The organism is Streptomyces humi (assembly GCF_001005085.2).
GTDB lineage: Bacteria > Actinomycetota > Actinomycetes > Streptomycetales > Streptomycetaceae > Streptomyces > Streptomyces humi.
On sequence record NZ_LBMU02000023.1, the window covers coordinates 230036 to 287467 of the forward strand.

The following is a 57432-nucleotide window of genomic DNA, read 5'->3' on the forward strand; positions in this document are numbered from 1 at the left end:
TCCGCCTACTTCAAGGTCGAGGGCAAGCGGAAGCCGACGATCGAGGAGACCGCCGCGCACTACCGCGAGCGGAACATGGCCGCCGTGATCTTCACGGTGGACGCCGAGTCCGCGACCGGTACCGCCCCGGTGCCCAACGAGGAGGTCGCGGAAGCCGCCGCCGCCAACTCCGACGTGCTGATCCCCTTCGCCTCCGTCGACCCCTTCCGCGGCAAGGCCGGCATCCGGCAGGCCCGCCGGCTGGTCGAGGAGTACGGCGTGAAGGGCTTCAAGTTCCACCCCAGCATCCAGGGCTTCTTCCCGAACGACCGCGCGGTGGCCTACGGCCTCTACGAGGTGATCGAGGAGACCGGCACCATCGCCCTCTTCCACACCGGCCAGACGGGCATCGGCGCCGGCGTCCCGGGCGGCGGCGGCATCCGCCTGAAGTACTCGAACCCGCTGCACGTGGACGACGTGGCCGCCGACTTCCCGCACCTGAAGATCATCCTGGCGCACCCGTCCTTCCCCTGGCAGGACGAGGCCCTCGCCGTCGCCACCCACAAGCCGGGCGTGCACATCGACCTGTCCGGCTGGTCGCCGAAGTACTTCCCGCCGCAGCTGGTGCAGTACGCCAACACGCTGCTCAAGGACAAGGTCCTGTTCGGCTCCGACTTCCCCGTCCTCACCCCGGACCGGTGGCTCGCCGACTTCGCGAAGCTGCCGATCAAGGACGAGGTCCGGCCGAAGATCCTCAAGGAGAACGCCGCCCGCCTGCTCGGGCTGACCAAGCCATAAGGGGCCGCAGATGCGCAACGAGGGACTGGGTTCGTGGCCCGCGCGCCGGGCCCGCAAGACCCCGCACCGTACGGCGCTGGTGCACGACGGCCGCGCGGCCGACTACCGCACCCTGCACGACCGCACCACCCGCCTCGCCCACGCCCTGCGCGCCCGGGGCGTCCGCCGCGGCGACCGCATCGCCTACCTCGGCCCCAACCACCCCGCCTACCTGGAGACGCTGTTCGCGGCCGGCACCCTCGGCGCGGTCTTCGTCCCGCTCAACACCCGCCTGGCGGGCCCCGAGATCGCCTACCAGCTCTCCGACTCCGGCGCCAAGGCGCTGCTCTACGGCCCTTCGCACGCCGGTCTCGTCGCCGGGCTCCCCGGTCGCAGCGACGTCCGGACGTACGTGGAAGTCGGCGCCGAGTACGAGGAATTGCTGGCGACGGCCGCCGACGACCCGATCGACGAGCCGGTCGCCCCCGACGACACCTGCATCATCATGTACACCTCGGGTACGACCGGCCGCCCCAAGGGCGCGATGCTCAGCCACGGGAACCTGACCTGGAACGCGCTCAACGTCCTGGTGGACACCGATCTGATCGCCGACGAACGCGCCCTGGTGTCCGCTCCGTTGTTCCACACGGCGGGCCTCAACATGCTCACCCTGCCGGTCCTCCTGAAGGGCGGCACCTGCGTGCTGGTGGAGTCCTTCGACCCGGCGACCACCCTCGACCTGATCGAACACCACCGGATCACCTTCATGTTCGGGGTGCCGACCATGTTCGACCAGGTGGCCCGCCAGCCGCGCTGGCCGGACGCCGACCTCTCCTCCCTGCGCATCCTCACCTGCGGCGGCTCCCCGGTCCCCAGCCCGCTGATCGCCGCGTACCAGGAGCGGGGCCTGACCTTCCTCCAGGGCTACGGCATGACGGAGGCCTCGCCCGGCACGCTCTTCCTCGACGCCGAGCACGCGATCGACAAGGCGGGCTCCGCGGGCGTACCGCACTTCTTCAGCGACGTACGGGTGGTACGGCCCGACCTGACCCCGGTGGACGTCGGCGAGCCCGGCGAGGTCGTGGTCCGCGGCCCCCATGTCATGACCGGCTACTGGGGGCTGCCGGAGGAGACGGCCGCCTCCTTCGCGGACGGCTGGTTCCGCAGCGGGGACGCGGCCCGGGTCGACGAGGACGGTTACGTCTTCATCGTCGACCGCCTCAAGGACATGATCATCTCAGGCGGGGAGAACATCTACCCGGCCGAGATCGAGGACCTGCTCCTCGCCCACCCCGACATCGTGGAGTGCGCGGTCATCGGGGTGCCGGACGACAAGTGGGGCGAGGTGCCGCGCGCGGTGGTGGTCCCCCGCGAGGGCGCCCACCTCGACCCCGACGAGGTGCTGGCCTCGCTGTCCGGCCGGCTCGCCAAGTACAAGCTCCCCAAATCGGTGGTGCTCGCGGACGAACTCCCGCGCACCGCCTCCGGAAAGCTCCTCAAGTCCCGGGTGCGCAAGCGCTACGGCACCACCTCATGAGTAAGGAAAGCGACATGAGCGTCACTGTCAACGGCCTCGACGAACTGAAGAAGCTCGCCGGCGGCGACCTGGGCACCAGTGACTGGATCGAGGTCACCCAGGAACGCATCGACACCTTCGCCGACGCGACCGGCGACCACCAGTGGATCCACGTCGACCCCGAGCGGGCGGCCGAGGGCCCCTTCGGCGCCCCCATCGCCCACGGCTACCTCACCCTGTCGTTGTTCATCCCCTTGTTCACCGGGCTGCTGGACGTCCAGGGCGTCACCACGAAGGTCAACTACGGCCTGAACAAGGTGCGTTTCCCCTCCCCCGTGAAGGTGGGCTCGCGGATCCGGCTGGCCGCGCGCCTGGCGGAGGTCGAGGACGTGCCGGGCGGGGTCCAGATCACCGTCGACGGGACGATCGAGGTCGAGGGCGGGACCAAGCCCGCCGCGGTGTTGCAGAGCCTGTCACGGTTCTACGCGTAGGGCTGCGCCTGAGAGCCGACGCGGTGGGGAACTGCGGGCCGGTGAGGGCTGGGCGCGCAGTTCCCCGTGCCCCTGACGGGGCGCTTCACTCAGCTCAGTTCACCACGTCCACGAAGATCGGGTTCGAGTAGAACCAGGTGTCCGCCCACGGGTCGCCGTTGCCCGGCTCGTGCGGGATCGGTCCGTGCGGGTCGATCGTCGCGCCCAGGTAGCCCGCGCCGTGCCGGTTGCCGTCGCTGCCGCGCAGGCGGACGTAGAAGGACTCGTCGCCCGCGGTGAGCGGGATGCGCAGGGTGTAGGTGCCCTTGCGGCCCGACACGTCCTCCGTCCGGACCACCCTCGTGTCGGGCGCCTGCCAGGTGTCGCGGTCGGCGACCGGGCCGCGCACCGCGCCCCGGATGACGTCGACGTGCGCCAACTGGGGCAGGATCCCCTGGGCGTTGACCCGGGACGCCGTCGTCACCGTCACGTTCAGGGTGATCCGCTCGCCCTTGCGGACCCGCAGTCGGCCGCCCAGGGTGACCCCGTCGCCGTGGTCGCAGTCCCGCTTCAGCCGGACCTCGAGTCCGTCCAGCAGGTGCCCGTGGTCCAGCCAGACCCGGCCCGCGCGCAGGCCCGCCATCACCGCGCGGTAGCCGTACCGGGTGACGCCGACGTGCGTGCGGCTGAACTCGCCCGGCCAGAAGTCGCTGCCGGGCTGCGGGGTGTCGGTGTTCACCGGGTCGGGCAGCTTGCCGGTGTTGTCGAAGTTCTGCCCCGCCGGCCAGTCGCCGTTCTTCCAGGTGTCGAAGACCGTGCGGTGGTTGTCGGAGTTCGTGGTGATCGTGAAGAGGCGGCCCTCCGACAGCATCGCGTCCCAGAGCCCGCCGACCGTGGCCGTCGCCCAGTCGAAGCCGCCGTAGGTGAGGTACGCGTCCGCCGGGTAGCCCGCCCAGGACTGGGCGGAGGGCTTGTTCTCGTACTCGCCGCGGATCGAGGTGGCCCCGCGCCAGCCCGGGATGGCCGCGCCCTGCGCGCCCGGTGCGCCCTCCATGCCGATCATGATCGCGGCGGCCTCCGCGTTCCCGCCGCCCCACCCTGCGTCCCGCCAGTTGCGGATCTCGTGCGGTGAGTCGATGCCCAGGCGCAGCGGGTGGTTGGCGAGCACGAGGACGTCGTCGACGTAGCCGGTACGGCGCTGCTCGGCGAGCCACTGGATGGCCTTGACCGCGTGGGCCTCGTTGCGGGCGGTGTCGGCCGCGCCCGCGGAACCCTCGGTGTAGTTCAGCAGCTTGCCGTCGTAGGCCAGCTCGAACCGCGTCAGCAGGTCGGTCTCGTGGGGTCCGGGCGCGGCGAACACCGTGCAGTGCTCGGCGGCCGGGATGTACCACTCCAGGCCCTGGAAGATCAGCTGGCGCGGGTTCGCCGCCCGGGCCTTGAGGATCTCCGCGTGCTCCAGCTTCGCGCCGTAGTAGGCGTGCCCGAAGTTGGAGTGCTCGTTGAACACCATCCAGTCCAGGCCGTACTTCGCGGCGGCCCGGGCCTGCTGGGTGAACGTGTACTTGGCGTCGTGGCTGTACACGGAGTGGACGTGGTGGTCGCCGACCAGGTAGGCGAGGCGCGGGTCGGTGCCACCGAGGCCCGGCCGGGCGGGGGAGGCGGCGAACGCGGGCGTCGCCGCGGACCCGAGCGCGAACGCGGCGCCGAACAGGCCCGCGCGGCGCAGGAGTCCGCGTCTCGACATGCCCTGGGCGTCCAGGTCGGCGGGGGAGACGGCGGGGTCGGCCCAGCTGGGCAGCTGCTGCTCGGTCATGAAGGTGATCCTCGTTACGGGGGTCAGTGGGTCATGAAGGAGGACACGGGCAGCGCCCGGGAGACGATCCGCACGTCGCCGAGGCGGCCGTACAGGATCTGGTCGATCTTGTCGGCGTAGGTGTAGCCGCCGAGCAGCCAGGGCTCGCCGACCGAGGTGATGCCCACCGCGGCGGCCTTCGGGTTGCGCACGACCGGGCAGCCGTCGACGTACAGGGTCGTGTGCCTGCCGTCGTTGACGACGGCGAGATGGGTCCAGGTCTCCAGCGGTGTCTCCTGGCCCCAGTTGGTGGCGATGCCCTCCTGGTTGAGCGGGCGCATCGCCCACTGCGGTTCGCGGTCGTTGGACAGCGAGAGGGTGGCCACCGGCTCGTCCGGGTCGTCGCCGGTCTTGCCGGCGGCTCCGCCGGTGCCACGGCGGCTGACGACACCGGCCCACGCGTTGTGGCCGGGATCCCAGTCGGCGGGCAGCCGGAAGAACGCCTCGATGGTGTAACCGTCCTTGAAGGTGGCCGAGTTGAGCGGCGCACCGGGGACCGTCTGGAGGTAGGCGCCCGTCAGCGGCGACTTGTACCCGGTGAACTCAACGCTGCCGTGGGCCGGCTGGTCCGGGTGGTGGTCCGCCGACCAGCCGAGGGTGCCGCCGCCCACCGTGACCACGGTGAGGTCGTTGCCGTTGCCGGACTGGTCGCGGACCGTGCCGGAGACCGCGGAGTCGAACCGCCAGTAGGCGGCCGTGCCCCGGACCAGCAGCCGCGACGCGGGCCGGGCCGCACGGGCGGGCACCGGGTCGAAGCCGGCGAAGCGGTCCGCGAAGTCGATGTCGACGGAGAACCGGTCGGCGTCGCCGCTGAGTTCGATCTCCTGCCGCTCCAGCTCGTTCAGGCCCTTCCTGGCCCGGCCGAGGATCCACGGCGAGACCGTCTCCACGTCGATGACGTTCCGGTCCAGGTCGAAGTGGTAGAGGCGGATCATCGCGGCGCCGCCGAAGTACCGGTTCTGGTAGTTCGTCAGGTGCAGGTGCACCTCGTTGCCCGCCGCGTTCTTGCGGGTCGCGCGGCCGGCGGGCCAGTAGTGGCCGTTCAGGGTGAGGAAGATCTGGTCGTGCTCGTCGACCAGCTGGTCCCACAGCTGCTGCCCGTACGAGGACAACGTGTCGTCTTCCACGACGAGTTCGTGCGTGGTGAGGACGACCGGCGTCTTCGGGTGGGCGGCGATGACGTCCTTCGCCCAGGCGTAGCCCTTCGCCGACAGCCGCCAGTCCAGTGCCAGCACCAGCCACTCGCGCCCGGCCGCACGGAACAGGTGGTAGGTGTTGTAGCCGTCCGCGGAGGCCCCGCCGAACGTCGGCCTGCCCCTGAACCGCTGCGGGCCGAACGCGTCCAGGTAGGGCGACGCGCCACGCTGATCGTCCGTGGACGACTTGATGTCGTGGTTGCCGGCCAGCACGCTGTAGCCGACCCCGCGCCGGTCGAGGATCCCGAACGCCTTGCTGATCGCGGTGAACTCCTCGACGGCACCGTTCTGCGTCAGGTCGCCCAGGTGGGACAGGAAGACGATGTTGTCCTCCTCGGCCTGGTCCAGCAGGTAGCGCAGGGACGCCTCGACCGGCGCCGCGTCGATGCTGGGTCCGTCGAAGAGGTACTGGGTGTCGGGCATCACCGCGAGGGTGAAGCGACGGCTTTCCGGGTCGGGCCGCCGGCCGGCGCCGGCGGACGCCTCGGCGGCGTCCGCGACGGCCGGCAGCGCGACCCCGGCGGTGGCGGCGGCGCCGAGCAGCGCGGTGGCCCTCAGGAAGTTGCGTCGTCCGGCTCCGGCCTGCGCGGCCTCGCCCTGGGCATGGTCATGCGACGTACACACGTGTGCTCCGTGAGCAATCAGAAGTGTCGGGGAAGGGCGTGGGGGGATCTCAGAGGACGCGCAGGGTCCAGCTCCAGCGGTGGATGCCCGGTGCGACGAGGTAGGAGGGGAAGGTGTCGGGACCGCACGAGGCCGTACCGAGGCCCCGGTGTGCGGCGTCGAGGTGGACCACGCAGCCGGCCCGCGGCACGAGTTCGTCGTGGTGCGTGACGGCGGTGAGGTCCTCGGCGCGGTAGCGGCTGACGGAGACCTGGCGGGGTTCGTCCAGCTCGACCGCGAGTCCGGTGGCGTCCGGCGCCGACAGCGTGAACCGTCGTACGCCGTGCCGGCCGCCGCTCTCCTGGGGCCGCAGGTACGGGGTGAACAGCGCGTCCACCGGCAGCCGGTGGTGACCGACGGGGGCGCCGGCGGCGCGGTCGGGGTACGACTCCCAGGGACCCTGACCGAACCAGTCCAGCACGTCGAGCCCCGCCACCGTCTCGAAGACCGAGCCGACCCGCGCCACGTCGTCGAACTCCGCGGGCAGCTCGGCCGACTCCTCGACCCGGATGCCGCCGTCGACCGGTGTGAACTCCTGCCGGTGCCGTACGACCCCCACGGTGCCCGCGTACTCCGCGACCACCGTCACCAGGTCGCCGTCCCGGCGGACCGAGACCACCTTGCGCACCAGCCGGTCCAGCCCCCAGGCCCGCCAGCGCGGTGCCATGCCGCCGAGTTCGTCGTTGTCGGTGGGCGCCCGCCACAGGGAGAGCGTCGGTGCGGCCGTGAGCAGCGGATGCCGCAACAGCCCCTCGTCGTCCACCTCGACGGCGGGACCCGCCGGCACCGGCGCGCCCGGCGCGTCCGCCGCCCGGATCCGGATCTGAGGTGTGCAGACCTCCGTGCCGGCCGGCGCCCAGGCCTGGTCCTCGGCGACCGTGACCCGCAGCGTCAGCCAGGCCTCCCCGCCGTCCGCCGGCACCGCGAACGGCAGCGGTACGGCCGCCGTCTCACCCGGCCGCAGCGCGGGCAGTTCCGCCGGGCCGGTCAGGGTGCGGCCGTCGGCCAGCGCCAGCTCCCAGGTGCCCGTGAGCCAGTCGAGGCCCCGGAAGTGCTGGTGGTTGGCGAGGACCACGCCCTCGTGCTTGAAGCACCGGATGCGGACCGGCGCGGCGATCTCCCGGTGCTCGTACATCGCGGGCTTGGGAGTGCGGTCGGGGAAGACGATCCCGTCCGCGACGAACGCCCCGTCGTGCAGGGCCTCGCCGAAGTCGCCGCCGTACGCCCAGCGGTGGCCGGGCGCGGCGACACCGTTGTCATACAGTCCGGCGCCCGTGCGCCCGACCGGTCTTCCGTCGCTCACCCGCTGGAGAATTCCGTGGTCCCAGAACTCCCAGATGAACCCGCCCTGAAGCCCCGGAGTGGACTCGATGGCGGCCCAGTGGTCGGCGAGCGTGCCGTTGCTGTTCCCCATCGCGTGTGAGTACTCGCACTGGATCAGCGGTTTCGTCTGTTCCCCGGACAGCGCGTGCGCCACGCAGTCCTCCAGCGGCGCGTACATCGGGCAGGCGATGTCGGAGGCCACGTCCGGGTCGGCCCAGCCGCGCTTGGCGGCCCCCTCGTACTGGACCGGCCGGGTCGGGTCGTGCCGCCGCACCCAGCCCGCCGCCGCGTCGTGGTTGGCGCCGTAGTCGGACTCGTTGCCCAGCGACCAGATGATGACCGAGGGGTGGTTCTTGTCGCGCAGCACCATCCGCGAGACCCGGTCCACGAAGGCGTTCAGGTAGCGCGGGTCGTCCGCGATCTCGTGCGCGTGGTCGTGGGACTCGATGTCCGCCTCGTCGACCACGTAGAAGCCCAGTTCGTCGGCGAGGTCGTAGAGGGCCGGGTCGTTCGGGTAGTGCGAGGTGCGGATCGCGTTGAACCCGAACCGCTTCAGCACCACGAGGTCGGCCCGCATGTCGTCGTACGACACCGTGCGCCCGGTCAGCGGGTGGAAGTCGTGCCGGTTGACGCCCCGGACGAACACCCGCTCGCCGTTGACCAGCAGGTCCCGCCCGGTGATCTCGACGTCCCGGAAGCCGACGCGGTGGTACGACGTGTCGGCGACCGTGCCGTCCGAGCGGTGCAGCCGGACGGTCAGCCCGTACAGTTCGGGCTCCTCCGCGTTCCAGGTCCGGACCTCGGGGACCACGGCGTTGATACGGGCCTCGCCCAGGAAGTCGGAGACCCGGTCGTCCTCGGTGTTCAGCCGGTCGAACTCGGCGTCCTGGGCGAGGGGTTCGCCGTCCAGGTCACCGGTGACGTACCAGCCGTCGGGCAGTGCCCCGCCGGCGTCGCGCACGAGGCAGTCCACCCGCAGCCCGCCGTCCCGCCGGGCCCGCACGGTGACGTCCGCGAGCCGGAGCGGGTCGGTCGCGTACAGCAGCACCGACCGGGTGATCCCGCCGTGCCACCACTGGTCCTGGTCCTCCAGGTGCGTGGCGTCCGACCACTTGACGACGGTCAGCCGCAGCACCGAACGCTCCCCGGGACGGACGGCATCCGTCAGGTCGAACTCGGCCGCCAGGTGGGAGTCCTTGGAGACGCCGACCGGCCGTCCGTCGACGTGCACGAGGAGCACGCTCTCGGCCGCGCCCACCTGGAGCACGATCCGGCGTCCGGCCCACTCGGCGGGGACGTCCAGCTCACGCTCGTAGACCCCCGTCGGGTTCACCGCGGGGGAGTGCGGCGGGAACTCGGGGAACGGCGTCCGCACGTTCGTGTACTGCGGCAGGTCGTCGGTGTCCTGCACGGTCCAGGCACCGGGCACGTGCGCCGTCGACCACGCACCGCCGACCGGCGCGTCCGGAGCCGGCAGCAACTGGAAGCGCCAGTCGCCGTCCAGGGGGAGCGCTCCGGAGCGCCGGTCGACGGCGTTCATGGGCAGGCGCCCCCAGGAGGTCACCTCGGGTGCCTCCCAGGGGCGCAGAGCCGTCAGGGGGTCGGGCAGCTGATGCGTGTCGGTCATGACCATTCCGAAGTCGGTGCGGGCGGCGGCAGGACACTGCCCGGCAGGTTCCAGGCGGGGTCGGCGGGGATGCCGAGGCGGTTCAGCACGGTGGGCGCGATGTCGATGAGCCGGGGTGAGTCGAGGCGGTGCCGGGCGGGTGGTTCGGGCTCGGCGAGGATGACGAAGACCTCCCGTTCGGCGCGCGTGTCGCCGCCGTGGCCGCCGGTGTCGAGGTGGCCGTGGTCGGTGGTGACGAGGACGGTCCACCGCTCCTCGGCGGGGCGGGCGTCGATCGCGCCGAGGAGCCGCCCGAGATGGGCGTCCTGGGAGCGGAGGGCTGCGTCGTAGGCGGCGGAGAACGGACCGGTGGCGTGCGCGGCCTCGTCGGTGCCGCCGAAGTACACGAACAGGACGTCCGGGGCGTCCTCGGTGAGCAGGCGCGCCGCGGTACGGGCGACGAGCCGGTCGGCCGTGGTGTAGCCGTCGCTCTCACCGTCGTACTGCACCAGCTGTCCGACGGCCGTGCCGAGGGTGCCGCGGCGGACCAGCTCCGGCCAGGACACCACGGCGACGGCGCGCAGCCCGGGGCGGGCCGTGACGGCGCGGCTCAGGAAGTCGGGGTGGCGGGTGTAGTCGGCACCGGCGAAGTCGTTGCCGGTCACCCCGTGGCGGTCGGGCCACACCCCGGTCAGCACGCTCGACCAGCCGGGCCCGGAGTCGGTGTAGGCCATGCTGGTGGACGGCCCGCCCGGGGCCTGGCCGTCCGCCTCGCCGTACGGCAGCAGGCTGGTGCCGTGGGCGCCCTTCGCCATCAGCGCGTGCAGCACGGGCGCCGTGACCGGCGCGAGGGCCAGCCGGTCGAAGCGCAGCCCGTCCATGCCGACCACCAGCACCCGGCCGCGCCCGGGCCGTGCTCCACCGGCGTCGTACGTCATCGCCCGCCCCTTCCGTCGTGATCCCGGTTCAGGTGCCCTGGACCGCTCCTTCGGTGGCCCCGGCTATGAACCCCCGGGCGAAGACCGCGAAGACGATCACCAGCGGGAGGGCGGCCATCAGTACCCCGGCCATGACCATGCTGTAGTCGGTGGTGTGGCCGACGTTGAGCTGGGCGAGTTCCACCTGGAGCGTCACATGGGCGGGGTTGGTGAGCACGATCAGCGGCCAGACGTAGTCGTTCCAGGCGCCGACGAAGGCGTAGATGGCGAGGAAGGACAGCGCCGGCCGGATCATCGGCAGCGCGATGTTCCAGTACTGGCGGAAGAACCCGGCGCCGTCGATGCGGGCGGCGTCGAGGAGTTCGTCGGGCACGCCGTTCTCGATGTACTGACGCAGCCAGAAGATGCCGAACGCGTTGGCGAGCGCGGGCGGGACCAGCGCCTGGAGGGTGCCTACCCAGCCGATCTTGGACATCAGGATGAACTGCGGCAGGACCGCCAGTTGCAGCGGCAGCATCATGAACAGCAGCAGCGTGCCGAAGAGCACCTTGCGCCCGGGGAAGTCGAACTTGGCGAAGGCGAAGGCCGCCAGCGAGTCCACGAACAGCACCAGGACGGTGGTGACGCAGGCGACGACGACCGTGTTCAGCATCGACCCGAAGAAGTCGATGGTGTTCAGCACGTGCCGGATGTTCTCCAGCAGATGGGAGCCGAAGGTGAACTTCGGCGGGCTCTTGTAGATGTCCTGCGTGGTGTTGGTCGCCATGATGATCGTCCACAGGAACGGGAAGACCGAGATGACGACGGCCAGCATGAGGAGGATGTGGGCGGTGAGGCCCTTGGGGCGGCGCAGCCTGCGCTTCCCGGCGGCCGGCCCGGTGGTGTCGGCGGTCGTCATGCCTTCCTCCCTCGCTGCGTGATGCGCCAGTTGACGGCGACCAGCACGATGATCAGTACGAAGAAGGCCCACACGATGGCCGCGCCGTAGCCGTAGTCGTTGTTGAGGAAGGCCGACTGGTAGAAGTACAGCAAGGTGGTCAGACCGGCCTGTCCGGGACCCCCGAGGTTCGCGTTGGCGGCGTTGTTGGCGAACAGGACCTGGGGTTCGCTGAAGCTCTGCAAACCGTTGATGGTCGAGATGACGACGGTGAACAGGATGATCGGCCGCATGATCGGGACGGTGATCTGGAAGAAGGTCCGGACGGGTCCGGCGCCGTCCATCTTCGCGGCCTCGTAGATCGACGTCGGGATCGCCTGGAGGCCGGCCAGGTAGATGATCATGTTGTAGCCGGTCCACATCCAGGTCATCAGCAGCGCGATGACCACCTTGATCAGCCACGGGTTGCTCAGCCACGGCACCGGCGAGATGCCGACCGTGCCCAGGATCGCGTTGACCAGACCGAAGTTGTTGCTGAACACCGCGCCGAAGAAGATCGCCACGGCCACGATCGAGGTCACGTTCGGAACGTAGAGGGCGATGCGGTAGAAGCCCTTGAAGCGGCGCACCGAGTGCAGCAGCGTCGCCAGCACCAGGGCGCCGAACAGGGTCGGGACGGTGGACAGCACCCAGATCACCAGGGTGTTGCGGATCGACAGCCAGAAGACCGGGTCCGACCACAGGAACTTGAACTGCTGGAGGCCCACGAACTGCATGTCGCCCAGGCCGTCCCAGCGCTGGAAGGCCAGGTAGAGCGAGTAGAAGACGGGGAAGAACGAGAACGCTATGAAGATCAGGTAGAACGGGGAGATCGCCAGGTACTGGCGCCAGTACGACAGCGGTCCGCGCCGCCGGGGCCGGGCATGGCCCGCCGGCACGGCGCGTCGCGGGCGGAACCGGGCCGGGCCCGGCCCGCCGCGGTGTTCGGGCACCGCGGCGGGACCGGTCACCGGAGGTGACGACACTCAGCTCACCCCCTGGCGACGGGCGATCTGCTTGGCCTGGCTGACCGCGTCCTTCCAGGCGTCGTCGGGCTTCTTGCCCTTGGCCTCGATGTTGGTCAGCTCCGTCATGTAGGGAGCCATGACCGCGGCGTCGGCGGGCGCCTCGTAGCTGTCCGGGATGGCCTTGGCGGCGGGCCCGAACACCTCGATGATCTTCTGTCCGCCGAAGAAGGCGTCCGGACCCGTCATCGCCGGCATGGCGTAGGCGGCCGGGGCGGCGGGGAAGATGGCGGCGTCGGTGAAGCCGCGGGCGTCGTTGGCGGGGCTGAGGATCCAGCTGATGATCTTGAACGCCTCTTCGGGGTTCCGGCACTGCTGGGGCAGGGCCAGGTAGGAACCGCCCTGGTTGGACGGGCCGACCGGGTTCGCGCAGACCCGCCACTTGCCCTTGGTCCCCGGGGCGGCCTGCTCGATGTCCAGCGCGTGCCAGGCCGCGCCCAGCTCGGTGAGCAGGTTCTTGCCGACGGCCGCGTTCCAGGTGTTGTCGTTGATCTTGGCGTCGATGCCCAGGGTGTAGGGGCGGACCGCGGTGGTCCACGCGGCGCGGATGTGCTCCTGGTCGCCGATGAAGTGGTTGTTCTTGTCGATGAACCGCGAGGTGCCCTGGCCGACCGCGATGTTGAAGACGGAGCTGATGTTGTTGACCAGGTAGGTGCCGGGGTTCTTCTTCTGCAACTCGACGCCGAGCTGGAAGTAGTCCTCCCAGGTCTTGACCAGTTCGGCGACCTTGGCCGGGTCGGTGGCCACCCCGGCCTTCGCGAACAGGTCCTCGCGGTAGAAGAGCGCGGTGGGACCGATGTCGATCGGGAAGCCGATCTGCCTGCCGTCCTTGGTCTGGGCGAGCTTGGTCTTCCAGTTCAGGTACTGCGAGGAGATCTTCTTGAAGCCCAGGTCGTTCAGGTCCAGGAAGCGGGAGGCGTTGGGCAGGAAGGACGCCATGTCCTCGCCCTTGATGCCGGTGATGTCGGGCACCGAGCTGCCCGCGGCGAGCGTGGTGGTGAGCTTCTGCTTGAAGTCGCCGCCGATGGAGGCGGTGGTCAGCTTGACCGAGCTGCTGAAGTGGGTCTTCGCCTCGGCCACCACCTTGTCGCTGAGCGCGCCACCCCAGTACCACAGGGTGAGGTCCTTGCCGTTCTTGGTGCCGCCCGATCCCGACGAGCCGCCGCATGCGACGGTGAGACCGGACGCGGCCGCGGTGAGGACGGCGGCCTGGAGGAAGCCTCTACGTGAAAGGTCCACGGGTCACTCCTGTTGTTCCTGTTCGACGTGCCAAGGGGTTCGAGGTGCCAAGGGGTTCGTGGTGCCAAGGGGTTCGAGGTGCCAAGCGGTTGCGGGTGCCGAGCGGTTCGAGGCGCCGGGCGGTTGGAGGTGCCAAGGGGTTCGGGAGTCAGTGCCGCCGTCCGGAGGCGCGGGGGCCGACGAGGGTGCGGGGGGCGGGCGGGGTCACGGGCGCGTACCGCACCGGCGGTCCGGGATCGGCCGGCAGCCGGTCGGCCAGGAAGTCGTAGGCGCGCCTGAGATCGGGGTCGGTCAGCTCGCGCCACCAGCGGTCGACGCCGTACCAGCCGGGGGCCGCCGGCGCCCCGCCGTGGTGGCCGACGGAGAGCCCGGCGGCCAGTACGGCGAACCGCAACCGCTCCTCCAGGGGCCAGCCGCCGAGTGAGGCGGCCACGAAGCTCGCCCCGAAGACGTCACCGGCGCCCGTCGCGTCGAGGACGTCCACGGCGAGCGCCGGGACCTCGGCGTACTCGCCGGTGTCCTGGTCGACGGCGAGTGCGCCGGCGCCGCCGCGCGTCACCACCGCCACCGGGACGAGTTCGGCGAGGGTGCCGAGCGCGGCCCTGGCGCTGTCGGTGCGGGTGTAGGCCATCGCCTCGGCCTCGTTGGGGAGGAAGGCGTGGCAGAGCGCGAGCTGGTCGAGGAGGTCGCGGGACCACCGCTGGGTGGGGTCCCAGCCCACGTCGGCGTAGATGTGGGTGCCGTTCGCGGCCGCCTTGGCGATCCACTCGCGCGGTTCGGCCTCGAGGTGCACCAGGGCCGTACGCGCCTCGGGCGGGTCGCCCATCAGCGCGTCCTGCGAGTACGGCGGTTCCGAGCCGTGGGTGACCAGGGCGCGGTCGTCGCCCTGCGCCAGCGAGACGGTGACGGGGGTGGGCCAGTGGTCCGCGATCCGGGAGAGCGAGAGGTCGACGTTCTCCTGGTCGCACAGGATGTCCCGGCAGTACTCGCCGTAGAAGTCGTCGCCGAAGACCGTGGCCAGCGAGGTGCGCAGGCCGAACCGGGACGCGGCCACCGCGAGGTTGGCGATGCCGCCGGGGCCGCAGCCCATGCCGCCCGTCCAGATCTCCTCGCCCGGCGTCGGCGGCTTGCCGAGACCCGTGAGGACGAGGTCGTAGAAGAGCAGCCCGGTCAGCAGCACATCGGGCCTGTCGTCGTCCACGTGCGCAGCCTCTCGTCAAAACTCGTCATTTCGATGACCGGAATCGTGCGCCGCTCTGCGAGATTGGTCAATACCCGAGCAGAACTGAGCATGGATTTGATTGAAGATGACGAGTAGTGTTCGCCGCGTGCTGGCAGAACGACGACATCAACTCATCCTGCGGGCCCTGCGCTCGGGCGGTCCCGCTGCCGTGACCGATCTCTCCGAGCAACTGGGTGTGAGCCCCGCCACGATCCGGCGCGACCTGCTCAAACTGGAAGAGGACGGGCTGCTCACACGGGTGCACGGCGGTGCCGTGGCGGAGGAGGGCGACCAGCCCTTCGCCGAGGTCGCCGAGGTGCGGGTGGCCGAGAAGGACGCCATCGCGGCGCGCGCGGCGGCCCTGGTCGCCGACGGCCAGTCGGTCCTCCTGGACATCGGCACGACCGCCTACCGGCTGGCCCGCCAGCTGCACGGCCGCCGCCTCACCGTGATCACCAGCAACCTGGTGGTCTACGAGGAGCTCGCCGACGACGAGGGCATAGAGCTGGTCCTGCTCGGCGGCATGCTCCGCCGCGAGTACCGGTCCCTGGTCGGTTTCCTCACCGAGGACAACCTGCGACAGCTGCACGCCGACTGGCTGTTCCTCGGCACCAGCGGGGTCCGCCCGGGCGGGCAGGTGATGGACACGACGGTCGTCGAGGTGCCGGTGAAGCGCGCCATGATCAAGGCGAGCGACAAGGTCGTCCTGCTCGCCGACGCGGCCAAGTTCCCGGGTACGGGCATGGCGAAGGTCTGCGGTCCCGAGGACCTGGACATGGTGGTGACCAACGCGCCGGTCGACCCGGCGACCCGTGCCGCCCTGGAGGAGGCCGGAGTCGAGATGGTCCTGGCAGGAAAGGCTCAAGCGTGAAACTGACGATTCTGGGTGGTGGCGGGTTCCGCGTCCCCCTCGTGTACGGCGCACTGCTCACCGACCGCGCGGAGGGGCGGGTCACCGAGGTCGTCCTGCACGACCTCGACGACCGGCGGCTGTCCGCGGTCGCCCGCGTCCTGGCGGAGCAGGCGGCCCGGGTGCCCGACGCCCCCGCGGTGACCGCCACCACCGACCTGGACGAGGCGCTGCGCGGCGCCGACTTCGTCTTCTCCGCGATCCGGGTGGGCGGTCTGGAGGGCCGCGCCGACGACGAGCGGGTGGCCCTGGGTGAAGGCGTCCTGGGCCAGGAGACGGTCGGCGCCGGCGGCATCGCCTACGGCCTGCGGACCGTCCCCGTCGCCGTGGACATCGCCCGCCGGGTGGCCCGGCTCGCCCCCGACGCCTGGGTCATCAACTTCACCAATCCCGCGGGACTCGTCACCGAGGCCATGTCCCGGCACCTCGGCGACCGTGTCATCGGCATCTGCGACTCCCCGGTCGGCCTCGGCCGCCGGATCGCCCGGGTGCTCGGCGCGAACCCGCGCGAGGCCTGGATCGACTACGTCGGCCTCAACCACCTCGGCTGGGTCCGCGGCCTGCACATCGCCGGCCGCGACGAGCTCCCGCGTCTGCTCGCCGACCCCGACCTGCTCGGCTCCTTCGAGGAGGGCAAGCTCTTCGGCGTCGACTGGCTCCAGTCCCTCGGCGCGATCCCCAACGAGTACCTGCACTACTACTACTTCAACCGCGAGGCCGTCCGCGCCTACCAGCAGGCCGAGAAGACCCGCGGTGCCTTCCTGCGCGACCAGCAGGCGCGGTTCTACGAGGCGGTCGCGGCTCCCGGCGTGAACGCCCTGGACGTCTGGGACCGCACCCGCGCCGAGCGCGAGGCCACCTACATGGCCGAGAACCGGGAGACGGCCGGCGCCGGCGAACGCGACGCCGACGACCTCTCCGGCGGCTACGAGAAGGTCGCCCTCGCCCTGATGCGGGCCATCGCCCGGGACGAGCGCACCACCCTGATCCTGAACGTCCGCAACCGCGACACCCTCTCCGTGCTCGACGGCGAGGCCGTCATCGAGGTGCCCTGCCTGGTCGACGCCAACGGCGCCCACCCGGTCGCCGTCGCCCCGCTGCCCGACCACGCCACCGGCCTCGTCTGCGCGGTCAAGGCCGTCGAGCGCGAGGTGCTGGCCGCAGCCGAGTCCGGCTCCCGTACGACGGCCGTGAAGGCGTTCGCCCTGCACCCCCTGGTGGACTCGGTGAACGTGGCCCGACGGCTGGTCGAGGGGTACTCCGAGGTCCACCCGGGTCTCGCGTATCTTAAGTAGTCAGCCGTCCGGAAAGCGCTTTCCATCCCTCTTCTGGAGACTTCCATGCACGACGAACGCCGCCGGATCGAGGAGCGCGTAGAGCGCCTCCAGAACCAGCGCATCAGGCCCGCGATCTACGCGGCCACCGTCCCCTTCGAGGTGACCGCCTGGCAGGCCCCCGGCGAGCCGGTCTCCTTCGAGGAGGCCGCGGCCGCCCCCTACGAGCCGTTCGCCATGGACACCCCGTGGGGCCCGCCCTGGGGCACCACCTGGTTCCGGATGCGCGGCGAGGTGCCCGCGGAGTTCGCGGGCCGCCGGGTCGAGGCCGTCATCGACCTCGGTTTCGTCGGCGACTGGCCCGGCAACCAGGCGGAGGCCCTGGTCCACCTCACCGACGGGACCCCGCTGAAGGCGGTCAACCCCCTCAACCAGTACGTGCCGATCGCCGACCCGGCGGCCGGCGGCGAGGTGATCGACTACCTGGTCGAGGCCGCCTCCAACCCGGACATCCTGGCCGACAACTTCGAGGCGCCCACGCCGCTCGGCGACGTCCTGACCGCCGGTGACAAGCCGCTCTACACCTTCAAGCGCGCCGACATCGCCGTCCTCGACGAGGACGTCTGGCACCTCGACCTCGACATCCAGGTACTGCGCGAGCTGATGCTGGAACTCGGCGAGCACGACCCCCGCCGGCACGAGATCATGCACGCCCTCGACCGCGCGATGGACCTGCTCGACCTGGACGACATCTCCGGTTCCGCCGCCGCCGTCCGCGCGGCCCTGAAGCCGGCCCTGTCCAAGCCCGCCCACGCAAGCGCGCACATCGTCTCCGGCGTCGGCCACGCGCACATCGACTCGGCCTGGCTGTGGCCGATCCGTGAGACCAAGCGCAAGACCTCCCGCACCTTCTCCAACGTGACATCGTTGGCGGACGAGTACGAGGAGTTCGTCTTCGCCTGCTCGCAGGCCCAGCAGTACGAGTGGGTCCGCGACAACTACCCGCAGGTCTGGGCCCGGATCCAGGAGTCCGTGAAGAAGGGCCAGTGGGCGCCGGTCGGCGGCATGTGGGTCGAGTCCGACGGCAACCTCCCCGGCGGCGAGGCGATCGCCCGCCAGCTCGTGCACGGCAAGCGGTTCTTCATCGAGCACTTCGGCATCGAGACCAAGGGCGTCTGGCTGCCCGACTCCTTCGGCTACAACGCGGCCTACCCGCAGCTGGCCAAGCTGGCCGGCAACGAGTGGTTCCTCACCCAGAAGATCTCCTGGAACCAGACCAACACGTTCCCCCACCACACCTTCTGGTGGGAGGGCATCGACGGCACCCGGATCTTCACGCACTTCCCGCCGGTCGACACCTACAATGCCCGCTTCAGCGGCGAGGAGATGTCCCGCGCGGTCCGCAACTACGCCGAGAAGGGCGCCGCGACCCGCTCCCTGGCCCCGTTCGGCTGGGGCGACGGCGGTGGCGGCCCCACCCGCGAGATCATGGAGCGGGCCCGCCGTCTGAAGGACCTGGAGGGCTCCCCGCGCGTCGAGGTCGAGCACCCGGACGCCTTCTTCGCCAAGGCCCGCGCCGAGTACGAGGACGCCCCGGTCTGGGTCGGCGAGCTCTACCTGGAGCTGCACCGCGCCACCTACACCTCGCAGGCCCGCACCAAGCAGGGCAACCGGCGCAGCGAGCACAAGCTGCGCGAGGCCGAGCTGTGGGCGACGACGGCCGCGCTGCACGCGCCCGGCTACCGCTACCCGCACGAGAAGCTCGACCGGCTCTGGAAGACGGTCCTGCTGCACCAGTTCCACGACATCCTGCCGGGTTCCTCGATCGCCTGGGTGCACCGCGAGGCCGAGGCCGAGTACGCCCGCGTCGCGGAGGAGCTGGAGGTGCTCACCGCCGAGGCGGTCGCGGCGCTGGGCGGCGGTACGGCCCGGGTCTTCAACACCAGCCCCTACGCCCGCGCCGAGGTCGTCCGCGACGGCGCCGGCACCCCGGTGTACGTAGAGGTCCCGGCGAACGGCAGCGCTCCGCTGACGGCCGCCGCCGAGGCCCCGTCGCCGGTCACCGTCGACGGCCGGGTCATCGACAACGGGCTCGTCCGGGTGGAGATCGCCGAGGACGGCACCCTGTCGTCCGTCCGCGACCTCCGTGCGAACCGCGAGGTCCTCGCGGGACAGGGCAACCTGCTGCGGCTGCACACCGACCTCCCGAACTACTGGGACGCCTGGGACGTCGACAAGCACTACAAGAACCGCTACACCGACCTGCTGGACCCCTCGGAGATCACGGTCGTCGAGGCGGACCCGCTGCTCGGCTCGATCCGCGTCACGCGTCCCTTCGGCAACGGCTCGACGATCGTCCAGACGGTCACCGTCCGGGCCGGCAGCCCCCGGATCGACTTCGAGACGGACATCGACTGGCACGAGGCCGAGAAGTTCCTCAAGGCCGGTTTCCCGGTGGACGTCCGCGCCGCGCACTCCTCCGCCGAGATCCAGTTCGGCCACGTGCAGCGGCCCACGCACACCAACACCAGCTGGGAGGCGGCCCGTTTCGAGGTCTCCGGCCACCGCTGGGTGCACGTCGGCGAGCCCGGCTACGGCGTCGCCGTCATCAACGACTCGACGTACGGCCACGACGTCTCCCGCACGGTCCGCGAGGACGGAGGTACGACCACCACGGTCCGCCTCTCCCTGGTGCGCGCCCCGCGCATCCCGGACCCGGGCGCCGACCAGGGCCGGCACCGCATCACCTACTCCCTGCTGCCCGGCGCGGACATCGAGGACGCGGTCGCGGCCGGCTACGCCCTCAACCTCCCGCTGCGGGTGGCCGACGCGGCGGGCGAGCCGGAGCCGGTCGTCTCGGTGGACGGCGACGGTGTGACGGTCGAGGCGGTCAAGCTCGCCGACGACGCCTCCGGCGACGTGGTGGTCCGGCTCTACGAGTCCCGGGGCGGCCGCGCCCGGGGCGTGCTGCGCACCGGCTTCGCGCTGGCCGGCGCCCAGGTCACCGACCTCCTGGAGCGTCCGCTGGAGGACGCGGCCGTCGACGGCGACTCCGTCACCGTGGAACTGCGCCCCTTCCAGATCCTCACCCTCCGGCTGCGCAGGAGCTGACCGCATGGCCATGCAACCGTGGTTCACCGACGCCAAGTTGGGGATCTTCGTGCACTGGGGCATCTACGCCGTCGACGGGGTCCAGGAGTCCTGGTCCTTCTACGACGACATCGTGCCGCACGAGCAGTACATGTCCCAGCTGGGCCGGTTCACGGGCGCCGCGTACGACCCGAAGGCGTGGGCGGACCTGTTCGCCCGCGCCGGCGCCCGGTACGCCGTGCTGACCAGCCGTCACCATGACGGAGTGGCCCTGTGGGACACGGGGTTCGGCGACCTCAACCTCGGCAGGGACTACCTCGGCCCGTACGCCGACGCACTGCGCGAGAAGGGGCTGAAGGTCGGCCTGTACTACTCGCACTCCGACTGGAACCACCCCGACTACGCGTCCACGCGCAAGCCGGGCCGTCCGCCCGAGCAGGAGGACAACCGCTACTCCGAGGTGGCCGCCGAGCACGAGGACCTGGCGGCCTGGGAACGCTTCATCGCTTACCGGGACGGCCAGATCACGGAGTTGGCCTCCCGCTACCGGCCGGACCTGATGTGGTTCGACGGGGAGTGGGACCGCAGCGAGGAGCAGTGGCGGATCCCCGAACTCGCCGCGCTGATCCGCTCGTACGTGCCGCACGTCGTCTTCAACGCCCGCATGCTCAGCGAGGGCGACTACGCCACCCCCGAGCAGGGTGCCCCGGTCGTGCCGCCGGACGGCCCCTGGGAGCTGTGCCTGACCGTCAACGACTCGTGGGGGTACCAGCACCACGACCACAACCACAAGTCGCTCGCCCAGCTGATCCGCTACTTCACCGAGACCATCGGGGGCGGCGGCAACCTGCTGCTCGACGTCGGCCCGATGGAGGACGGCACCATCCCGCAGCCGCAGGTGGAGCGCCTGGAAGGGCTGGGGGAGTGGATCCGCAGGCACGCGGAGGCGGTGTACGGCACCGGACGCGGGCTGCCGGCCGGGCACCACTACGGGCCCAGCACCCTCTCCGCGGACCGGCGCACCCTCTACCTCACCCTGTTCGACGCCCCGCGTGCCGAGATCGGCGTCCGCGGTCTCGCCACGCAGGTCAAACGGGTCAGCGTGGTGGGCAGCGGCACCGAACTCGGCCACCGGGTGGTCGGCGGCCTGCACGAGGCCGTCGGCGTGCTCTGGATCGACCCGCCGGCCGCGGCCGACCTCGATCCGTACGCCACCGTCCTCGCCGTCGAGCTGGACGGGGAACTGGAGCTGTACCGAGGATCCGGGCGGTTCTGACCCGGTTCACCCGCTCTGTCGATACATCTCATATGAAGAATTAAGAGAACGGTAAGTGGGCAGGTCGCGGCGGGTCTCCGGACCGCCGTGACCCCGCCGGTTCTCCTCTCGGACACCTCCGGTTCGCCTGGCCCCCCTGGGATGCGGAGGGCAGGGACGAGAGAGAGGCATCACCGTGCGAGACCCGCGAATGTCAGCGATCGCCAAGGGGCTGAAGCGCCGGGGACGGCTCATGGCCCAGGCGGTGAGCCCGCCGCGCAGGACCCTCGACGCGATCCCGGCCCAGCGCCCGGCCGGGCAGACCGCCGAGGGCTACGCGGCCCCGCTCGCCCCGCGTCTCGTGGCCTCCCCGGTCTTCGTGCTGTCCTCGGTGCGCTCCGGCTCCACGTTGCTGCGGGTCCTGCTCAACAGCCACAGCCGCGTCCGGGCCCCGCACGAGATGCACCTGCGCACGGTCCATGTCCGCATGTCCCGCGAGTTCACCGCGGACGCCATGAAGGAACTCGACCTCGACCGCGAGGAACTGGAGCACGTCCTGTGGGACCGGGTGCTGCACCTGGAGCTCAGTCGCAGCGGCAAGGACGTCATCGTCGACAAGACCCCACCGAACACCCTCATCTGGCCCCGGCTGCACCGATGTTGGCCCGAGGCCAGGTTCGTCCTGCTGCTGCGCCACCCCGGTGCCGTCATCCAGTCCCTGACCAGCCGTCGCGCCGACCCCGACCACGAGGCGATCCGCGCCGAGGTGCTGGGCTACGCGGAGAAGCTGGAGGAGGCCCGGCAGGCGCTCCCCGGCGCGCATGTGATCACCTACGAGGACCTCACCGCCGATCCGGAGCGGGTCACCCGCGGTCTGTGCGCGTACCTCGGCGTCGAGTGGGAGAGCGCCATGCTCGACTACGGCAAACAGGACCACGGCAGCTTCCGGCCGAAGCTCGGCGACTGGTCCAGCGAGATCAGGTCCGGCCGGATCCAGGCCGCCCGCCAGGCCGACCCCACCGCCGAACTCCCGCCCCGGCTCGCGGAGATGGCGAGGGCGTGGGGGTACCTGGTCTAGGTACCCCCACGCAGGCCGGGCCGGCCGCCGCCCGCCCGGCCGTTCGGTGCTCAGCCGGTGAAGCCGGCCGTGATCGAGGTGAACTGCCAGTTGCTCTGGCTGATCCCGGAGCAGTTGCTCACCACGCCGCCGCCCGCGCAGCCGCGGTCCCGGTTGACCGCCCAGAACGCGAGCCGGGCGATGTGGTGCGCGTTCCCCCAGTCACGGATCTGGGTCCAGATCGCCGGGGTCGTGGTCTCCTGCTGGTCCGACAGGCCGTTCATGCCGGAGATCCCGATGTGCGCGTAGGCCGTCGCGTCGTCCCAGCCGAACGTGGACTTCAGCTTGGTCTTCAGTCCCTCGGCCGCGGAGACCGTGTTGCCGTACATGTCGGAGCCGCCGCCGAAGTCGAACGGCATGATCGTGAAGACGTCGATGTCGGCGCCGATCGACTGGGCCTGCTCGATCAGCCGGTTGCCGTAGTACGTCGGACCGGTGGTGGACGTCCCGAAGGTGACGATCGTCTTCAGGCCGGGGTTGTCGGCCTTGACCGTCTTCAGCGCGGTGAGGATCCTCGCCTGCACGGCCTCGTTCTCGAACTCGTCCGTGTTCTCGATGTCCATGTCCACGGACTTGAGACCGTAGGCGCTGATCACCTTCTGGATCGCCCCGGCCAGCGCGCTCGCTGAGGAGCAGTTGGCGCCGAGCTTGCTGCCCTGCCAGCCGCCGAACGACGGGGTGATGTCACCGCCGGCCGCCCGGATCTGGTTGATCGCGGTCTGGTCGACACCGCCGGTGAGCGCCCTGCTGCCGTCCCAGGCGGGGGTGCAGCCGCCGGAGTCCAGTACGAAGGCCATGGTGAAGTTCTTGATGCCGGTCGCGCTCATCACGGTGGACGGGCTCGGCGGGTCGCCCCAGCCCTCGAAGAGGTAGGGCGCGGCCTGCTTGAAGCCGGTCCCGCCTCCGCCGCCCGCGTTCGTGGTCACCGACACCGCGTTGGAGGCGGCCGACACGTTCCCGGCCGCGTCCCGCGCCTTCACCGTGAAGGTGTACGCCGTGCTCGCGGCCAGCCCGCTCACCGTCGCGGAGGTCCCGGAGACGCTCGCCACCTGGTTCGACCCGCTGTAGACGTCGTACGCCGTCACGCCGACGTTGTCCGTCGCGGCCGACCACGACAGGGACACGCTCGACGAGGTCTTCCCCGTCGAGGTGAGGTTCGCCGGCGCGGTGGGCGCCTGGGTGTCGGAGCTGCCGCCGGGCCCGTCGAGGCTGATGTCGTCGGCGTAGTACGTCCCCTGGGCGTACCACCCGTGGACGTAGATCTGCGCGCTGGTCTGCGAGGCGCCGGTGGTGAAGGACACCGTCAGCCGGCTGTACTGGGACGCCGACGTCGTCCAGGTGGAGGCGCCGCCGGTCACTCCGAGGTACACGTACGAGCCGCGCACCCAGCCGCTGAGCGAGTACGTCGTGTTGGGCTGCACCGCGACGGTCTGGGTGCACTGCGCGTTGTCGCTCGAACTCGCGGCCCCGGCAAGGGCCTTGGAGCCGCCGTGCACCGGTGAGGAGACCACCGAGCCGAGGTTGCCGGTGCAGGACCACGGCGACAGACTCCCCGACTCGAAGCCGGGGTTGGACAGGATGTTGGCCGCCTGCGCGGTACCGGGCAGCGCGATGGCCCCGGCGAGCGCGAGAGCGGCGGACCCGAGCAGGGCGAGTATCCGGTGTCTGGAACGTCTGAGTGAGTTGCGCACACGATCTCCCTGAAGGAATGGGGGTGTTCGGGAGTGCACGTAAAAGCAAGTGCAGGGATGCGCAACCAAGTTGGTATGGACCAATCCGCGTGTCAAGGAGACGGACGTGAATTGGTCCATACCGGTGAGGCGAAGTGCCGCGTCAGGGGTGCTGGGGATACCCCCGGCCGAAGGCCGGGGGAGGAACTGCGCGGCCGGCCACCCCGGACCCGCGGTCGGCGTCGGTCCTAGAGCGGCAGCACCGCCGCCGCGGCCTCGACCGACGCCACCTCGACGGCCGGCGCCGGCGCCAGCACCACGTCGGACTCGTCCCGCTGGACAGGAACCGACGGCAGTACGGGCTTCGGCCCCGACACCACCGCGTAGTCCTGCCCGAGGAACGGCGGCTCGATCACCCCGGGGTCCTCACCGAGCGCCAACTGCACAGCGGCCCAAGGGGCGTTGACCCCGCACAGGGACAGCTGGTGCAGGCCGCCCGCAGGGCGCGTGTTGACGTCGAGCAGCACCGGCTCGTCACCGAACATGCGGAACTGGATGTTGGACAGGTAGTGGAGCCCGAAACCCTCGGCGATGATCCGGGCCGGCTCCAGCCACCGCTCGTCCAGGGTGAAGCCGCGCCGGCGGCCCTTCTTCGTCCGGCCCACGGCCAGCCGGACCCGGTTGTCCGGTCCGGTGAGGCAGTCCACGGACACCTCCGGCTCCTCCAGCCGCGGCATCACCAGCCAGTTCACCGGCTGCTCGGCCCGCCGCAGCGCGTCCACGACCAGGTCGAGCTGGACGTGCGGCCCGGGGAAGCCGTTGAGGTGAAAGAGCGAGAAGGGGGCGCGTGTGATCACGCGGAAGCCGACGCCACCCGCACCGGCGGCCGGCTTGAAGCACGCCTTGTGACCGTCGGCCTCCAACTTCTCGACCGCTTCCACCAGTTCGTCGGCCGTGCGGACCCGCGACCACGGCGGCACCGGGACCCCGACCGAGCTGACCGCCTCGTAGGCGGTCGCCTTGTCCTCGAAGACCGCGGTTCCCTCCGGGGTCGGCGCCAGCAGCGCCGTACCGGCCGCCTCGAAGTCGGCCCGGTGGGCCACGATCGCCGACTGGTGCAGCCGCGGCACGAAGACATCGATGCCACGGCGCTGGCACTGGTCGAGGGCGTACTCGACGTAGCCGGCCGGGGACAGGCCCTCCGGCTCCAGGTCGGCGGTGTCGGCGGCGGCCAGCACGGGGGAGTCGGCGTCACCGTGCGTCGCATGGATCTCGACCGCCCGGTCGCTGGGATTTCTCCGCAGCTGATCCATGAAGAACACGTTCTCCGCGTACGTGCGGTTGAGCCAGACGCGTACGCGAGAGCGCATTAAAGCCGCCTTTCGGGGTTTTCGGGCAGGACTCAGCGGGCCCGTGCCCGGGCAGGGTGGTTGGAGGGTCACCAAACCGCCCTGGACGAAGGGAAGTTCGTGGCGGTGGTGTTGGGGGGATCATACGGCTTTCCGGGGGCCCCGCGTGCAACGCGAGTGTTACGGATTTCCCCACCCTGTCCACACGCGTTTTCCTGCGCCGTCCCCGCCGGTTTCCTTGACGGACGGGCGACAGGCCGACAGGGCCTCTTGTTCCCCGGCGCCGTAATGTGCTGTGGTGAGTGCGACAGCATGATCGGAAGGGGGGCGCGGGGTGGAGTCCACGGCCGGTGCCGGGCAGCTGCTGGCCATCAGCGACCTGCACATCTCGTACCCGGAGAACCGCGAGCTCGTCCGCGGGATGCGTCCGGAAACGGACCAGGACTGGCTGATCGTCGCCGGTGACGTCGCGGAGACCGTCGCCGACATCCGCTGGACGCTGGAGACGCTCGCGGGCCGCTTCCGCAAGGTGCTGTGGGCCCCCGGCAACCACGACCTGTGGACCCATCCCAAGGACCCCGTGACCCTGCGCGGCGTCGCCCGCTACGAGCACCTCGTCGAGATGTGCCGGGAGCTGGGCGTGGTCACCCCCGAGGACCCCTACCCGGTCTGGGAGGGCCCCGGCGGACCGGTCGTGGTGGCCCCGCTGTTCCTGCTCTACGACTACTCCTTCCTGCCGGCCGGCAGCGCCACCAAGGAGGAGGGCCTCGCCTACGCGCACGGCACCGGCATCGTCTGCAACGACGAGTACCTGCTGCACCCCGACCCCTACCCGACCCGCGAGGACTGGTGCAGGGCCCGGGTGGAGGCCACCGAACGCCGGCTCGCCGACCTGCCGGAGGACCTGCCGACCGTGCTGGCGGGCCACTACCCGCTGGACCGGCACCCCATGGACGTGCTCTGGTACCCGGAGTTCGCCATGTGGTGCGGCACCACCCGCACCGCCGACTGGCACCGCCGGTTCCGTGTCGCGGCCATGGTCTACGGCCATCTGCACATCCCCCGGACCACCTGGCTCGACGGTGTCCGCTTCGAAGAGGTCTCCGTGGGATATCCCCGCGAGTGGCGCAAGCGCTCCCGGCCGCCGGGCGAGCTGCGCCGTATTCTGCCGATGGAGGTCCAGACCGGTGATCGAGGAGCTGCTCCCGGAGTCGGTGGTGGCCGTGGAGATGCTCGGTGACGACGCGATCCGCGAAGCCCCCCTCTACCCGCAGGAGGCGGCGCTCGTCGCGCGTGCCGTGCCCAAGCGGCGCCGCGAGTTCTCCGCCGTACGGGCCTGCGCCCGGCGCGCCATGGAGAAGCTCGGGGTTCCGCCGCAGCCGGTCCTGAGCGGCGAGCGGGGCGCCCCGCGCTGGCCGGACGGGCTGGTCGGCAGCATGACCCACTGCGAGGGCTACTGCGCCGCCGCCCTGGTCCGCGCCACCGACCTGGTCTCCCTGGGCATCGACGCCGAACCGCACGCCGCGCTGCCCGAGGGCGTCGCCGAGGCCGTGCTGCTCCCCGCCGAGAAGGAGCGCCTCGGCCGGCTCGCCGCCGAGCGGCCCGACGTGCACTGGGACCGGCTGCTGTTCAGCGCGAAGGAGTCCGTCTACAAGGCGTGGTTCCCCCTCACCGGGAAGTGGCTGGACTTCATGGAGGCCGACATCGAGCTCGTCCCGGAGCCCGGTGACCGGCCGCGCGGCACCCTGCGCGCCCGCCTGCTGGTCCCCGGGCCGGAGGTCGGCGGGCGGCGGTTGGAGCACTTCGAGGGCCGCTGGAGCGTGGCGCACTCCATGCTGACCTCGGCCGTGGTCGTGCCGCACCCCTGAGGCGCCCGGTCGGCTCAGGTGGGCGGGCACCAGTCGTGCAGCAGCCGGAAGAACTCCTCCTCGTTGCCCACCAGTCCGGCGCCGGCCAGGGCCGCCTCGGCCTCGGCGAGCACGGCGGGTGGGACCAGGAAGGGCCGTCCGCCGTCCGGTGGGCCGTCGAAGGCGGCGCGGACGGTGTGCATGAGCCGCAGATAGGCCTGGACGGCGGTGCGCTCACGGTCGGTCAGTACGGCGGTGGGCATCTGTCGGTCTCCCCGTCGGTCGTCGTGGCCGCGGCTCCGGAGGGCGCGGGCGCGCCGTCTGTGCGGTGCGCACCCACCAGCTTGCCGTCCGCCACTGACAACGCCCTCGGACCACGGCCCGGTTCGCCCGCTCAGCGGACGCGCGACCACCCCGGCCGCCCTCCGCAGCCACGGCCGCGGGGCGCTGAGGGAACGTCTCCTCGCCCGGCCCGGCACGGAATCCGCCGAAGCCGGGCCGGGTCGCCTGCCCGGACGGCCCGGCGAGGCCTCGACGCGTCGGCCCGCCGCGCCGGCGGAGGCGGCCACGCGGCGCCGGACCGGAGCACCGGAGCGGGCGGCGCCGGACCGGAGCACCGGAGCGCGCGGCGCCGAACCGGTCGACCGGGTGCGGCACTTGCCGTGGCGGACTATCCGGGCCGCTTGACGCTCTCGAGGAGCATGTCCAGCCACTCCGCGACCTTGTCCCGGTGCTGGTCGGTTGGCAGCTGGGCGGCCCGCCAGGCGATCCCGCGCACCCCGTGGTCCTGGAGCAGCCGCTCCAGGGGGTCCTGGGCGGCCTCGGCCGCGGCCCGCTCCCGGTCGGCCAGCTTCTGCAACAGCTCCTGCTCGACGCGCTGGAGGGTGCCCGCGAGGGCTTCGGGGTCCTCGGCCGTGAGGAAGCCGGCGTGCACGCGGAAGAAGCGCTGGAGGGCGTCGCAGTGCTCCATGGTCGGCCGCCGGTCGCCGTTGAGCAGGGCGCCGGCCTGCTGCCGGGACATGCCCGCGCCGTCGGCGATCTCCTGCTGGGTGTGTTTGCGCCCGTTGGGCTTGAGCCGGGTGCGGCGCAGCAGATCGAGGCGTTGCAGGAAGCGTTCCTGGACGTCGGGCTCGCCCGCGGGGCGGCCGCTCAGCAGGGCCTTGACCACGGGCTCGGGGACACCGCTGGCGCTGGACAGCCGGCCGACGTCGAAGACCTCGGGATGCGCGACGCCGAGCCGGTCGGCGAGCGCGGTGACGCGGGCGACGACGGCCGGCAGCTGGGCGGTCGCCGTGGCGCCCGGGTCCTGGTAGCCATCCGTCACCGACAGAACTCCTGTGTCTCTCAGGGGAATCAGGGGTTTCTCACAAGGGGGTGCCGTGCACCTCCCCGCGTGGACCTCCCGGAGATTAGCGGGTGGTTCGAACTCACATCCAGGTCTCGCCACAACTGTGGCCAATTTCGGCCGTCAACAGGCATGAAATGCCACGATAGTTGACATGACTGCGGATGGAGCAGCAGGATCACATCGCCGCGAGAAGGCCGCATAGGCAAGAGGGGTGACCTCCCGATGGCATATCAGGCAGGTGGGCGGCGACCGGCGCCGCGGCCCGTCCCCGAGAGTCCTGAGGGCCAGGCGTATCTCCAGGACTACGCATTGCTGCTGGACGCGCTTCCCTTCCCGTCCCTGGTGGTGGACCACCGCTGGGACGTGGTGCTCGCCAACGGCGCGTTCGAGACACTTTTCGAGGCGGTCGCCCCGCATCCCACGGCGATGCCCGGGGACAACTTCCTCCGTTTCGTCCTCTTTCACCCGGATGCGGGCGCGGTGTTCGGCGGGCACGAGGCGGGCTGGTGCCTGCCCATGCTGGCCCAGTTCAAGGCCACCCTGGAGCGGTACGTCCACGACCACGAACTCCAGTCGATCCGGCGGGAGATCGCCCAGGACCCCATCATGGAGGCCGCCTTCCGGCAGGGGCTGCCGCACTGGCTGCGCGCGGTCGGCGAGGAGGGCGCGCGACTCGACGGCGCCGTCCGGCCGCTGCGGCACCCGGACCCGCTGCTCGGCGCCACCGAGTGCCGGGTGGTCTGCGAGACCCCCAAGACCCTTCTCGACATGGGCTACGCGCGTTACACCCTGGTGCTGCGCGCCTCCCCCCGCCCGGCCGCCCCGCGCCGCTCCCGCCGGGCCGGCGGCCTGGGGCCGCATCTGAGCGTCGTCCCGGCCCCCGAAGGCTGACCCGGCACCGTCGGCGTTCAGGTCGCCGACGGCGCCGGGCCGGACGCCCTTCCCGCCCGGCCCTCAGCCCCCGTCCACCACCAGTACCAGCGGCACGCCCCGGCACGGGGTCAGCCGCAGGCCGACGGAGGTGCCGGGGGTGCCGTTCTCCAGCACGGCCGCGAAGTCCGGGCCCTTGGTCAGGGAGCCGGCCAGGTGTGCCGGGTCCGCCGAGGCCGCCACCCGGCCACGGGCGTTGACCAGCCGGGCCGGTCCGGGCAGCTCGCGCAGCAACGGCAGCGCGGCCGCCTCGAAGTGCCGCAGATACACGTCGGCCGCGGCCACGCCGAGGAAGCGGCCCGCCACATCGACCGGCGCGGACAGCGTGAGGCTGTACTCGTCCGAGCAGAGGTAGTCGACGTACGGCCCGGCCACCGCCCGCCGCCCGGTGTCCCGGGGCAGTGCGAACCAGTCCCAGTGCGTGTAGTCCGAGTACGCCGAGGTCCGCGGATCGAGGTCGAGGAGCAGCGGCCGTACGTCCCCGGACGCGTCGCTCTGCCACCACTCCAGCCAGGCCGGCACGTCGGCCAGTACGCCGGGCGCCGCCACGAAGCCGACGCCGGACACCAACTCCTGGCGGGTCAGCCGGAGATGGAGCCCGGGGCGCAGCGCGGCCAGGTCCGCGGTCACCGGCCGGCGGCCCTCGGCGGCCACGCGTGCCAGCAGCGTGGTGGTGTCGGCGCGGGTCTGCGCCACGGCGTCGAACACCGCCTCCAGGGCGCCGCCGACCCGCGCGGCCACGTACGCCTCGGCCGCGTACCTTTCGCCCTGGTACGTCTCCGCCTTGTACGGCTCCGCCTCGTGCCTTGCGGCCTCGTGCCTCTCGGCCCCGTGGTTCCCGACGGCGTACTCCTCGACTGCGTCGAGTGCGCCTGCCACCGGACCGGAGGGTGCGGTGCCGCGGCTCATGATGCCCTCCGGCGGACGGGGGAGCGGGCGCGCTGTGCCTACCGGGTCAGCCGCAGGGCGATGAGCCGTGCCGTCGAGTCCCGCACGCACCGCTCGGCCAGCTCCCTGGCCGATGTGTGCGCCCCATCCTGCACGGCCGAGATCACGGCGCGGTGACGGTCCGCCACCTCTTCACGATATTCGTCGTCGTCCAGCACAAGGCAGAGCAGCGCCCCGATCTCCGTCTGGAGCGCGACCTGTTCCCGGGTGAGCCGGGCCGACTGCGCCGCGGCGGCCAGCTCGACGTGGAAGCGGCCGTACAGCCGGCTGCGGGCCGGTGCGTCCGGCGCCTTGCCCAGCTCCTCGGTGGTGCGCCGCAGCTGGTCCAGGTCCTGGCCCTCGGTGCGCTCGGCGGCCAGGTGCGCGGCGGTGCCGGACAGGGCCGCCCAGTGGTCGCCGAGGTCGCGCAGCTCCTCGGGGCTCCAGCCGCGCAGCCGGTCCCGGAGCCGCTCCTGGTCGGGCACCTCGGGGGAGGCGACGAAGCTGCCGCCGCCGCGGCCCCGCCGGGTGACCACCAGCCCCTGCTGGCGCAGCGCCATCAGCGCCTCCCGCAGGGTCACCGTGGAGACCCCGAGCTGTCCGGCCAGTTCGGTCTCGCCCGGCAGTTGCTCTCCGTCGGCGAGCAGGCCCAGCTCGATGGCGTCGCCGATCCGGCGCACCACGGCGGTCACCCGGGCCCCGCCGTCCACGGGGGCGAAGACGGCCTTTCGGGCGCCGCCGTCGGTCTGCTGCTGTCTCACGGCCCACCACCCTATGCGTTGACCCAAGCTTTACCTCGGAAGGGTCTTGAGCTTTGAACTATGACTTCATATCTTTCCGTCCACCAGGGTCAACGCAGGAGTACGGCAGAAAGGTTCCCGCCATGGAGGGCAGCGCGATCCGGTTGCGGGATCTGCGGAAGTCGTTCGGCGACACGAGTGCCGTGGCCGGGGTCGACCTGGAGATCCGCGACGGGGAGTTCTTCTCGATGCTCGGCCCCTCCGGGTCCGGCAAGACGACCGTCCTGCGGATGATCGCCGGCTTCGAGACGCCCACCGCCGGTGTGATCGAACTCGCCGGGCAGGACGTCACCGGCCGTGCCCCCTTCGAGCGGGACGTGCACACCGTCTTCCAGGACTACGCCCTGTTCCCGCACATGACCGTCGAGCAGAACGTCGCCTACTCCCTGAAGGTCCGCGGCACGCCCAAGGCGGAGCGCCTGGCCCGGGCCCGCAAGGCGCTCGCCGAGGTCCGCCTCGACGGCTACGGCGGCCGCCGCCCCTCCCAGCTCTCCGGCGGCCAGCGGCAGCGCGTCGCCCTCGCCCGCGCCCTGGTCGGACGCCCCCGCGTGCTGCTCCTCGACGAACCCCTCGGCGCCCTCGACCTCAAGCTGCGCGAGCAGATGCAGATCGAGCTCAAGGCACTGCAACGCGAGGTCGGCATCACCTTCGTCTTCGTCACCCACGACCAGGAGGAGGCCCTGACGATGAGCGACCGCGTCGCCGTCTTCCACCAGGGCCGCATCGAGCAGGTCGGCACCCCCGCCGAGATCTACGAGCGCCCCGCCACCGCGTTCGTCGCCTCCTTCGTCGGCACCTCCAACCTGCTCGCCGGGGACACCGCACGGCGGGTGCTCGGCGAGGACGGCACGCACAGCATCCGGCCCGAGAAGATCCGGGTCCTGAAGGAGGCCGAGGCGGCGGACGACCCGGGCGTGGCCACCGCCGTCGGCACCGTCGCCGAGGTCGTCTACCTCGGTGACGCTACCCGCTTCCTGGTCGACCTGGACGGCGGCGGCCGGCTCACCGCGCTCCAGCAGAACCTCGACACCTCCGCCGAGGACGTCGCCGCCTACCGCGGTACCCGGGTCCGCCTGCGCTGGCAGCGCGGGCACGCGGTCCGCGTCCCCGACTGACCGGCACACCGCCGGTGTCCGACTGACCGGCACACCGCCGGTGTCCGGCCGGCCCGCACACCGTCCACGTCCCCGACCGTTCCGCCGTCCCTCACGTATGGAGAACGTCGTGCGCCTCTCCCGTCCCCTGACCTCGGCCGCCGTGGCCGCACTGCTGCTGGCCGCCACCGCCTGCGGCTCCTCCGGTTCCGGTTCATCGGCCGGCCTCAATCCGCCCGACCTCAAGCCCCTGGCCGAGCTGGGCAAGGGCGAGGGCCAGGTCAACCTGATCGCCTGGGCCGGCTATGTCGAGGACGGCTCCGACGACCCCAAGGTGGACTGGGTCACCGACTTCGAGAAGCAGACCGGCTGCCAGGTCAACTCCAAGGTCGCCGCCAGCTCCGACGAGATGGTCAAGCTGATGAAGACCGGCGAGTACGACGCCGTCTCCGCCTCCGGTGACGCCTCCCTGCGCCTGATCGCCTCCGGCGACGCGGCCCCGGTCAACACCAAGCTCGTACCGAACTACAAGGACGTCTTCAGCGGTCTGAAGAACGGCGCCTGGAACTCGGTCAAGGGCCAGATGTACGGCATCCCGCACGGCCGGGGCGCCAACCTGCTGATGTACAACACGCAGAAGGTCAGCCCCGCGCCCACCTCCTGGTCCGCCGTCTTCGACGACGCCGGCACGTACAAGGGCCATGTCACCGCCTACGACTCGCCGATCTACATCGCCGACGCGGCCCTGTACCTCAAGGCCACCAAGCCCGAGTTGAAGATCAAGGACCCCTACGCGCTCGACCAGAAGCAGTTCGACGCGGCCGTGGCCCTGCTGAAGAAGCAGAACGCGGACATCGGCGAGTACTGGAGCGACTACCTCAAGGAGATCTCCGCCTTCAAGAGCGGCGACTCGGTGATCGGCACCAGCTGGCAGGTGATCGCCAACCTCGCCGCCGGCGAGGGCGCCAAGGTCAAGGCCTTCGTGCCCAAGGAGGGTTCGACCGGCTGGTCCGACACCTGGATGGTCTCCGCCAAGGCCAAACACCCCAACTGCGCCTACAAATGGCTCGACTGGATCGTCTCCCCGAAGGTCAACGCCGAGGTCGCCGAGTACTTCGGCGAGGCCCCGGCCAACTCCAAGTCCTGCGACCTGACCGCCGACAAGAACTTCTGCACGACCTACCACGCGGCCGACGAGGGCTACTGGAAGAACATCGCCTTCTGGAACACGCCCATCGAGCAGTGCCTGGACGGCCGCACCGACGTCAAGTGCGTGCCGTACGCCAAGTGGGTGCAGGCCTGGACCGAGATCAAGGGCTGAGCCATGACCGTGCTCACCCGGACCGCGGGGGCGCTGCACCGGCGCCCCCGGCTCCGCCTCGCGCTGCTGCTGACCGCCCCGCTGCTGTGGCTGGCCGTGCTCTACCTGGGCTCGCTGGCCGTGCTGTTCGTCTCGGCGTTCTGGACGACCGACTCCTTCACCTCGGAGGTCGTCAAGGTCTGGTCGGCCGACAACTTCCACGAGCTGTTCACCACGCCGGTGTTCCGGCAGGTGGTGCTGCGCAGCGTCGGCGTCGCCCTCGCGGTGACCGCCCTGTGCGCGGTGATCGCCTTCCCGGTCGCGTTCTACACGGCGCGGGTGGCCAGACCGAGCCGGCGCCCGCTCCTCGTGGTCGCCATTCTCACCCCGCTGTGGGCGAGCTACCTGGTCAAGGTGTACGCGTGGCGGCTGATCCTGTCCGAGGGCGGCCTCGCCGACTGGCTGCTGAAGCCGTTCGGGCTGAGCGGGCCCGGCTTCGGCCTGCCGGCCACCGTGCTCACCCTGACGTACCTCTGGCTGCCGTACATGATCCTGCCGATCCACACCGCCCTGGAGCAGCTGCCCGACAACCTGCTGGACGCCTCCGCCGACCTGGGCGCCCGGGCCGGACGGACCTTCCGCTCGGTGGTCCTGCCGATGGTGCTGCCGTCCGTCGCCGCCGGGTCGGTGTTCACCTTCTCGCTCAGCCTCGGTGACTACATCACCGTGCAGATCGTCGGCGGCAAGACCCAGCTCATCGGCAACCTCGTCTACGCCAACATCGAACTCAACCTGCCCATGGCCGCCGCGCTCGCCACCGTCCCGGTCGTCGTCATCGTGCTGTACCTGCTGGCGATGCGGCGGACGGGTGCGCTGAGCAGCCTCTGACGACGGGTGACATCCCCATGCAACTCTCCCGGCCCGCCCGTATCGCCCTGCGCGTCGCCGCCGCCCTCGGCTTCGCCGTCATCTACGTCCCGCTGCTGCTGGTCCTCGTCGACTCGCTCAGTCCCGACCGCAGCGCGAGCTGGCCGCCGCCCGGTCTGACCACCCGCTGGTGGTCGGCCGCCTGGCACAGCTCCGGCGCCCGGGAGGCGCTGTGGACCTCCGTGAAGGCGGGGCTGGGCGCCACCGCGATCGCCCTCGTGCTGGGCACGCTGGCCGCCTTCGCCGTCGCCCGGTACCGCTTCTTCGGACGCGGCGCCCTGTCCTTCGTGGTGGTGCTGCCGATCGCGCTGCCCGGCATCGTCACCGGCATCGCCCTCAACTCCGCCTTCGGCACGGTGCTCCAGCCGCTCGGCGTCGGCCTCGGCCTGTTCACCGTGGTCGTCGGACACGCCACGTTCTGTGTGGTCATCGTCTTCAACAACGTCGTCGCCCGGCTGCGCCGCACGTCGGGCAGTTACGAGGAGGCCGCCGCCGACCTGGGCGCCGACACCTTCCGGGCCTTCGTCGACGTCACCTTCCCGCTGGTGCGCTCGGCGCTGCTGGCGGGCGGTCTGCTCGCCTTCGCGCTCTCCTTCGACGAGGTCGTGGTGACGACGTTCACCGCGGGACCGGGTGTGCAGACCCTGCCGCTGTGGATCTTCGACAACATGACCCGTCCGCAGCAGGCTCCGGTGGTGAACGTGGTGGCGGCCGTGCTGGTCCTGCTCTCCGTCGTGCCGATCTACCTCGCCCAGCGGCTCTCCTCGGACACGGCGACCGGCAGCCGCGTCTGACGGACGGGAGCCGCGTTCGCTCGCTGTCACGGGGATTACGCAAACAGCTTGCGTTACTTGCGCTAGCCTTGCGTTCATGACACGACGACTTGCGGAAGTGGCGAAGAAGGTCGGGGTCAGCGAGGCCACGGTCAGCCGGGTGCTCAACGGCAAGCCCGGCGTCTCCGAGGCCACCCGCCAGGCGGTGCTCTCCGCCCTGGACGTCCTCGGCTACGAGCGCCCCACGCAGCTGCGCGGCGAACGCGCCCGGCTCGTCGGCCTGGTCCTGCCCGAGCTCCAGAACCCCATCTTCCCCGCCTTCGCCGAGGTCATCGGCGGCGCCCTGGCCCAACTCGGCCTCACCCCGGTGCTCTGCACCCAGACCAAGGGCGGGGTCTCCGAGGCGGACTACGTGGAGCTGCTGCTGCAACAGCAGGTGTCCGGTGTGGTGTTCGCCGGCGGGCTGTACGCGCAGGCCGACGCGCCCCACGACCACTACCGGCTGCTCGCCGACCGCAACATCCCGGTGGTGCTGGTCAACGCGGCCATCGAGCACCTCGGCTTCCCGGCGGTGTCCTGCGACGACGCGGTGGCGGTGGAACAGGCCTGGCGCCACCTCGCCTCCCTCGGTCACGAGCGCATCGGCCTCGTCCTCGGCCCCGCCGACCACATGCCGTCGGCCCGCAAGCTGGCCGCCGCGCGGACCATGGGCGAGCTCCCGGAGTCGCGGGTCGCCCGGGCCATGTTCTCCATCGAGGGCGGTCACGCGGCCGCCACCCGGCTCATCGACGACGGTGTCACCGGCATCATCTGCGCCAGCGACCCGCTCGCGCTCGGGGCCATCAGGGCGGCCCGCCGCAAGGGACTGGACGTCCCGTCGCAGGTCTCGGTGGTCGGCTACGACGACTCCGCGTTCATGAACTGCACCGAGCCCCCGCTCACCACCGTCCGCCAGCCCATCGAGGCCATGGGCCGGGCCGCGGTGGAGCTGCTGAACGCGCAGGTCAACGGCAGCGCGGTGGGCCGCGACGAACTGCTCTTCGAGCCCGAACTGGTGGTCCGCGGCTCCACCGCGCAAGCGCCTCGCGGCTGAGAACCACATCACTGTCGAATAATTACAGATTCTGCGCGACATCTTGCGAACTCCTGTCGCCGGTGCTTGAGTGTGCGGCGCCCACCGGTTCCGGTGCGGCGCCCACTGCTCCTGTTCTGGGGGGTCCACCGATGTCCAGCACCGGGTACCGTCGCGCTCTCGTCGCGATCGGCGTCTGCTCGTCCCTAGCGCTCTCCGCCGCGGCCTGCGGGTCCGGCGACGACGACGCGGGCAGCGGCAAGACGCGGATCACCGTCAACTGCGAGCCGCCGAAGAGCGCCAAGGTCGACCGGTCGTTCTTCGAGCAGGACATCGCCTCCTTCGAGAAGCGGAACCCGGACATCGACGTCGTCGCGCACGACGCGTTCCCCTGCCAGGACCCGAAGACCTTCGACGCCAAGCTGGCCGGCGGCCAGATGGAGGACGTCTTCTACACGTACTTCACCGACGCCAAGCACGTCGTGGACATCAACCAGGCGGCCGACCTCACCCCGTACCTCAAGGATCTGAAGAGCTACGACACCATCCAGAAGCAGCTGCGCGACATCTACACCGTCGACGGCAAGGTCTACGGCATCCCGCGCACCGGCTACTCCATGGGCCTGATCTACAACCGCAAGCTCTTCCAGCGGGCCGGCCTCGACCCCGACAAGCCGCCGACCACCTGGGACGAGGTCCGCGCGGACGCCAAGAAGATCGCCGCGCTCGGCGACGGGACCGTCGGGTACGCCGACTACAGCGCGCAGAACCAGGGCGGCTGGCACTTCACGGCGGAGCTGTACTCGCAGGGCGGTGACGTGGTCTCCGCCGACGGCAAGTCGGCGACCGTCGACACCCCCGAGGGCCACGCGGTCCTGCGGAACCTGCACGACATGCGCTGGACCGACAACTCGATGGGCAGCAAGCAGCTCCTGATCATCAACGACGTCCAGCAGATGATGGGTTCGGGCAAGCTCGGCATGTACCTCTCCGCCCCGGACAACATCCCGATCCTGGTGAAGGAGAAGGGCGGCAACTACAAGGACCTCGCCCTCGGCCCGATGCCCGGCGGCAAGGGCACGCTCATCGGCGGCGACGGCTACATGTTCAACAAGAAGGACAGCCCGGCCCAGATCCGCGCCGGACTGAAGTGGCTCGACTCCATGTTCCTCACCCCCGGCGACGGCTTCCTCGGCGACTACGCCCGCGCCAAGAAGAACAACGCGCCCGTCGGCCTGCCCGAGCCGCGCCTGTTCACCGGTGCCGCCGACGCCAAGGACCAGGCGGTCAAGAAGGCCGACGCCAACGTGCCGGTGGAGAACTACCAGGGGTTCCTGGACGGCAACCAGTCCCTCCAGATGAAGATCGAGCCGCCGGACGCCCAGCAGATCTACTCCGTCCTCGACGGCACCGTCTCCGCCGTCCTCACCAAGAAGGACGCCGACATCGACCAGCTCCTCAAGGACGCCAACGACAAGATCGACGGCATCCTGGCCCGGGGCTGACCGCGATGACCAGGACGGCCGCACGACGGCCCGCCCCGGCGGCGGTCGCCGTCCGACAGGTCCCGGCGCCGCCCCCGGCAGGGGACCGGAGGCGGCGCCGCCTCATCGACCAGGCCCGCGCCTACGGCTTCCTGCTCGGCGGGCTGGTCTGCTTCGCCCTGTTCTCCTGGTACCCGGCGATCCGCGCGGTCGTGATCGCCTTCCAGAAGTACACCCCGGGCTCGTCCCCCGAATGGGTCGGCACCGCCAACTTCACCCGGGTCCTGCACGACCCCGAGTTCTCGGCGGCCTGGCGCAACACCCTCACCTTCACCCTGCTGGCCCTGCTCATCGGCTTCGCGATCCCGTTCGTGCTCGCCCTCGTCCTCAACGAACTCCGGCACGCCAAGGCGTTCTTCCGGGTCGTGGTCTACCTCCCGGTGATGATCCCGCCGGTGGTCAGCGCCCTGCTGTGGAAGTGGTTCTACGACCCCGGAGCCGGCCTCGCCAACGAGAGCCTGCGCTTCCTTCACCTGCCCACCTCGAACTGGTCCAACGGCACCGACACCGCGCTGGTCTCCCTGGTGATCGTGGCGACCTGGGCGAACATGGGCGGCACCGTCCTGATCTACCTGGCAGCCCTCCAGTCCATCCCCGGCGAGCTGTACGAGGCCGCCGAACTCGACGGCGCGAACCTCCTCCAGCGCGTCCGGCACGTGACGGTCCCCCAGACCAGGTTCGTCATCCTCATGCTGATGCTGCTTCAGATCATCGCCACCATGCAGGTGTTCACGGAACCGTTCGTGATCACGGGCGGCGGCCCGGAGAACGCCACGGTCACCGTCCTCTACCTGATCTACAAGTACGCCTTCCTCTACAACGACTTCGGCGGAGCCTGCGCGCTCAGCGTGATGCTGCTGGTGCTGCTCGGTGTCTTCTCCGCCGGCTACCTGCGGCTGACCCGTTCCGGGGAGGACGTATGAGCAGCGCCACCCGCACCCTGGTCTCCCCGGCGACCCTGTCCCGCCCGCGCGGGAAGGCGGTCTACTGGAGCGTCTTCACCGCCGTCGTCCTGCTCTTCGCGCTCGCCTTCCTGTTCCCCGTGTACTGGATGGTGACCGGCGCGATGAAGTCACCGGACGAGATCGCCCGGACCCCGCCCACCCTGATCCCCGAGCGGTGGCACCTGTCCGGCTACACCGACGCCTGGGACCTGATGCAGCTCCCGGAACACCTGTGGAACACGGTGGTGCAGGCCGCCGGCGCCTGGGCCTTCCAGCTGGTGTTCTGCACGGCCGCCGCCTACGCCCTGTCCAAGCTGAGGCCGGCGTTCGGGAAGGTGATCCTCGGCGGCATCCTGGCCACCCTGATGGTGCCCGCCCAGGCCCTGGTCGTCCCCAAGTACCTGACCGTCGCCGACCTGCCCTTCCTGCACACCAGCCTGCTCAACGACCCGCTCGGCATCTGGCTCCCGGCCGTCGCCAACGCCTTCAACCTGTACCTGTTGAAGCGGTTCTTCGACCAGCTGCCGCGTGACGTCCTGGAGGCCGCGGAGATCGACGGCGCCGGAAGGCTGCGCACCCTGTGGTCGGTCGTGCTGCCCATGTCCCGGCCGGTCCTCGGGGTCGTCTCGATCTTCGCCCTGGTCGCGGTGTGGCAGGACTTCCTGTGGCCGCTGATGGTCTTCTCCGACACGGACAGACAGCCCATCAGCGTGGCCCTGGTCCAGCTGTCGCAGAACATCCAGCTCACCGTGCTCATCGCCGCGATGGTGATCGCCAGCATTCCGATGGTCGCGCTGTTCCTCGTCTTCCAGCGGCACATCATCGCCGGGATCAGCGCGGGCAGCACCAAGGGCTGAGGCCCTTCCTCCGACAGAAAGGCTCGCACCGTGGGACAGCCCAGCCATGCCCCGAAGGACCACGCGGACCACGCGGACCACGCGGACCACGCGGACCACGCGGACCACGTGGAGCGCGGGGACACCGACTGGTGGCGTTCGGCCGTCATCTACCAGGTGTACGTCCGCAGCTTCGCCGACAGCGACGGCGACGGCACCGGCGACCTCGCGGGCGTCCGCGCCCGGCTGTCGTATCTCGCCGAACTCGGCGTGGACGCCCTGTGGTTCAGTCCCTGGTACCCGTCCCCCATGAAGGACGGCGGCTACGACGTCGCCGACTACCGGGCCATCGACCCGGCCTTCGGCACCCTCGCCGAGGCCGAGAAGCTCATCGCGGAGGCGCGGGAGCTGGGCATCCGGACGATCGTCGACATCGTCCCCAACCATGTCTCCGACCAGCACCCCTGGTTCCGGGCCGCGCTGGCGGCCGGCCCCGGCAGCCCCGAGCGGGAACTGTTCCACTTCCGGCCCGGCCGCGGTCCGGACGGCGGACTCCCGCCCAACGACTGGCCCTCGCAGTTCGTCGGCTCCACCGAACCGGTGTGGACCAGGCTGCCCGACGGCGAGTGGTACCTGCACCTCTTCACCCCCGAACAGCCCGACCTCAACTGGGCGCATCCGGCGGTCCGTCAGGAGCACGAGGACATCCTGCGGTTCTGGTTCGAGCGCGGTGTCGCGGGCGTCCGCATCGACTCGGCGGCGCTGCTCGCCAAGGACCCGGACCTGCCCGACCTGGCCGGCGACCCGCGGCCGCACCCCTTCGTCGACCGCGACGAACTCCACGACGTCTACCGCTCCTGGCGGACCGTCGCCGACGCCTACGACGGGGTCTTCGTCGGCGAGGTCTGGCTCCCCGACGCCGAACGCTTCGCCCGCTACCTGCGCCCCGACGAACTGCACACTGCCTTCAACTTCTCCTTCCTGTCCTGCCCCTGGGACGCGGCCCGGCTGCGCACGTCGATCGACACCACCCTCGCCGAGCACGCGCCCGTCGGCGCCCCCGCCACCTGGGTCCTGTGCAACCACGACGTGACCCGCACAGCCACCCGGTACGGCCGCGAGGACACCGGGTTCGACTTCGCCGCCAAGGCCTTCGGCGTCCCGACGGACCTCGCCCTGGGCACCCGCCGCGCCCGCGCCGCCGCCCTGCTCTCGCTGGCCCTGCCCGGCGCGGTCTACGTCTACCAGGGGGAGGAGCTGGGGCTGCCCGAGGCGGAGATCCCGGCCGACCGCGTCCAGGACCCGATGTACTTCCGGTCCGGGGGCACCGATCCGGGCCGGGACGGCTGCCGGGTGCCGCTGCCCTGGGCGGCCGGGGCGCCCCACGCGGGGTTCGGGTCCGGTGCGGAGCCCTGGCTGCCGCAGCCGGCCGGCTGGGAGTCGTACGCCGTCGACCGCCAGCAGGACGACCCCGGCTCCATGCTGACGCTCTACCGCCGTGCCATCGCCCTGCGCCCCCGCTTCGGCGACTCCCCGCTGACCTGGCTGCCCGCCCCCGAGGGCGTCCTCGCCTTCACCCGTGCCGAGGGCGTCACCTGTGCGGTCAACCTCGCCGCCACCCCCGCCGAACTCCCCACCCACTCCGAAATCCTGCTCAGCAGCGGCCCGTTGGACGCCGGCCGGCTGCCACAGGACACGGCGGTCTGGCTGGCGACCTGAGCCGCCGGCACCGCTCGCGCTGTCCCCGTTCCCCCACCCCCGAAGGGATCAGCACATGCAGCACACCACAGGTCGCGCGGTCAGGAGCATGCCGGCCACGGCCGCGGCCGCAGCGCTCGCCGCGGGCATGCTCGTCGCCGTCGCGCCCGCCGCCCACGCGGCCGCGGGCGCGAGCCTCCCCTTCACCTCGGTGGAGGCGGAGGCGGCGACCACCACCGGCACGAAGACCGGCCCCGGCTACACCCAGGGCACCCTCGCCTCCGAGGCCTCCGGCCGCCAGGCCGTGCGGCTGAACTCCGGACAGCGGGTCGAGTTCACCGCACCCCGCGCGGCCAACGCCGTGAACCTCTCCTACAGTGTCCCCGACGGGCAGACCGGCACGCTGAACGTGTACGTCAACGGGGTCAGGCTGGCGAAGACCCTGGCCGTCACGTCCAAGTACTCCTACGTCGACACCAGTTGGATCGCGGGCGCCAGACAGCACCACTTCTTCGACGATGCCCGGCTGCTGCTGGGCCAGAACATCCAGGCGGGCGACAAGGTCGCCTTCGAGTCCACCGGCACCCAGGTAACCGTCGACGTGGCCGACTTCGAGCAGGTCGCCGCGGCCGCCTCGCAGCCCGCCGGGTCGGTCTCCGTCACCTCCAAGGGCGCCGACCCGAGCGGCAACGGCGACTCCACCCAGGCCTTCCGGGACGCCATCTCGGCCGCCCAGGGCGGAACGGTGTGGATCCCGCCGGGCGACTACAAGCTGACGTCCTCCCTCGGCGGAGTGCAGAACGTGACCCTCCTGGGCGCGGGCAGCTGGTACTCGGTCGTGCACACCTCCCGGTTCATCGACCAGTCCAGTTCCTCGGGCAACGTCCACATCAGCAACTTCGCGGTGCTCGGCGAGGTCACCGAACGCGTCGACTCCAGCCCCGACAACTTCGTCAACGGCTCGCTCGGACCCGGCAGTTCGGTGTCCGGCATGTGGATCCAGCACCTCAAGTGCGGGTTCTGGCTGACGGGCAACAACGACAACCTGGTCGTCGAGAACAACCGCGTCCTCGACACCACCGCCGACGGCCTCAACCTGAACGGCAACGCCCACGGCGTCCAGGTCCGCAACAACTTCCTGCGCAACCAGGGCGACGACTCGCTCGCCATGTGGTCGCTGAACTCGCCCGACACCGATTCGAGCTTCGCGAACAACACGATCTCCCAGCCGAACCTGGCCAACGGCATCGCGATCTACGGCGGCACGGACATCTCCGTGAAGAACAACCTGGTCTCCGACACCAACGCCCTCGGCAGCGGCATCGCCATCTCCAACCAGAAGTTCCTCGACCCGTTCTCCCCGCTCTCCGGCACCATCACCGTCGACGGCAACACGCTGGTGCGCACCGGCGCGATGAACCCCAACTGGAACCACCCGATGGGCGCGCTGCGCGTCGACTCCTACGACAGCGCCATCAACGCGACGGTGAACATCACCAACACCACGATCTCCAACAGCCCCTACAGCGCCTTCGAGTTCGTCTCCGGCGGCGGGCAGGGGTACGCCGTCCGGAACGTCAACGTGACCGGCGCGACCGTGCAGAACACCGGCACGGTCGTGGTCCAGGCCGAGGCGCAGGGCGCCGCCGCCTTCCGCGACGTCACCGCCACCGGCGTCGGCGCGGCCGGCATCTACAACTGCCCCTACCCGGCGAACTCCGGCTCCTTCGCGCTCACCGACGGCGGCGGCAACTCCGGCTGGTCCAGCACCTGGTCGGACTGCTCCAGCTGGCCGGCACCGGGGCAGGGCAACCCCGACCCGGACCCGAACCGCAACCTCGCCAAGGGACGCCCGGCGACCGCCACCGGCTCCCAGGACGTCTACACGCCCGGCAAGGCGGTCGACGGCGACGCGAACAGCTACTGGGAGTCCACCAACAACGCCTTCCCGCAGTCGCTTACCGTCGACCTCGGCTCCTCCTACGCGGCCCGGCGGCTGGTGCTCAAGCTGCCCCCGTCCTCGGCCTGGGGCGCACGGACCCAGACCGTCACCGTGCTGGGCAGCACCGACGGCTCCGCCTACTCGACCGTGGTGGGCGCCACGGGCTACCGCTTCGACCCGGCCACCGGCAACACCGTCACCGTGCCGTTGCCCGCCTCGGCGAACCTGCGCTACCTGCGGCTCACCGTCACCGCGAACAGCGGCTGGCCGGCCGCCCAGTTCAGCGAGGTGGAGGCGTATCTGACGTCGTGACCGGGTCCTCCCCCCGGGGCACCCCGCGCTTCGCCGCCTGGATCTGCTCGTAGACATGGGTCCGCAGGTCGGCGAAGCGCGGGGCGACCCGTGTGCGCAACTGGTCCCGCTCCTCCGGCAGGTCCACCTTCAGCTGCTCCTGAACGACGGTCGGGGAGGCGGACAGGACGATCACCCGCTGCCCCAGGTAGACCGCCTCGTCGATGTCATGGGTGACGAACAGGATCGTGATCCCGCGCTCCCGCCACAGGCCCCGGACCAGATCCTCCAGGTCGGCCCGGGTCTGGGCGTCGACGGCGGCGAACGGCTCGTCCATCAGCAGGACCCGGGGTTCGTACGCGAGGGCGCGGGCGATCGCGACCCGCTGCTGCATGCCCCCGGAGAGCTGCCACGGATAGGCGCCGGCGGCGTCCGCGAGGCCGACCGAACGCAACGCGTCCGTCACCAGCTCCCTCCGGCGCTCGCGTGGCAGGTGCTTCTGCCTGAGCGGGAGTTCCACGTTCTGCGCGACCCGCATCCAGGGGAACAGACTGCGGCCGTACTCCTGGAAGACGAACGCCATCCCGGGCGGCGGTCCGGTCACCTTCCGTCCCTCCAGCAGGACTTCGCCCCCGGACGGGGTGAGCAGTCCGCCCATGCACTTCAGCAGGGTGGTCTTGCCGCAGCCCGACGGGCCGACCAGACACACCAGTTCACCCGCCGCCACGGTGAAGGTGAGGTCCCGCACCGCCTCCACCCGGCGTCCGGACCCCTCGTAGACCTTTCTCAGGCCGCGTACGTCGAGCATGCCCCTCCTCTTCACGAGGTTCGTCTCAGGACCGCCGGGCGGCCGCGCGCAGCCCGTGGTACCAGCCGAGCACCCGCCGCTCGACCACCCGGAAGACCACCGACAGCACGAATCCGAGCAGGCCCAGCAGCAGGATCCCGGTCCACATGTCGGGGATCGCGAACCCGCGCTGGAACTGCACGATGGTGAAACCGAGCCCGTTGCTGGCCGCGAACATCTCGCTGATGACCATCAGGATGATCCCGATCGACAGCGCCTGCCGCAGGCCCGCGAAGATCTGCGGACTCGCCGAACGCAGCACCAGCGTACGCAGCCGGGCCGCGCCGGTGACGCCGTAGGAACGGGCCGTCTCCGCCAGCACCGGGTCGACCGCCCGGACGCCCTCGACGGTGTTGAGCAGGACCGGCCACACGCAGCCGCTGGCGATCACCACGATCTTCATGCCGTCGCCGATGCCCGCGAACAGCATGATGACCGGGACGAGCACCGGCGGCGGCACCGCCCGCAGGAACTCGAGGACCGGCTCGCACACCGCCCGGACCCACCGGTAGGAGCCGACGACCGTGCCCAGCGCGACGCCCGCCACGGCCGCCGCCGCGTATCCGGCGAGCAGCCTCAGCACACTGCGCAGCAGGTCGTCGCGGAGCCGCTGACCGGTCCAGACGTCCGGAAAGGTCTTCAGGATCGTGCGCAGCGGCGGCCAGTAGACGTTCGTGCTGCCGGCGGAGGCCAGCCACCACAGCGCGACCAGGACGGCGGGCAGGGCCAGCGCGTACGCCGCTCTCAGCAGCAGCCGACTCATACCGTCACCTCCCCGCGCACCGACTGGTGCCAGGCCAGCGCCCGCCGCTCCACCGACCGGGCACCGACGTTGATGACCAGTCCGAGCAGCCCGGTCACCACGATCAGGGCGTACATCTCCGGCACCGCCTGCGAGGTCTGTGCGACGGCGATCCGCTGTCCCAACCCCGGCGCCCCGATGACGAGTTCGGCGGTGATGGTGAGGATCAGGGCGACGGCGGCGGCCAGCCGTACGCCGGTCATCACGTACGGCAGCGCGGTCGGCCACAGCACGTGCCGGACCCGGGCCCAGGTGCCGAGACCGTACGACCGTGCCGTCTCCTCGGCGACCGGGTCGACGTCCTGGACGCCGTACATGACCTGGATCAGCACCTGCCAGAAGGCGGCGTAGACGACGAGCAGCAGGACCGAGCGGAGTTCGGTGCCGTAGAGCAGGATCGCCAGCGGGATCAGGGCGACCGAGGGGATCGGGCGCAGGAACTCGATCGTGGAGGCGGTGGCCTCGCGCAGGTGCGGGACGACCGAGATGGCCACCCCGGCCACGATGCCGGCGCCGACCGCGACGGCGAGGCCCACCGCCCAGCCGGTCAGGGTGTCGCCGAGCGCCGACCAGAAGGCGCCGTCGGAGAGTTCGGTGCCGAAGGCGCGGGCGATCCGGCTGGTCGGCGGGAAGTAGTCCGCCTTGACCAGACCGAGCCGCGGCACCGCCTCGCCGAGGGCGAGGAAGGCCGCGAGCCCGGCCGCACCGAGTGCGGTGTTCAGACCCTTCACGGGACCCTTCCCGGGGCTGGTCACGGCAGCAGTTCGTCCAGGTCGGGTGCCGTCTTGAAGAGGCCGTCCTGCTCGCTCAGCTTCTCCAGCGTCTCGATCGAGGAACGGTTCGCCTCGGCGGGCCACTTGGGCAGGGTCACCTTGGCCAGCACGTCCGCCGGGGTCTTCGTGTAGGTCGTGACGATCTGCCGGACCTCGTCCGGGTGCGCGTCCGCGTAGGACAGCGACTCCGCGACGGCTTCCTGGAACTTCTTCACGACGGCCGGGTTCTTCTGCGCGTACGACGTCGACGTGAAGTACATGGCGACGGTGAGGTTCCGCGCCACGTCGACCAGCGGCGAGGCGATCTCGCCGGCGCCCTGGAGCTTCATGGTCGCGAGGGCGGGCTCGACGGCCATCGCCGCGTCGATCTGGCCCTTGTCGAGCGCGGCCGGCATCTGGTCGAAGGCGAGCTCGACGAAGTTCACCTTGTCCGGGTCGCCGCCCGCCTTGCGCACCGACTCGCGCACCGCGGTCTCGTTGATGTTCTTCAGCGTGTTGACGGCGACCTTCTTGCCCTCCAGCTGCTTCGCCGACGTGATGCTGCTGCCCTTCTTCACCACGAGCCCGCCGAAGTCCTGGCCGGCCACGCCGGTCGAGGCCACGCCGTTGGCGATGGCCCGCACCGGCACCCCGTTGGACTGGGCGATCATCAGCGAGGTCATGTTGCTGAAGCCGAACTGGAACTGACCGCTCGTCACCCCGGGCACGATGGCCGCACCGCCCTGCGCGAGGGTGGTCGACAGCTTGAGTCCGCGCTTGCTGAAGAAGCCCTCCTTCTGGCCGAGATAGAGGGGGGCCACGTCGACGATGGGGATGATCCCCACCTTGACGGTGGTGGTGCCGCCGGACGAGGACGAGGTGGACGACGAGCCCCCGGAGGAGCCGCAGGCCGCCGTGGCGAGCAGGAAGGTGCCGGCGGCTAGACCGGCGAGCAGACGACGCATGGCTCCTCCTGTGCAGACAACGGTGTTCCGACAGGGTGTGCGCTGTGCGCACAATGGTGCTCGGTTGGTGCTCAGCGGGAAAGTAGAACCGGCCGTACGACCCGGTCAATGGTTTTAGCTGACAAAATTGTTGACAGTTATCGAACCGCGCTCTCACCGTGTTCCCGTGACGAACCGGGGAGGCGCCGATGCCGAGCGAGGATGCCCGTCCAACGCACTTCGTGAGGTCCTTCGAGCGCGGGCTCGCCGTCATCCGCGCCTTCGACGCCGAACATCCGGCGCGCACGCTCAGCGAGGTGGCCCGCGCCTGCGACCTGACCAGGGCCGCCGCCCGCCGGCTGCTGCTCACCCTCGCGGACCTGGGTTACGTGCACTCGGACGGCCGCCGGTTCCGGCTCACCCCGCACGTCCTGGAACTCGGCTACGCCTACCTCTCCGGCCTCGACCTGCCGGGCCTCGCGCAACCGCACCTGGAGCAACTCGTCGCGCTGACGGGGGAGTCGGCGGCGCTGTGGGTGCCGGACGCCGACCACGTGGTGTGCGTGGCGCGGGTACCGGCCCCGCGGGTGATGGCGGCGACGGTCGCGGTGGGGGCGCGCGCGCCGGCGTACGGCACGGCGACGGGGCGGGTGTTGCCGGCCGGCGGTCCGCGCTACGCCCTGTCGGAGAACGACCTGGAGGACGGCGTCAGAACACTGGCCGCCCCGGTGCGGGACCGGAGCGGCCGGGCGGTGGCCGGGGTGAACCTGGCGACGCACTCCGGGCGGACCTCCGCCGAACAGGCCCGCCGCGAGCTGCTGCCGCACCTGCTCGCGGCGGCGGCGCGGATCGAGGCGGACCTGCGGATCACAGATCGAGCACCAGACGTTCCCCCCGGCACCTCGAGACGCAGATGAGCATGGTCTCCCCGGCCGCCCGCTCCTGCTCGGTGAGCACCGAGTCCCGGTGGTCCGGCGTGCCCTCCAGGACGTCGGTCTCACACGTGCCGCAGGTGCCCTCGGTGCAGGAGAAGAGCACCTCGACGCCGGCGGCCCGGACGGTGTCGAGCACCGACACCCCCGGCGGGACGGTGACGGTACGACCGCTCTGCGCGAGGACGACCTCGAACTCCCGGTCCCCGCCCGCCTCGTGCCCGTCCGGCTCCTTCGGCCGGAACCGCTCGACCCGCAGCACCCCGGCCGGGCAGCGCTCCTCCACCGCGTCCAGCAACGGTCCCGGACCACAGCAGTACACGAGGGTGCCGTCCGGGACGTCGTCCAGCACCGAGCCGAGGTCCAGGAGCCCCGTCTCGTCCTGCGGGGCGACGGTGACGCGGGTGCCGCCGTACCGGGCCAACTCGCCGGTGAACGCCATCGACTGCCGGGTCCGGCCGCCGTACAGCAGCGTCCACTCGGCGCCCGACGCCTCCGCGGCGGCCAGCATCGGCAGGATCGGGGTGATGCCGATACCGCCCGCGACGAACCGGTAGCGGGCGGCCGGCTCCAGCCGGAAGTGGTTGCGCGGCCCGCGCACCCGCACCTTGTCGCCCACCCCCAGCTGTTCGTGGACGAAGGCGGATCCGCCCCTCCCGTCCGGTTCCTGGAGCACCGCGATCCGCCAGCCCGTCCGGTCGCCGGGATCCCCGCAGAGGGAGAACTGCCGCTCCAGCCCCGGCCCGAGCAGCACGTCGAGATGGGCTCCCGGCTCCCAGCCGGGCAGCTCCTCGCCGAGGGGATGCCGAAGGGTGAGGGCGATCACGCCGTCGGCCGCCGGCTCCCGCTCGCCGACGACCAGTTCGGCTTCGTACAGGCTCATGCGGTGCGCTCCGGGGGCTGGTGTCCTTCGGGATGACCGAGCATCCACTCCCACATCTCGACCGGGTCCTGGGCGGTGTGCTCGGCGCCGCAGTGACAGGTGCCGTGCAGCACGTCGGTGCCCGGCAGCCAGTCGATGCGGTAGACCTCGCCCGTCGAAGTGCTCACAGGACCTTCTCCACGGGCTTGTCGCCCTCCTCGACCAGCCGGGCGAGGATCCGGCGGGCCGCCAGGCCACCGGTGTCGATGTTGATGCTCAGCTCCTGGTATCCCGCACGCTCCGAACCCAGCGTCCGCTGGAGCAGGTTGAGGGCGTCCACGTCCTGCATGACCACGGTGTGGTTGTTGCTCCGCAGGAACTCGGTGACCTCGGCGTCGTCGGTCGCCCAGTCCCGCGAGACCATCCAGAAGTCGTACACCCTGCCGTCCGAGGACGGGGTGATCGCGTAGGTGATCTCGGTGTGGAAGCCGTGCGGATCACTGCCGTCGGCCTCCGGCACCACGCCGACCGGGGCGATCCGGCTGTGCAGCAGGTAGAGACACGGCGCGTGGTACTCGATGTCCTGCCAGCGGGTGATCCGGCCCTCGATGCCGGTCGAACGGGCGTAGAACGGCGGGCACTCGGCGTCGTCCATGCGCCGGCTGACCCGCACGATCCCCGCGCCCTCGTCGACCTCGGTCGTGATGGGCGTCTCGGCGACCTCCGGGGTGCCGATGTACCCGCCGTGCAGATACGTCTCGTGGGAGAGGTCGAGAAGGTTGTCGACGAGCAGACCGTGGTCGGCGTCGATGGGCTCCATACCGCGGACGGTCGTCCAGCCGGGGGAGTCGAGGTGGCGCGCCCGCGGTATGGACCGCGGGTCGGCGAGCGCCGGGTCGCCGATCCACACCCACACCAGCGAGTCCTGCTCGACCACCGGGTAGGAGGCGACCCGGGCGGTGCGCGGGACGCGTTTCTGCCCCGGCACGTACACGCACGCGCCGGTCCGGTCGTAGGTGAACCCGTGGTACCCGCACACGATCCGGTCACCGTCGAGCCCGCTCTCCGACAGCGGGTAACGCCGGTGCACGCAGCGGTCGCTGAGGGCGACCGGCGCACCGTCCTCCTCGGCCCGGTAGAACACCAGCGGTTCCCCCAGGACCGTCCGCCCGAACAACTCCCGGCCGACCTCGTGACTGTAGGCGGCGACGTACCACTGGTTCCTGGCGAAGGCGGTGATGTGCGGCATCTTTGCGGCTCCCGTCTCGGATGGGTGGTGGCATCGTCGAGGAGCCCGTCCCGCCCCCGCAACGGCCCTTCCGCCTCACGGAAGGTCGCCAGCGGAACGCCTGATCAGAGCGGTACTGGCCGTCCTGGGCCCACACCGGAAGCCGGGCGGTCGGCACCCTCGCCGACCCTGCGCCCCGGCCGGGGGCCCGGCGTGTTCACTCAGCCGTGGTGGCCTCCTGGGTGATGCGTTCGAACTGGGCGCCCATCGCCTCGGCCAGTGCGTGGGCGGCCGAGAGCGGGCGGACCATCACCGTGAACTCGTCGATCCGGCCGTCCTCGTCGAAGTGCAGGAAGTCGCAGCCCTGGAGCTGCTTGCCGGCCACGGTCGCCGTGAACACGAAGGCGTGGTCGCGGCCGTCCGGGTTCGCGATCTCCCGGACGTACCTGAAGTCCTCGAAGACCCGGGACACCGCGCGCAGGATGGTCGCGGTCATCGCCTTGCCCGGGTACGGCTTGAAGGCGACGGGGCTGGTGAAGACGACGTCGTCGGCCAGCAGCGCGGCCACCGCGTCCATGTCGCCGTCCTCGACGGCCTTGCGGAAGGGGTGCATGAGGTCCACCTCGTCTACTAAAAAAGTTGACTATCTCCGCATGCTAGCGTGTCCCCATGGCGCTACGGAACGCGGTGATGGCGGCCCTCCTGGAGGGCGAGGCCTCCGGATACGACCTCGCGAAGGGATTCGACGCGACGGTCGCCAACTTCTGGACGGCGACGCCCCAGCAGCTCTACCGCGAACTGGAGCGGATGGCGGAGGCGGGACTGATCACCGCGCGCGTGGTCGAGCAGGAACGCCGGCCCAACAAGAGGCTGTTCGCGCTGACCGCGGCCGGTCGCGAGGCCATCCGCGCCTACACGGCCGAGCCCCCGTCGCGGCCGTCCGTGGTCCGTGACGAACTGCTGGTCAAGGTGCAGTGCGCGGACGCCGGCGACCTCGAGGCGGTCCGCGCCGCCGTCGCCGAGCGCATGGAGTGGGCCACCGCCAAACTGGCCCGCTACGAACGGATCCGGCGGCGCCTGCTCGCCGGGCGCTCGGAGGAGGCCTACTTCGCCGAGGCGGAGCGCGTCGGCCCCTACCTCACCCTGCTGCGCGGGATGGCCTTCGAGCGGGAGAACCTCCAGTGGGGGGACCTGGTGCTGCGGCGGCTCGGGCAGCGGGCGGGCGTTGATGGACAACAAAGTGAGTAGAGCGGCGGACGGGGGGCTCCGTCCGCCGTACTCAGGTCAGCAGGTGGCCACTCCCGGCAGCCACGCCGGGCCCTTGATGTAGATGTTGGTCAGCCACGCGCCGTTGGTCAGCTTTGACCAGGCGTCGTTGGTGTAGCCGTCGGCCGTGACCGTCTGGGCGTGCGTCTGGCAGACCACGTTCACCGTCGTCGGCTGCGGGAAGTAGTCCACGACACCGGCGTTCACGTTGGGCTCGCTGTGCGTGCGCACGCCGGTGCCCCAGGTCTGGAACGCCGTGCTTCCCCCGCCCGGCGGCGGCGGGGTGTCACCGCCGCAGTCCGGGATGCCGGGCAGTTCGGCCGGGCCCTTGATGTAGATGTTGGTCAGCCAGGAACCGTCGGCCAGCCTGGACCAGATGTCGTTGGTGTACCCCTCGGCGGTCACCGTCTCCGCGTGCTCCTGACACTGAACGGAGACCTGGGTCGGCCCGGCGAAGGTGTCCACGACGGCGGACCGCACGCTCGGCGTCGTGTGCGTGCGCACCCCCGTGCCCCACGTCTCGAAGGTCGTACCGCCGTCGGCCGGCGGCGGCACCGGAGTACCGGACGGGTTGACGCGGATCGCGCCGGCGTAGTCGCCGCCGGTGCGCACCGGGGCCACCCGGATGTGGGTGCCCGACTCGTACGCCTCCACCATCTGCCCCGCGCCCAGGTACATGGCGACATGGTGGACGTGTCCGCTGCCCCAGAACATCAGGTCGCCGGGGACCAGGGGAGCCGTACCCTGGGCCGCCGAGAAGCGCGCCGAGGCCTGCGGGCTGTGGTACTGGTCGTCGGCCGTGCCGTTGAGCAGGTCCCTGCCGGTCGCCCGGTAGTACGCGTACCGCATCAGGCCCGAACAGTCGAAGCCCTTGCGCTCGTTGTCGTGCAGGCTGTCCGGGTCGGAGCCGTCGTAGTAGCCGTACGTGGCACCGGGTGTGGCGCCGTGGCCGCCGCCCCAGCTGTACCAGACGCCGATCTGGGAGCAGGCCGCCGCCACCGCGGCCTCGGCGGTGGCGGAGGCACCGGAGGCCAGCACACCGCAGGTGGCGTCCTGGGCGGCGCGCGGCGCGGCGGCGGTGGCGGCGGCATGGGCGGTGGTGGACAGCAGCGGGACCGTGGCGAGAGCCGCCGCGACGACGATCGCCCTGCCGGGTGTGGTGAGCCTCAAGATGCACGTCCTTCGTCGACATGGAGTGGGGGGCGGGGGTCGCGCGAACTGCCCGGGTGCCGCGTCCCACCCCCGTGGGGACGCGGCACCCGGAACTCAGCCGGCCAGCGCCGCGCGCATCTTGGCCAGCGCCCGCATGCGGTTGCGCTGGACGGTGCCGCGATGGGCGCCGAGCCGTTCCCCGGCCGTGTCGTGGGTGAGGCCCTCCAGGTCGACGAGGATCACCGCGGCGGCCTCCTTGGGGGAGAGCACGCTCAGCAACGCGAGGGCGCTCGCCGAGGCCTCGTACGTGCCGAGCCCGCCGTCCCAGCCCGCCTCCGGCAGCCGGTCGGTGGTCCGCTCACGGCGGGAGGGGTGCAGCCAGGAGTCGCGCAGCAGGTTCAGCGCGACCGTGCAGGTGTAGGCGTACGGGTGCTGCTGGGCCGTCAGACTCCGGGCCCGGGCCCGCCGGGAGAGCCGCAGATACGTCTCCTGCACCAGGTCGTCGGCGTCGTGCGGATTCCCGGTCAGGGCGATCAGCCGCCTGCGCAGCCGGGGCATGTCAGCGGTGAAGGAGGCGTCGAAGTCCCCCGGACTCATGTGGGCTTCGCCGGCGCGGCCCGCGCCCGTGTGGCCCGCCCCCCTGTGCTCCTCGCTCCTGTGCGCCTCGCCCATGTGTGCCTCGCCCATGTGCTTTCCGCCCATGTGCTTTCCGCCCATGTGCGTCCCACCCATGTGCTCGGCGCCCGTGTGCTCCTGTCTGTCGGCGTGTGGGTCCTGCGTACACGTGCCGCCGTGGTTTTCCATGGTCGTCCCCCGTTGGCCGGTCGTGCGGTGTGGTCGTGGTCGGGTGCGCGGGCCGCCGGTCAGGCGGTCCGCGCGGGTGCGGCGGCGGGGCCGTACCGGGCGGCCGGCGCCCCGGTGAGCAGGGCCCAGTACCGGTCGCCGTAGGACCAGTGCCACCACTCGGTGGGGTAGTTGACGAAGCCGGCCGTGGTCAGCGCCCGGTCCATCAGCCCCCGGTTGGCGCGCGCCTCCGCGTCGATGTTCGCCGCCCCGGTGCGGCAGGCACCCGCGCTCTCCTCGGGCGTCGCGTTGACCTCCGTGCCCAGCGCCAGCTCGGTGCCGTCCGCGGTGCACAGGGTGAGGTCCACCGCGCCGCCGCTGACGTGCGGGGCCACCTCCGGCGGGGAGATGTAGGCGCTGGCCAGCTCGCGGATCCGGGCCGGGCCGGCGTCCGGATGGGCGGCCCGCAGGGTCGCCGCGTACTCCTCGAAGTAGCGGCGCTGTAGACCGGGCGGCCGGTAGCCCTCGACCACCAGGAACCGGATCCCGGCGGGCAGCAGCGACTGCGCCCGCAGCAGCCGCTGCGCCACGCCGAGCCGCAGCCGGGCGTAGCTGCCGTCGGCGTCGGCCTGGCGGCGGTCGATCCGCAGGCCGGGTGTCGTACGCAGGTCCACCAGCGGTTCACCGCACTCCTGCTCGGTGACCTCGGCGACCCGGGAGTCGGAGAGCGTGATGATGTCCGTCACGAGAAACAGCGTGCCGGGCACCCCTGCAATTGCTCTGCATGTTCCCTGCAAGCGTGCCACCAGGACTTCTACAGCCCCGGCCCGGCTACGACAGCTCGTCCTCCCGACGCTCCCACGCCTCCCGTCCGCCCAGCGAACGGAACACCTCCAGCGCCTCCGCCCGGGCCGCCCGCGCACCGCGCGCGTCACCTTCCGCGGACCACACCCGGGCCAGGTCCCACACCGTGCGCGCCCGCCACAGCGGCAGGCCCAACTCCGCCCAGAGCGCGGCCGCGTGCTCCAGCGGCTCGCGGGCCCCGGCGATGTCCCCGGCCGCCAGCGACCGCTCCCCGAGCGTGCGCAGCACCAGCGCCTCGCCGAACCGGTCCTGCCGTTCCCGGGCCACCGCCAGACAGCGCGCGAGCCGCCGCCCCGCCTCCTCGGTCCGGCCGGTCCGCAACTCCACCTTGGCGAGAGACTGTTCGGTGTACATCACGCCCAGGGTGTCGTGCAGACCGGTGAAGAGCCGCAGTGCCTCGTGCAGCAGTGGTTCGGCCTCCCGGCACCGCCCCTCGGCCCGGTCGCAGAGCGCCAGCGAGCGCAGCGTGAGGCCCTCGCCGTGCAGATCGGCGGCGGCCCGGTACAGGTCGAGCGCCCCGGACAGCGCCGCCCGCGCCGGCGCGTCCCGGCCCTGCTCCCGGTGCACGTAGCCGATGCCGTACAGCACCCGGGCCCGGACCCCGGCGTCCGCCGCGTCGCCGTACCGCTCCAGCGCGGCCTCCAGCAGCTCCAGCGCCTCCGGGTACCGGGCCTGTTCGCGGCGGGCGGTGCCCATCCCGGCCAGCGCCACCGCGGAGCCGTCCGGCGCCCGGTCCTCGAACAGCCGCAGCGCGTCGGCGAAGTAGGCGTACGAGTCCTCGAACCGGTCCTGTTCGTAACGGAGCTGGCCCAGGCCGGCGAGCAGCCAGGCCTCGCCCTCGACGTCCCCGCTGCGCCGTACCGCCGCCATGGCCGCCGTGTGCGCCCTGGACCAGGCGTCGAACTGGTTGTACAGCGCGGCCGAACTGGCGATCAGCGCCCCGGCGAGGTCCCGGGCGGTACGCGCCATCCCGTGGTCGGCGCAGTGTGTGACGGCGGCCAGCAGCCCGGCCTGCTCGGCGGCGAACCAGGCCGCGGGCCGGGCGAGCAGCGCCGCCTCGGTCTCCGGGTCCAGCGGCCGGACCGCGGCCGGTTCGGGGAAGTGCCGGCTCGCGCCGCCGGGCCCGCGGGCGGCGGCCTTGCGGGCCAGGTCCAGCCAGCTGCCGGCCAGCCGCCGGACCGCCGCCGTGCGGTCGTCGGCGCTCTCCTCGGACAGGCAGCGCTCGCGGGCGTGTTCGCGGGCGAGATCGTGGATGCGGTAGCGGGGCAGGCCGGTACCGTCCATGCCGATCACGTCGATGAAGTGACAGTCGACCAGCCGTTCGACGGCCTCCTCGGCGTCCTCGGTCCCTATGTCGAGCAGCGGGGCGGCGATCCACGCCGCGAAGTCGGGCAGGTCCAGCAGCGCCAGCCGGCGCAGCGCCCGCCGCTCCTGCTGATCGAGGTCGGCGTAGCCGAGTTCCAGGCTGGTGCGCAACTCCAGGTCGCCGGCGCTGAGTTCGTTGAGTCTGCGGCGTTCGTCACGCAGCCGTCCCGCGAGCCGTCCCGGCGCCCAGTGCGGGCGGGCGGCCAGCCGGGCGCCGGCGATGCGCACCGCGAGCGGCAGCCGCCCGCACAGGGTGACGATCTCGGCGGCCCGTTCCGGTTCGGTACCCGTCCGCCGCTCGCCCGCCACCCGGCGCAGCAGGTCGAGGGCCTCGGCCTCGTCCGGCACCGTCAGATCCAGATGGACGGCCCCCTCCAGGGCCACCAGCCTGCGACGGCTGGTGACCAGCACCGCCGAGCCCGGACCGGGCGGCAGCAGCGGCCGGACATGGGCCTCACCCGCGGCGTTGTCCAGGACGATCAGTACCCGCCGGTGCCCGATGTGGGTGCGGTACACGCCGGTCAGTTCCTCGACACCGGAGGGCAGCGTGTCCGGGTCGACGCCCATCGCGCGCAGCAGCCGGGCGAGTGCGTCGGCGGGCTCCAGGGGGGTGGCGTCGGCGGCCCTGAGGTCCACGAACAGGCGTCCGTCCGGGAAGAGTTCGGCGGTGCGGTGGCCGACGTGCACGGCGAGCGCCGTCTTTCCCATGCCGGAACGCCCGGAGATCACCCCGATCGGCGGGGCGGTCCGGCCGGTGTCACCGACCCCGCGCAGCAGCTCGGTCGCCCACCCGACCTGCTCCGCCCGGCCCACGAAGTCGGCGATGTCGGGCGGCAGATGGGACGGCGCGGGGTGGGGCGGGCCGCTCCGGGGAGCCGGTACCGGCAACGCGGCCGCACGGCCGGTCCCCAGCACACCGGTGTCATGCCGGAGCACGGCCTGGTGCACCGCCCGCAGCTCCGGCCCCGGGTCGATGCCCAGCTCGTCGCGGAGCACCGCACGGCCCTCCTGGAAGACGCGCAGCGCGTCGGAGACCCGGCCGGTGCGGAACAGGGCGGTCATCAGCTGGCCGCGCGGCCGCTCCCGCAGCGGATGCGCGGCCACGTGGGCGAGCAGCGGCGCGATCGCGGCGTCCGCGCGGTCCAGTTCCAGCGCCAGTCCGAAGGACTCCTCCTCAGCCACCAGCCGCAGCTCGGCGAGACGGGCCGCCTCGATCCGGGCGAAGGACTGGCCGAGCCCCTCCAGGGCCTCCCGGCCCCGCCACAGCCCGAGCGCCTCGGCCAGCAGCCCGGCCGCCTCCTCCGTACGCCCCGCGGCCCGCCCCGCCGCGAGGAGTCCCTCGAAACGGCGCGCGTCGACCTGCGCGGGAGCGAGGTCGGTGAGGTACCCCGGGGGCCGGGTACGGATCACCTCGGCCGCGTCCACCCGGGCCAGGGCACGGCGTACGGCGGAGACATGGGTGGCGACCAGGGCGCCCGCGGTGGCCGGGGCCTCCTCGTCCCACACGAGGTCCACCAGGCGCTCGGTGGAGACGACCTCGCCGAGGTGCACCACGAGCGAGGCGAGGACCGCGAGGGGTCGGGGGCCGCCGAGCGGGACCCGCCGGCCGCCCTCCCAGACCTCCACCGGCCCGAGCAGACGTACTTCGAACATCGAACCCCGATCGCCGCTGCCAGCGGATGCCGACAACGATATCGGCGGCCACCGTCAGGGCAGGCCGAGAACCGGGCCGTCGTGTCCGGAAGCCGTCCGTCCGACCGGATGGCCCGGACCGCCACGATGCCCGGTGTGCCGAGGGGTCCTGGGCCCGTCGGTGCCGTGGGGGCCGTTCTCCCTCCTGGCGCAGTTGGCTGGTTTCTGTGGGTGGCCACAGCGGCCCCTGTGCGGGAGACGGTCCGTCGCCCGCCCTCGTATGAGCGGGTACCCGGATCCGTCACGGCATGCGTCGCGCCGGAGACTCCTCGCGACCGGGTGT

General features: G+C 71.4%; 49 protein-coding genes (1 of these 49 running past the window's edge). 23 read left to right on the plus strand and 26 right to left on the minus strand.

Annotated elements, in window-relative coordinates; all coding sequences use genetic code 11:
• The 3 genes in view from AAW13_RS10105 to AAW13_RS10115 are tightly spaced (at most 14 nt apart) and all read left to right on the plus strand, a layout consistent with a single transcriptional unit that may run on beyond the window.
• A protein-coding gene (locus AAW13_RS10105) for an amidohydrolase family protein (protein ID WP_046728440.1) crosses the window boundary here: on the plus strand, positions 1 to 777 show its 3' portion. It extends 99 nt beyond the left edge of the window; 777 of the gene's 876 nt are visible here — the last part of the coding sequence; its start codon lies off the left edge, out of view; it ends in the stop codon at positions 775 to 777.
• 10 nt (positions 778 to 787) lie between these two features.
• Positions 788 to 2293 (plus strand): acyl-CoA synthetase, encoded by a 1506-nt coding sequence (locus AAW13_RS10110; RefSeq protein ID WP_046728441.1) that lies wholly within the window; start codon positions 788 to 790, stop codon positions 2291 to 2293.
• Between the two features lie 14 nt (positions 2294 to 2307).
• Positions 2308 to 2763, plus strand: coding sequence for a MaoC family dehydratase (locus AAW13_RS10115; RefSeq protein ID WP_046728442.1), 456 nt, complete (start codon positions 2308 to 2310; stop codon positions 2761 to 2763).
• Positions 2764 to 2857: 94 nt separating this feature from the next.
• On the opposite strand, the gene AAW13_RS10120 is transcribed toward AAW13_RS10115, so the two are convergent.
• From AAW13_RS10120 to AAW13_RS10155, 8 genes are all read right to left on the minus strand, one after another.
• Positions 2858 to 4555 carry a PHP domain-containing protein gene (locus AAW13_RS10120; protein ID WP_046728443.1) on the minus strand — a complete coding sequence of 566 codons (1698 nt, stop codon included), beginning with the start codon at positions 4553 to 4555 and terminating at the stop codon, positions 2858 to 2860.
• A gap of 23 nt (positions 4556 to 4578) precedes the next feature.
• Complete coding sequence (locus tag AAW13_RS10125) at positions 4579 to 6414, minus strand: LamG-like jellyroll fold domain-containing protein (protein ID WP_046728444.1); 1836 nt, start codon at positions 6412 to 6414, stop codon at positions 4579 to 4581.
• A gap of 49 nt (positions 6415 to 6463) precedes the next feature.
• Complete coding sequence (locus AAW13_RS10130) at positions 6464 to 9403, minus strand: glycoside hydrolase family 2 TIM barrel-domain containing protein (RefSeq protein WP_046728445.1); 2940 nt, start codon at positions 9401 to 9403, stop codon at positions 6464 to 6466.
• Entirely contained in the window at positions 9400 to 10320 is a 921-nt protein-coding gene (locus AAW13_RS10135; protein ID WP_046728446.1) for an alkaline phosphatase family protein, read from the minus strand. Before AAW13_RS10135 ends, AAW13_RS10130 begins: the two co-directional genes overlap by 4 nt.
• A 28-nt stretch (positions 10321 to 10348) precedes the next feature.
• Positions 10349 to 11218, minus strand: a complete 870-nt coding sequence (locus AAW13_RS10140; RefSeq protein WP_046728447.1) for a carbohydrate ABC transporter permease — start codon at positions 11216 to 11218, stop codon at positions 10349 to 10351.
• A complete protein-coding gene (locus AAW13_RS10145) occupies positions 11215 to 12135 on the minus strand; it encodes a carbohydrate ABC transporter permease (protein WP_046728548.1) in 921 nt (306 codons plus the stop codon). The genes AAW13_RS10140 and AAW13_RS10145 overlap by 4 nt, the downstream gene beginning before the upstream one ends.
• A gap of 87 nt (positions 12136 to 12222) precedes the next feature.
• A complete protein-coding gene (locus AAW13_RS10150; RefSeq protein ID WP_046728448.1) occupies positions 12223 to 13500 on the minus strand; it encodes an ABC transporter substrate-binding protein in 1278 nt (425 codons plus the stop codon).
• A 148-nt stretch (positions 13501 to 13648) separates the two neighbouring features.
• Positions 13649 to 14701, minus strand: a complete 1053-nt coding sequence (locus AAW13_RS10155; RefSeq protein WP_046728449.1) for a carbohydrate kinase family protein — start codon at positions 14699 to 14701, stop codon at positions 13649 to 13651.
• Between the two features lie 127 nt (positions 14702 to 14828).
• On the opposite strand from AAW13_RS10155, the gene AAW13_RS10160 reads away from it, so the two are divergent.
• From AAW13_RS10160 to AAW13_RS10180, 5 genes are all read left to right on the plus strand, one after another.
• Entirely contained in the window at positions 14829 to 15593 is a 765-nt protein-coding gene (locus tag AAW13_RS10160) for a DeoR/GlpR family DNA-binding transcription regulator (RefSeq protein ID WP_046728450.1), read from the plus strand.
• Positions 15590 to 16927, plus strand: a complete 1338-nt coding sequence (locus AAW13_RS10165; protein ID WP_046728451.1) for a 6-phospho-beta-glucosidase — start codon at positions 15590 to 15592, stop codon at positions 16925 to 16927. Before AAW13_RS10160 ends, AAW13_RS10165 begins: the two co-directional genes overlap by 4 nt.
• 45 nt (positions 16928 to 16972) lie before the next feature.
• Positions 16973 to 20017 (plus strand): alpha-mannosidase, encoded by a 3045-nt coding sequence (locus AAW13_RS10170; protein WP_046728452.1) that lies wholly within the window; start codon positions 16973 to 16975, stop codon positions 20015 to 20017.
• Positions 20018 to 20021: 4 nt separating this feature from the next.
• Complete coding sequence (locus AAW13_RS10175; RefSeq protein WP_046728453.1) at positions 20022 to 21272, plus strand: alpha-L-fucosidase; 1251 nt, start codon at positions 20022 to 20024, stop codon at positions 21270 to 21272.
• A 190-nt stretch (positions 21273 to 21462) separates the two neighbouring features.
• Entirely contained in the window at positions 21463 to 22329 is an 867-nt protein-coding gene (locus AAW13_RS10180) for a sulfotransferase family protein (RefSeq protein WP_046728454.1), read from the plus strand.
• Between the two features lie 50 nt (positions 22330 to 22379).
• Here AAW13_RS10180 and AAW13_RS10185 read toward each other — a convergent pair whose 3' ends face one another.
• Both AAW13_RS10185 and AAW13_RS10190 read right to left on the minus strand, forming a co-directional pair.
• A complete protein-coding gene (locus AAW13_RS10185; protein WP_046728455.1) occupies positions 22380 to 24059 on the minus strand; it encodes a carbohydrate binding domain-containing protein in 1680 nt (559 codons plus the stop codon).
• A gap of 227 nt (positions 24060 to 24286) precedes the next feature.
• Entirely contained in the window at positions 24287 to 25408 is a 1122-nt protein-coding gene (locus tag AAW13_RS10190; RefSeq protein ID WP_046728456.1) for an ATP-grasp domain-containing protein, read from the minus strand.
• Between the two features lie 313 nt (positions 25409 to 25721).
• On the opposite strand from AAW13_RS10190, the gene AAW13_RS10195 reads away from it, so the two are divergent.
• Positions 25722 to 26627, plus strand: a complete 906-nt coding sequence (locus AAW13_RS10195; protein ID WP_046728457.1) for a metallophosphoesterase family protein — start codon at positions 25722 to 25724, stop codon at positions 26625 to 26627.
• A complete protein-coding gene (locus AAW13_RS10200) occupies positions 26575 to 27255 on the plus strand; it encodes a 4'-phosphopantetheinyl transferase family protein (protein ID WP_046728458.1) in 681 nt (226 codons plus the stop codon). Before AAW13_RS10195 ends, AAW13_RS10200 begins: the two co-directional genes overlap by 53 nt.
• A gap of 14 nt (positions 27256 to 27269) precedes the next feature.
• Here the strand turns inward: AAW13_RS10200 and AAW13_RS10205 are convergent, their stop codons facing one another.
• Together AAW13_RS10205 and AAW13_RS10210 are read right to left on the minus strand one after the other, a co-directional pair.
• Positions 27270 to 27497: a hypothetical protein gene (locus tag AAW13_RS10205; RefSeq protein WP_046728459.1), complete on the minus strand. Its 228-nt coding sequence runs from the start codon at positions 27495 to 27497 to the stop codon at positions 27270 to 27272.
• A gap of 407 nt (positions 27498 to 27904) precedes the next feature.
• Entirely contained in the window at positions 27905 to 28558 is a 654-nt protein-coding gene (locus AAW13_RS10210) for a helix-turn-helix domain-containing protein (protein ID WP_046728460.1), read from the minus strand.
• A gap of 246 nt (positions 28559 to 28804) precedes the next feature.
• Here AAW13_RS10210 and AAW13_RS10215 point away from each other — a divergent pair, with 246 nt between their 5' ends.
• Positions 28805 to 29473, plus strand: coding sequence for an MmyB family transcriptional regulator (locus AAW13_RS10215; protein ID WP_046728461.1), 669 nt, complete (start codon positions 28805 to 28807; stop codon positions 29471 to 29473).
• Positions 29474 to 29536: 63 nt separating this feature from the next.
• On the opposite strand, the gene AAW13_RS10220 is transcribed toward AAW13_RS10215, so the two are convergent.
• Together AAW13_RS10220 and AAW13_RS10225 are read right to left on the minus strand one after the other, a co-directional pair.
• Entirely contained in the window at positions 29537 to 30421 is an 885-nt protein-coding gene (locus AAW13_RS10220) for a PDC sensor domain-containing protein (protein ID WP_240528587.1), read from the minus strand.
• A 38-nt stretch (positions 30422 to 30459) separates the two neighbouring features.
• Entirely contained in the window at positions 30460 to 31200 is a 741-nt protein-coding gene (locus AAW13_RS10225) for a FadR/GntR family transcriptional regulator (protein WP_046728462.1), read from the minus strand.
• Between the two features lie 122 nt (positions 31201 to 31322).
• Between AAW13_RS10225 and AAW13_RS10230 the strand changes: the two genes are divergently transcribed.
• From AAW13_RS10230 to AAW13_RS10275, 10 genes are all read left to right on the plus strand, one after another.
• Positions 31323 to 32354, plus strand: a complete 1032-nt coding sequence (locus AAW13_RS10230; protein WP_046728463.1) for an ABC transporter ATP-binding protein — start codon at positions 31323 to 31325, stop codon at positions 32352 to 32354.
• A gap of 97 nt (positions 32355 to 32451) precedes the next feature.
• Positions 32452 to 33654: an ABC transporter substrate-binding protein gene (locus AAW13_RS10235; protein WP_206306180.1), complete on the plus strand. Its 1203-nt coding sequence runs from the start codon at positions 32452 to 32454 to the stop codon at positions 33652 to 33654.
• Between the two features lie 3 nt (positions 33655 to 33657).
• Positions 33658 to 34521, plus strand: coding sequence for an ABC transporter permease (locus AAW13_RS10240; RefSeq protein ID WP_046728465.1), 864 nt, complete (start codon positions 33658 to 33660; stop codon positions 34519 to 34521).
• A 17-nt stretch (positions 34522 to 34538) separates the two neighbouring features.
• Positions 34539 to 35354 (plus strand): ABC transporter permease, encoded by an 816-nt coding sequence (locus AAW13_RS10245; protein WP_046728466.1) that lies wholly within the window; start codon positions 34539 to 34541, stop codon positions 35352 to 35354.
• 76 nt (positions 35355 to 35430) lie between these two features.
• Positions 35431 to 36426 (plus strand): LacI family DNA-binding transcriptional regulator, encoded by a 996-nt coding sequence (locus AAW13_RS10250; RefSeq protein ID WP_206306181.1) that lies wholly within the window; start codon positions 35431 to 35433, stop codon positions 36424 to 36426.
• Positions 36427 to 36557: 131 nt separating this feature from the next.
• Positions 36558 to 37910, plus strand: a complete 1353-nt coding sequence (locus AAW13_RS10255; protein ID WP_046728468.1) for an ABC transporter substrate-binding protein — start codon at positions 36558 to 36560, stop codon at positions 37908 to 37910.
• A gap of 5 nt (positions 37911 to 37915) precedes the next feature.
• Positions 37916 to 38872 carry a carbohydrate ABC transporter permease gene (locus tag AAW13_RS10260; RefSeq protein WP_046728469.1) on the plus strand — a complete coding sequence of 319 codons (957 nt, stop codon included), beginning with the start codon at positions 37916 to 37918 and terminating at the stop codon, positions 38870 to 38872.
• Entirely contained in the window at positions 38869 to 39750 is an 882-nt protein-coding gene (locus AAW13_RS10265) for a carbohydrate ABC transporter permease (protein ID WP_046728470.1), read from the plus strand. Before AAW13_RS10260 ends, AAW13_RS10265 begins: the two co-directional genes overlap by 4 nt.
• Before the next feature lie 108 nt (positions 39751 to 39858).
• Positions 39859 to 41448 (plus strand): glycoside hydrolase family 13 protein, encoded by a 1590-nt coding sequence (locus AAW13_RS10270; RefSeq protein ID WP_046728550.1) that lies wholly within the window; start codon positions 39859 to 39861, stop codon positions 41446 to 41448.
• 55 nt (positions 41449 to 41503) lie between these two features.
• Positions 41504 to 43681, plus strand: a complete 2178-nt coding sequence (locus AAW13_RS10275; protein ID WP_046728471.1) for a discoidin domain-containing protein — start codon at positions 41504 to 41506, stop codon at positions 43679 to 43681.
• Here the strand turns inward: AAW13_RS10275 and AAW13_RS10280 are convergent.
• Genes AAW13_RS10280 through AAW13_RS10295 form a run of 4 tightly spaced genes read right to left on the minus strand, consistent with a single transcriptional unit; the run spans position 43650 to position 47026 of the window.
• On the minus strand, positions 43650 to 44468 hold the full coding sequence (locus tag AAW13_RS10280; protein WP_206306182.1) for an ABC transporter ATP-binding protein: 819 nt from the start codon (positions 44466 to 44468) through the stop codon (positions 43650 to 43652). The genes AAW13_RS10275 and AAW13_RS10280 overlap by 32 nt on opposite strands.
• Positions 44469 to 44493: 25 nt before the next feature.
• Complete coding sequence (locus AAW13_RS10285; RefSeq protein ID WP_046728472.1) at positions 44494 to 45270, minus strand: ABC transporter permease; 777 nt, start codon at positions 45268 to 45270, stop codon at positions 44494 to 44496.
• The gene (locus tag AAW13_RS10290; protein ID WP_046728552.1) at positions 45267 to 46040 is read right to left on the minus strand and encodes an ABC transporter permease; all 774 of its coding nucleotides are present in this window, start codon (positions 46038 to 46040) and stop codon (positions 45267 to 45269) included. The genes AAW13_RS10285 and AAW13_RS10290 overlap by 4 nt, the downstream gene beginning before the upstream one ends.
• Positions 46041 to 46060: 20 nt before the next feature.
• Positions 46061 to 47026, minus strand: a complete 966-nt coding sequence (locus AAW13_RS10295; RefSeq protein ID WP_046728473.1) for an ABC transporter substrate-binding protein — start codon at positions 47024 to 47026, stop codon at positions 46061 to 46063.
• A 188-nt stretch (positions 47027 to 47214) separates the two neighbouring features.
• On the opposite strand from AAW13_RS10295, the gene AAW13_RS10300 reads away from it, so the two are divergent.
• Positions 47215 to 47922: an IclR family transcriptional regulator domain-containing protein gene (locus tag AAW13_RS10300; RefSeq protein WP_046728474.1), complete on the plus strand. Its 708-nt coding sequence runs from the start codon at positions 47215 to 47217 to the stop codon at positions 47920 to 47922.
• On the opposite strand, the gene AAW13_RS10305 is transcribed toward AAW13_RS10300, so the two are convergent.
• The 4 genes from AAW13_RS10305 to AAW13_RS10315 form a co-directional block, all read right to left on the minus strand.
• Positions 47873 to 48820 carry a PDR/VanB family oxidoreductase gene (locus AAW13_RS10305; protein ID WP_046728475.1) on the minus strand — a complete coding sequence of 316 codons (948 nt, stop codon included), beginning with the start codon at positions 48818 to 48820 and terminating at the stop codon, positions 47873 to 47875. The two genes, AAW13_RS10300 and AAW13_RS10305, sit on opposite strands and share 50 nt — an antisense overlap.
• On the minus strand, positions 48817 to 48987 hold the full coding sequence (locus tag AAW13_RS45850) for a hypothetical protein (RefSeq protein ID WP_167391699.1): 171 nt from the start codon (positions 48985 to 48987) through the stop codon (positions 48817 to 48819). Before AAW13_RS45850 ends, AAW13_RS10305 begins: the two co-directional genes overlap by 4 nt.
• Positions 48984 to 50048, minus strand: a complete 1065-nt coding sequence (locus tag AAW13_RS10310; protein ID WP_046728476.1) for an aromatic ring-hydroxylating oxygenase subunit alpha — start codon at positions 50046 to 50048, stop codon at positions 48984 to 48986. The genes AAW13_RS45850 and AAW13_RS10310 overlap by 4 nt, the downstream gene beginning before the upstream one ends.
• Before the next feature lie 196 nt (positions 50049 to 50244).
• Positions 50245 to 50640: a nuclear transport factor 2 family protein gene (locus AAW13_RS10315; protein WP_046728553.1), complete on the minus strand. Its 396-nt coding sequence runs from the start codon at positions 50638 to 50640 to the stop codon at positions 50245 to 50247.
• 56 nt (positions 50641 to 50696) lie between these two features.
• Here AAW13_RS10315 and AAW13_RS10320 point away from each other — a divergent pair, with 56 nt between their 5' ends.
• Complete coding sequence (locus tag AAW13_RS10320; RefSeq protein WP_046728477.1) at positions 50697 to 51275, plus strand: PadR family transcriptional regulator; 579 nt, start codon at positions 50697 to 50699, stop codon at positions 51273 to 51275.
• A 36-nt stretch (positions 51276 to 51311) separates the two neighbouring features.
• Here the strand turns inward: AAW13_RS10320 and AAW13_RS10325 are convergent, their stop codons facing one another.
• From AAW13_RS10325 to AAW13_RS10340, 4 genes are all read right to left on the minus strand, one after another.
• A complete protein-coding gene (locus AAW13_RS10325; protein WP_046728478.1) occupies positions 51312 to 52463 on the minus strand; it encodes a C40 family peptidase in 1152 nt (383 codons plus the stop codon).
• A gap of 96 nt (positions 52464 to 52559) precedes the next feature.
• Positions 52560 to 53042, minus strand: coding sequence for a sigma factor-like helix-turn-helix DNA-binding protein (locus AAW13_RS10330; protein ID WP_046728554.1), 483 nt, complete (start codon positions 53040 to 53042; stop codon positions 52560 to 52562).
• 266 nt (positions 53043 to 53308) lie between these two features.
• The gene (locus AAW13_RS10335) at positions 53309 to 53974 is read right to left on the minus strand and encodes a M15 family metallopeptidase (protein ID WP_046728555.1); all 666 of its coding nucleotides are present in this window, start codon (positions 53972 to 53974) and stop codon (positions 53309 to 53311) included.
• 85 nt (positions 53975 to 54059) lie between these two features.
• Positions 54060 to 57110 carry an AfsR/SARP family transcriptional regulator gene (locus AAW13_RS10340; RefSeq protein WP_046728479.1) on the minus strand — a complete coding sequence of 1017 codons (3051 nt, stop codon included), beginning with the start codon at positions 57108 to 57110 and terminating at the stop codon, positions 54060 to 54062.
• Positions 57111 to 57432 lie beyond the last annotated feature (322 nt).

What these genes read in the sequence shown, in the direction of transcription:
- AAW13_RS10110 (WP_046728441.1), top strand. Translation starts at nt 788, where the DNA reads ATGCGCAACGAGGGACTGGGTTCGTGGCCCGCGCGCCGGGCCCGCAAG.
- AAW13_RS10115 (WP_046728442.1), top strand. Translation starts at nt 2,308, where the DNA reads ATGAGCGTCACTGTCAACGGCCTCGACGAACTGAAGAAGCTCGCCGGC.
- AAW13_RS10120 (WP_046728443.1), bottom strand. Translation starts at nt 4,555, where the DNA reads ATGACCGAGCAGCAGCTGCCCAGCTGGGCCGACCCCGCCGTCTCCCCC.
- AAW13_RS10130 (WP_046728445.1), bottom strand. Translation starts at nt 9,403, where the DNA reads ATGACCGACACGCATCAGCTGCCCGACCCCCTGACGGCTCTGCGCCCC.
- AAW13_RS10135 (WP_046728446.1), bottom strand. Translation starts at nt 10,320, where the DNA reads ATGACGTACGACGCCGGTGGAGCACGGCCCGGGCGCGGCCGGGTGCTG.
- AAW13_RS10140 (WP_046728447.1), bottom strand. Translation starts at nt 11,218, where the DNA reads ATGACGACCGCCGACACCACCGGGCCGGCCGCCGGGAAGCGCAGGCTG.
- AAW13_RS10170 (WP_046728452.1), top strand. Translation starts at nt 16,973, where the DNA reads ATGCACGACGAACGCCGCCGGATCGAGGAGCGCGTAGAGCGCCTCCAG.
- AAW13_RS10175 (WP_046728453.1), top strand. Translation starts at nt 20,022, where the DNA reads ATGGCCATGCAACCGTGGTTCACCGACGCCAAGTTGGGGATCTTCGTG.
- AAW13_RS10180 (WP_046728454.1), top strand. Translation starts at nt 21,463, where the DNA reads ATGTCAGCGATCGCCAAGGGGCTGAAGCGCCGGGGACGGCTCATGGCC.
- AAW13_RS10190 (WP_046728456.1), bottom strand. Translation starts at nt 25,408, where the DNA reads ATGCGCTCTCGCGTACGCGTCTGGCTCAACCGCACGTACGCGGAGAAC.
- AAW13_RS10205 (WP_046728459.1), bottom strand. Translation starts at nt 27,497, where the DNA reads ATGCCCACCGCCGTACTGACCGACCGTGAGCGCACCGCCGTCCAGGCC.
- AAW13_RS10215 (WP_046728461.1), top strand. Translation starts at nt 28,805, where the DNA reads ATGGCATATCAGGCAGGTGGGCGGCGACCGGCGCCGCGGCCCGTCCCC.
- AAW13_RS10220 (WP_240528587.1), bottom strand. Translation starts at nt 30,421, where the DNA reads ATGAGCCGCGGCACCGCACCCTCCGGTCCGGTGGCAGGCGCACTCGAC.
- AAW13_RS10230 (WP_046728463.1), top strand. Translation starts at nt 31,323, where the DNA reads ATGGAGGGCAGCGCGATCCGGTTGCGGGATCTGCGGAAGTCGTTCGGC.
- AAW13_RS10235 (WP_206306180.1), top strand. Translation starts at nt 32,452, where the DNA reads ATGGAGAACGTCGTGCGCCTCTCCCGTCCCCTGACCTCGGCCGCCGTG.
- AAW13_RS10240 (WP_046728465.1), top strand. Translation starts at nt 33,658, where the DNA reads ATGACCGTGCTCACCCGGACCGCGGGGGCGCTGCACCGGCGCCCCCGG.
- AAW13_RS10245 (WP_046728466.1), top strand. Translation starts at nt 34,539, where the DNA reads ATGCAACTCTCCCGGCCCGCCCGTATCGCCCTGCGCGTCGCCGCCGCC.
- AAW13_RS10250 (WP_206306181.1), top strand. Translation starts at nt 35,431, where the DNA reads ATGACACGACGACTTGCGGAAGTGGCGAAGAAGGTCGGGGTCAGCGAG.
- AAW13_RS10255 (WP_046728468.1), top strand. Translation starts at nt 36,558, where the DNA reads ATGTCCAGCACCGGGTACCGTCGCGCTCTCGTCGCGATCGGCGTCTGC.
- AAW13_RS10260 (WP_046728469.1), top strand. Translation starts at nt 37,916, where the DNA reads ATGACCAGGACGGCCGCACGACGGCCCGCCCCGGCGGCGGTCGCCGTC.
- AAW13_RS10265 (WP_046728470.1), top strand. Translation starts at nt 38,869, where the DNA reads ATGAGCAGCGCCACCCGCACCCTGGTCTCCCCGGCGACCCTGTCCCGC.
- AAW13_RS10275 (WP_046728471.1), top strand. Translation starts at nt 41,504, where the DNA reads ATGCAGCACACCACAGGTCGCGCGGTCAGGAGCATGCCGGCCACGGCC.
- AAW13_RS10280 (WP_206306182.1), bottom strand. Translation starts at nt 44,468, where the DNA reads ATGCTCGACGTACGCGGCCTGAGAAAGGTCTACGAGGGGTCCGGACGC.
- AAW13_RS10285 (WP_046728472.1), bottom strand. Translation starts at nt 45,270, where the DNA reads ATGAGTCGGCTGCTGCTGAGAGCGGCGTACGCGCTGGCCCTGCCCGCC.
- AAW13_RS10295 (WP_046728473.1), bottom strand. Translation starts at nt 47,026, where the DNA reads ATGCGTCGTCTGCTCGCCGGTCTAGCCGCCGGCACCTTCCTGCTCGCC.
- AAW13_RS10300 (WP_046728474.1), top strand. Translation starts at nt 47,215, where the DNA reads ATGCCGAGCGAGGATGCCCGTCCAACGCACTTCGTGAGGTCCTTCGAG.
- AAW13_RS10305 (WP_046728475.1), bottom strand. Translation starts at nt 48,820, where the DNA reads ATGAGCCTGTACGAAGCCGAACTGGTCGTCGGCGAGCGGGAGCCGGCG.
- AAW13_RS10310 (WP_046728476.1), bottom strand. Translation starts at nt 50,048, where the DNA reads ATGCCGCACATCACCGCCTTCGCCAGGAACCAGTGGTACGTCGCCGCC.
- AAW13_RS10315 (WP_046728553.1), bottom strand. Translation starts at nt 50,640, where the DNA reads ATGCACCCCTTCCGCAAGGCCGTCGAGGACGGCGACATGGACGCGGTG.
- AAW13_RS10320 (WP_046728477.1), top strand. Translation starts at nt 50,697, where the DNA reads ATGGCGCTACGGAACGCGGTGATGGCGGCCCTCCTGGAGGGCGAGGCC.
- AAW13_RS10330 (WP_046728554.1), bottom strand. Translation starts at nt 53,042, where the DNA reads ATGAGTCCGGGGGACTTCGACGCCTCCTTCACCGCTGACATGCCCCGG.
- AAW13_RS10340 (WP_046728479.1), bottom strand. Translation starts at nt 57,110, where the DNA reads ATGTTCGAAGTACGTCTGCTCGGGCCGGTGGAGGTCTGGGAGGGCGGC.